At 70.6% G+C, this 57,671-nt stretch carries 47 protein-coding genes, 1 tRNA gene and 1 other RNA gene (2 of these 49 only partly in view); 38 read left to right on the top strand and 11 right to left on the bottom strand.

The window, feature by feature from the left end; all coding sequences use genetic code 11:
* The 4 genes from AB0D18_RS03625 to AB0D18_RS03610 all read left to right on the top strand — a co-directional run.
* Positions 1 to 1,123: the 3' portion of a serine/threonine-protein kinase gene (locus AB0D18_RS03625; protein ID WP_362411999.1), read on the top strand. The gene continues 602 nt to the left of window position 1, outside the view; the window shows 1,123 of its 1,725 coding nt (coding positions 603–1,725); the start codon falls outside the window, past its left edge; the stop codon is at positions 1,121 to 1,123.
* Between the two features lie 207 nt (positions 1,124 to 1,330).
* A complete protein-coding gene (locus tag AB0D18_RS03620; protein WP_362411996.1) occupies positions 1,331 to 2,590 on the top strand; it encodes a serine/threonine-protein kinase in 1,260 nt (419 codons plus the stop codon).
* 274 nt (positions 2,591 to 2,864) lie between these two features.
* Positions 2,865 to 3,971, top strand: coding sequence for a peptide chain release factor 2 (gene prfB / locus AB0D18_RS03615; protein ID WP_362411993.1), 1,107 nt, complete (start codon positions 2,865 to 2,867; stop codon positions 3,969 to 3,971).
* Positions 3,972 to 4,336: 365 nt separating this feature from the next.
* On the top strand, positions 4,337 to 5,317 hold the full coding sequence (locus AB0D18_RS03610) for a hypothetical protein (RefSeq protein ID WP_362411990.1): 981 nt from the start codon (positions 4,337 to 4,339) through the stop codon (positions 5,315 to 5,317).
* A 138-nt stretch (positions 5,318 to 5,455) separates the two neighbouring features.
* Here AB0D18_RS03610 and AB0D18_RS03605 read toward each other — a convergent pair whose 3' ends face one another.
* On the bottom strand, positions 5,456 to 5,650 hold the full coding sequence (locus tag AB0D18_RS03605; RefSeq protein WP_362411987.1) for a hypothetical protein: 195 nt from the start codon (positions 5,648 to 5,650) through the stop codon (positions 5,456 to 5,458).
* Positions 5,651 to 5,916: 266 nt separating this feature from the next.
* Between AB0D18_RS03605 and ftsE the strand changes: the two genes are divergently transcribed.
* From ftsE to AB0D18_RS03530, 15 genes are all read left to right on the top strand, one after another.
* A complete protein-coding gene (gene ftsE / locus AB0D18_RS03600; RefSeq protein WP_362411984.1) occupies positions 5,917 to 6,606 on the top strand; it encodes a cell division ATP-binding protein FtsE in 690 nt (229 codons plus the stop codon).
* 10 nt (positions 6,607 to 6,616) lie between these two features.
* Positions 6,617 to 7,537 (top strand): permease-like cell division protein FtsX, encoded by a 921-nt coding sequence (ftsX, locus tag AB0D18_RS03595; protein ID WP_362411981.1) that lies wholly within the window; start codon positions 6,617 to 6,619, stop codon positions 7,535 to 7,537.
* Between the two features lie 111 nt (positions 7,538 to 7,648).
* Positions 7,649 to 8,821 carry a S41 family peptidase gene (locus AB0D18_RS03590; RefSeq protein WP_362411977.1) on the top strand — a complete coding sequence of 391 codons (1,173 nt, stop codon included), beginning with the start codon at positions 7,649 to 7,651 and terminating at the stop codon, positions 8,819 to 8,821.
* Positions 8,822 to 8,839: 18 nt separating this feature from the next.
* Positions 8,840 to 9,331 (top strand): SsrA-binding protein SmpB, encoded by a 492-nt coding sequence (gene smpB / locus AB0D18_RS03585; RefSeq protein ID WP_362411974.1) that lies wholly within the window; start codon positions 8,840 to 8,842, stop codon positions 9,329 to 9,331.
* Between the two features lie 221 nt (positions 9,332 to 9,552).
* Positions 9,553 to 9,922, top strand: a transfer-messenger RNA (tmRNA) gene (gene ssrA, locus AB0D18_RS03580).
* Between the two features lie 375 nt (positions 9,923 to 10,297).
* On the top strand, positions 10,298 to 11,119 hold the full coding sequence (locus AB0D18_RS03575) for a hypothetical protein (RefSeq protein WP_362411971.1): 822 nt from the start codon (positions 10,298 to 10,300) through the stop codon (positions 11,117 to 11,119).
* A 100-nt stretch (positions 11,120 to 11,219) separates the two neighbouring features.
* On the top strand, positions 11,220 to 13,346 hold the full coding sequence (locus AB0D18_RS03570) for a glycosyltransferase (protein ID WP_362412185.1): 2,127 nt from the start codon (positions 11,220 to 11,222) through the stop codon (positions 13,344 to 13,346).
* Positions 13,343 to 15,187, top strand: coding sequence for an acyltransferase family protein (locus AB0D18_RS03565; RefSeq protein ID WP_362411968.1), 1,845 nt, complete (start codon positions 13,343 to 13,345; stop codon positions 15,185 to 15,187). Before AB0D18_RS03570 ends, AB0D18_RS03565 begins: the two co-directional genes overlap by 4 nt.
* Before the next feature lie 108 nt (positions 15,188 to 15,295).
* Positions 15,296 to 15,838, top strand: coding sequence for a GNAT family N-acetyltransferase (locus AB0D18_RS03560; RefSeq protein WP_362411965.1), 543 nt, complete (start codon positions 15,296 to 15,298; stop codon positions 15,836 to 15,838).
* A 233-nt stretch (positions 15,839 to 16,071) separates the two neighbouring features.
* The gene (locus tag AB0D18_RS03555; RefSeq protein ID WP_362411962.1) at positions 16,072 to 16,704 is read left to right on the top strand and encodes an ABATE domain-containing protein; all 633 of its coding nucleotides are present in this window, start codon (positions 16,072 to 16,074) and stop codon (positions 16,702 to 16,704) included.
* A gap of 93 nt (positions 16,705 to 16,797) precedes the next feature.
* A complete protein-coding gene (locus tag AB0D18_RS03550) occupies positions 16,798 to 17,388 on the top strand; it encodes a sigma-70 family RNA polymerase sigma factor (RefSeq protein ID WP_362411959.1) in 591 nt (196 codons plus the stop codon).
* Positions 17,385 to 18,170: a zf-HC2 domain-containing protein gene (locus AB0D18_RS03545; RefSeq protein ID WP_362411956.1), complete on the top strand. Its 786-nt coding sequence runs from the start codon at positions 17,385 to 17,387 to the stop codon at positions 18,168 to 18,170. Before AB0D18_RS03550 ends, AB0D18_RS03545 begins: the two co-directional genes overlap by 4 nt.
* Positions 18,171 to 18,335: 165 nt before the next feature.
* Entirely contained in the window at positions 18,336 to 20,696 is a 2,361-nt protein-coding gene (locus AB0D18_RS03540; protein ID WP_362411953.1) for a UvrD-helicase domain-containing protein, read from the top strand.
* A 396-nt stretch (positions 20,697 to 21,092) separates the two neighbouring features.
* Positions 21,093 to 22,532, top strand: a complete 1,440-nt coding sequence (locus tag AB0D18_RS03535) for an NAD-dependent malic enzyme (protein WP_362411950.1) — start codon at positions 21,093 to 21,095, stop codon at positions 22,530 to 22,532.
* Positions 22,533 to 22,994: 462 nt separating this feature from the next.
* On the top strand, positions 22,995 to 23,276 hold the full coding sequence (locus AB0D18_RS03530; protein ID WP_003954777.1) for an HU family DNA-binding protein: 282 nt from the start codon (positions 22,995 to 22,997) through the stop codon (positions 23,274 to 23,276).
* Positions 23,277 to 23,438: 162 nt separating this feature from the next.
* Here AB0D18_RS03530 and AB0D18_RS03525 read toward each other — a convergent pair whose 3' ends face one another.
* The gene (locus tag AB0D18_RS03525) at positions 23,439 to 24,071 is read right to left on the bottom strand and encodes an HAD family phosphatase (protein ID WP_362411947.1); all 633 of its coding nucleotides are present in this window, start codon (positions 24,069 to 24,071) and stop codon (positions 23,439 to 23,441) included.
* Between the two features lie 33 nt (positions 24,072 to 24,104).
* Positions 24,105 to 24,869 carry a GntR family transcriptional regulator gene (locus AB0D18_RS03520; protein WP_362411944.1) on the bottom strand — a complete coding sequence of 255 codons (765 nt, stop codon included), beginning with the start codon at positions 24,867 to 24,869 and terminating at the stop codon, positions 24,105 to 24,107.
* Positions 24,870 to 25,193: 324 nt separating this feature from the next.
* Between AB0D18_RS03520 and AB0D18_RS03515 the strand changes: the two genes are divergently transcribed.
* The 5 genes from AB0D18_RS03515 to AB0D18_RS03495 all read left to right on the top strand — a co-directional run bounded on the left by AB0D18_RS03515 (position 25,194) and on the right by AB0D18_RS03495 (position 31,248).
* Positions 25,194 to 26,279 (top strand): extracellular solute-binding protein, encoded by a 1,086-nt coding sequence (locus AB0D18_RS03515; RefSeq protein WP_362412182.1) that lies wholly within the window; start codon positions 25,194 to 25,196, stop codon positions 26,277 to 26,279.
* A gap of 2 nt (positions 26,280 to 26,281) precedes the next feature.
* Positions 26,282 to 27,199 (top strand): ABC transporter permease, encoded by a 918-nt coding sequence (locus AB0D18_RS03510; protein WP_362411941.1) that lies wholly within the window; start codon positions 26,282 to 26,284, stop codon positions 27,197 to 27,199.
* Positions 27,187 to 28,047, top strand: a complete 861-nt coding sequence (locus AB0D18_RS03505; protein WP_362411938.1) for an ABC transporter permease subunit — start codon at positions 27,187 to 27,189, stop codon at positions 28,045 to 28,047. The genes AB0D18_RS03510 and AB0D18_RS03505 overlap by 13 nt, the downstream gene beginning before the upstream one ends.
* The gene (locus AB0D18_RS03500; protein WP_362411935.1) at positions 28,044 to 29,159 is read left to right on the top strand and encodes an ABC transporter ATP-binding protein; all 1,116 of its coding nucleotides are present in this window, start codon (positions 28,044 to 28,046) and stop codon (positions 29,157 to 29,159) included. The genes AB0D18_RS03505 and AB0D18_RS03500 overlap by 4 nt, the downstream gene beginning before the upstream one ends.
* A gap of 628 nt (positions 29,160 to 29,787) precedes the next feature.
* Positions 29,788 to 31,248, top strand: a complete 1,461-nt coding sequence (locus AB0D18_RS03495) for a hypothetical protein (protein ID WP_362411932.1) — start codon at positions 29,788 to 29,790, stop codon at positions 31,246 to 31,248.
* Positions 31,249 to 31,334: 86 nt separating this feature from the next.
* On the opposite strand, the gene murA is transcribed toward AB0D18_RS03495, so the two are convergent.
* A complete protein-coding gene (gene murA, locus AB0D18_RS03490) occupies positions 31,335 to 32,675 on the bottom strand; it encodes a UDP-N-acetylglucosamine 1-carboxyvinyltransferase (RefSeq protein ID WP_362411929.1) in 1,341 nt (446 codons plus the stop codon).
* Positions 32,676 to 32,940: 265 nt separating this feature from the next.
* Between murA and AB0D18_RS03485 the strand changes: the two genes are divergently transcribed.
* The 10 genes from AB0D18_RS03485 (at position 32,941) to AB0D18_RS03440 (ending at position 46,339) form a co-directional block, all read left to right on the top strand.
* Positions 32,941 to 33,498 carry a YqgE/AlgH family protein gene (locus tag AB0D18_RS03485; protein WP_362411926.1) on the top strand — a complete coding sequence of 186 codons (558 nt, stop codon included), beginning with the start codon at positions 32,941 to 32,943 and terminating at the stop codon, positions 33,496 to 33,498.
* A gap of 73 nt (positions 33,499 to 33,571) precedes the next feature.
* Entirely contained in the window at positions 33,572 to 33,871 is a 300-nt protein-coding gene (locus tag AB0D18_RS03480) for a DUF3039 domain-containing protein (protein WP_185031735.1), read from the top strand.
* A gap of 274 nt (positions 33,872 to 34,145) precedes the next feature.
* A complete protein-coding gene (locus AB0D18_RS03475) occupies positions 34,146 to 35,456 on the top strand; it encodes an extracellular solute-binding protein (protein WP_362411923.1) in 1,311 nt (436 codons plus the stop codon).
* A 202-nt stretch (positions 35,457 to 35,658) separates the two neighbouring features.
* Positions 35,659 to 36,573, top strand: coding sequence for a sugar ABC transporter permease (locus AB0D18_RS03470; protein WP_362412179.1), 915 nt, complete (start codon positions 35,659 to 35,661; stop codon positions 36,571 to 36,573).
* Positions 36,570 to 37,439: a carbohydrate ABC transporter permease gene (locus AB0D18_RS03465; RefSeq protein WP_362411921.1), complete on the top strand. Its 870-nt coding sequence runs from the start codon at positions 36,570 to 36,572 to the stop codon at positions 37,437 to 37,439. Before AB0D18_RS03470 ends, AB0D18_RS03465 begins: the two co-directional genes overlap by 4 nt.
* A gap of 26 nt (positions 37,440 to 37,465) precedes the next feature.
* Positions 37,466 to 39,097, top strand: a complete 1,632-nt coding sequence (locus AB0D18_RS03460; RefSeq protein WP_362412176.1) for a beta-N-acetylhexosaminidase — start codon at positions 37,466 to 37,468, stop codon at positions 39,095 to 39,097.
* 291 nt (positions 39,098 to 39,388) lie between these two features.
* A complete protein-coding gene (locus AB0D18_RS03455) occupies positions 39,389 to 40,282 on the top strand; it encodes an FAD binding domain-containing protein (protein ID WP_362411918.1) in 894 nt (297 codons plus the stop codon).
* Positions 40,279 to 42,408, top strand: a complete 2,130-nt coding sequence (locus AB0D18_RS03450) for a 2Fe-2S iron-sulfur cluster-binding protein (RefSeq protein WP_362411915.1) — start codon at positions 40,279 to 40,281, stop codon at positions 42,406 to 42,408. Before AB0D18_RS03455 ends, AB0D18_RS03450 begins: the two co-directional genes overlap by 4 nt.
* Complete coding sequence (locus AB0D18_RS03445; RefSeq protein WP_362411912.1) at positions 42,405 to 44,708, top strand: xanthine dehydrogenase family protein molybdopterin-binding subunit; 2,304 nt, start codon at positions 42,405 to 42,407, stop codon at positions 44,706 to 44,708. The genes AB0D18_RS03450 and AB0D18_RS03445 overlap by 4 nt, the downstream gene beginning before the upstream one ends.
* 536 nt (positions 44,709 to 45,244) lie before the next feature.
* A complete protein-coding gene (locus AB0D18_RS03440) occupies positions 45,245 to 46,339 on the top strand; it encodes a lactonase family protein (protein ID WP_362411909.1) in 1,095 nt (364 codons plus the stop codon).
* A 125-nt stretch (positions 46,340 to 46,464) separates the two neighbouring features.
* Here the strand turns inward: AB0D18_RS03440 and AB0D18_RS03435 are convergent.
* Both AB0D18_RS03435 and AB0D18_RS03430 read right to left on the bottom strand, forming a co-directional pair.
* Positions 46,465 to 46,539, bottom strand: a tRNA-Cys gene (locus tag AB0D18_RS03435).
* A 124-nt stretch (positions 46,540 to 46,663) separates the two neighbouring features.
* On the bottom strand, positions 46,664 to 47,530 hold the full coding sequence (locus tag AB0D18_RS03430; RefSeq protein ID WP_362411907.1) for an alpha/beta hydrolase: 867 nt from the start codon (positions 47,528 to 47,530) through the stop codon (positions 46,664 to 46,666).
* A gap of 229 nt (positions 47,531 to 47,759) precedes the next feature.
* On the opposite strand from AB0D18_RS03430, the gene AB0D18_RS03425 reads away from it, so the two are divergent.
* From AB0D18_RS03425 to AB0D18_RS03410, 4 genes are all read left to right on the top strand, one after another.
* Complete coding sequence (locus tag AB0D18_RS03425) at positions 47,760 to 49,178, top strand: MFS transporter (RefSeq protein WP_362412174.1); 1,419 nt, start codon at positions 47,760 to 47,762, stop codon at positions 49,176 to 49,178.
* Between the two features lie 341 nt (positions 49,179 to 49,519).
* On the top strand, positions 49,520 to 51,301 hold the full coding sequence (locus tag AB0D18_RS03420; RefSeq protein ID WP_362411904.1) for a DEAD/DEAH box helicase: 1,782 nt from the start codon (positions 49,520 to 49,522) through the stop codon (positions 51,299 to 51,301).
* Positions 51,302 to 51,969: 668 nt separating this feature from the next.
* A complete protein-coding gene (locus AB0D18_RS03415) occupies positions 51,970 to 52,611 on the top strand; it encodes a helix-turn-helix domain-containing protein (RefSeq protein ID WP_362411902.1) in 642 nt (213 codons plus the stop codon).
* 138 nt (positions 52,612 to 52,749) lie between these two features.
* Positions 52,750 to 53,574, top strand: coding sequence for a hypothetical protein (locus AB0D18_RS03410; protein WP_362411899.1), 825 nt, complete (start codon positions 52,750 to 52,752; stop codon positions 53,572 to 53,574).
* Between the two features lie 161 nt (positions 53,575 to 53,735).
* Here AB0D18_RS03410 and AB0D18_RS03405 read toward each other — a convergent pair whose 3' ends face one another.
* The 5 genes from AB0D18_RS03405 to AB0D18_RS03385 all read right to left on the bottom strand — a co-directional run.
* Positions 53,736 to 53,987 carry a hypothetical protein gene (locus AB0D18_RS03405; protein ID WP_362411897.1) on the bottom strand — a complete coding sequence of 84 codons (252 nt, stop codon included), beginning with the start codon at positions 53,985 to 53,987 and terminating at the stop codon, positions 53,736 to 53,738.
* Positions 53,988 to 54,100: 113 nt separating this feature from the next.
* On the bottom strand, positions 54,101 to 54,703 hold the full coding sequence (locus tag AB0D18_RS03400; protein WP_362411895.1) for a winged helix-turn-helix domain-containing protein: 603 nt from the start codon (positions 54,701 to 54,703) through the stop codon (positions 54,101 to 54,103).
* A 150-nt stretch (positions 54,704 to 54,853) separates the two neighbouring features.
* Positions 54,854 to 55,831: a glycine betaine ABC transporter substrate-binding protein gene (locus tag AB0D18_RS03395; RefSeq protein WP_362411892.1), complete on the bottom strand. Its 978-nt coding sequence runs from the start codon at positions 55,829 to 55,831 to the stop codon at positions 54,854 to 54,856.
* The gene (locus tag AB0D18_RS03390; RefSeq protein WP_362411889.1) at positions 55,828 to 56,700 is read right to left on the bottom strand and encodes an ABC transporter permease; all 873 of its coding nucleotides are present in this window, start codon (positions 56,698 to 56,700) and stop codon (positions 55,828 to 55,830) included. Before AB0D18_RS03390 ends, AB0D18_RS03395 begins: the two co-directional genes overlap by 4 nt.
* On the bottom strand, positions 56,697 to 57,671 hold the 3' portion of the coding sequence (locus AB0D18_RS03385) for a betaine/proline/choline family ABC transporter ATP-binding protein (protein WP_362412171.1). 333 nt of this gene lie beyond the right edge of the window; only the last 975 of its 1,308 coding nucleotides appear in the window; its start codon lies off the right edge, out of view; its stop codon occupies positions 56,697 to 56,699. The genes AB0D18_RS03390 and AB0D18_RS03385 overlap by 4 nt, the downstream gene beginning before the upstream one ends.

Raw genomic sequence — 57,671 nt, 5'->3', positions numbered from 1 at the left:
CGTCGACATCTACGGCGCGGGCATCCTGATGTACGAACTGGTCACCGGCAGGCCCCCGTTCGCCGGCGGCACCGCGCTCGAGGTGCTGCACCGGCACCTCAGCGAGGAGCCGCGCCGCCCCACGACCGTCCCCGAACCTCTGTGGACGGTCATCGAGCGCTGCCTGCGCAAGGAGCCCGACGAGCGGCCCAGCGCCGAGAACCTGGCCCGCGCGCTGCGCACCGTGGCCGCCGGAATCGGCGTGCACTCCACGGCCGCGCAGGTCGAGGCGGCCATGGGCGTCGGCGCACTGCTCGCGCCCGACCCGGCACCGGCGCCCGTGCCGGACACCGGCTCGACGAACGAGGCCGACCCGACACAGGTGCTGCCGAGCAACGCGGGATCGTACGACCCCAACGGGGCGACGAGCGTGCTGCCCTCCACGGGCGCGGGGAACGGGCCGCGCGGTGCCGCCGACCCGACCGCCGTCATGCCGCCGGTGCCGCCGCACCCGGCAGGCGCGCCCGCCGGTTCGCCCTCCGGGGCCGGGCCCGAGGACCCGCACCCCTGGCAGAACCAGCTGCGCGCGGCCCGCGACCGCAACGAGCAGACCTCCGTGCAGTATCTGGACCCGAGCCAGGACCCGCTGCGCCGCCGCCCACAGCGCCAGCAGCAGCGCGGGCAGCAGCCCCAGACGCCGCCGCAGCACCAACAGAACCAGCAGTACCAGCAGAATCAGCAGCAGTACCAGCCGCAGCAGCAGCGTCCGCCCCAGCGGCAGCAGCGCCAGCAGCCGCCGCAGCAGAACTACGCCCCTCAGCACCATCAGCCCCAGGCGCCGCCCCCGCAGCAGCAGTACGCGCCCCAGCCCCAGCAGCCCCAGGCGCCCGCCCCGCGCGAGCCCCGGCCGCCGAGGGAGCCGCGCCGTCGCAGCGCCAACCCGATGCGGATTCCCGGCCTCGGCTGTCTCAAGGGCTGTCTGTTCACGCTCGTCCTGCTGTTCGTCGCGTCCTGGCTGGTCTGGGAGCTGACCGGGCTCAAGGAGGCGGTCGGCGCCACGAAGGGCTTCTTCGACCAGATCGGCGCCATGTTCACCAGCGTCAAGGACTTCTTCGAGAACCTGGGCAGCGGCTCCAAGCCGTAGCCGGGGCACGGGGCTCTGGACACGGGGCGCCGGGAACAGGGCGCCGGGAACAGGGCTCCGGGCACTCAGTGAAGAGACATGTCGACTTCCGGGGGTGGATTTCGCCCCCGGAGTGCGGAATGACGCCGTTCAGGGGCCATCCTGGGCACTCAACGCCTCGTCGGCGGCGTACTTTGAGGGCCGACGCCAGCCGCTGAGGGAGCAGTCTTGGCACGGAAAATCGGCAGCCGGTACACCGCCCACCAGATCCTCGGGCGCGGCAGCGCGGGCACGGTATGGCTCGGCGAGGGCCCCGAGGGGCCCGTCGCCATCAAGATGCTGCGCGAGGACCTGGCCTCCGACCAGGAACTCGTCGGCCGCTTCGTCCAGGAGCGCACCGCGCTCCTCAAGCTCGACCACCCGCACGTCGTCGCGGTGCGCGACCTCGTCGTCGACGGCAACGATCTCGCGCTCGTCATGGACCTCGTACGCGGCACCGACCTGCGCACCCGCCTCGACCGTGAACGCAGACTCGCCCCCGAGGCGGCGGTCGCCATCGCCATCGACATCGCCGACGGTCTCGCCGCCGCGCACGCGGCCCAGATCGTGCACCGCGACGTCAAGCCGGAGAACGTCCTGCTCGACATGCAGGGCCCGCTCGGCCCCGGCGGCTCGCACCCCGCGCTGCTCACCGACTTCGGCGTCGCCAAACTGATCGACACCCCGCGCCGCACCAAGGCCACGAAGATCATCGGTACGCCGGACTACCTGGCCCCCGAGATCGTCGAGGGCCTGCCGCCGCGCGCGGCCGTGGACATCTACGCGCTGGCGACCGTCCTGTACGAACTGCTCGCGGGCTTCACGCCGTTCGGCGGGGGACACCCGGGCGCGGTACTGCGCCGGCACGTGACCGAGACGGTCGTTCCGCTTCCGGGGATTCCGGAGGAGCTGTGGCAGCTCATAGTGCAGTGCCTCGCGAAGGCGCCGGCCTCGCGGCTGCGGGCGTCGGAGCTGGCGGCGGGACTGCGCGAGCAGCTGCCGCTACTGGTGGGAATGCCACCGCTGGACGTGGACGAGCCGGACTCGGAGCCGCAGGATCCCACGGAATCGGTGGCGTACGAGGGTGCGGCCGGGGGCCGGGAAGAGGACCCGCAGCCGCGCCGGGGAGCGGTTCCGCTTGTGCCCGGCACCACGCTCGACTCGTCCAACAGGGACACCCACACATCGATGCGGGTACCGGCGCCGGACGAGCTGGCGGGCGGCCCGCTGGGCACGGCACGGGTGCCGCGGACGGCAGGGGACCGGCGGCCGGGGTCGGCGCGGCACCGGTCGGAGGTGCGGAAGCGGCGGCTGATCATGACGACGGTGGGAGTGGCGCTGCTGGCGGCGGTGGGCGTGGGCGGCTGGCTCGCCGTCTCCTCGGCGGACGAGGAACAGGGGCCTGGGCCGGTGCCGGGGACAAGTCAGCCGGGGCCTGCACAGCCGTAGCGGGCTGCTTTGCGCGGGGCGGGCCGCTGTGCGCGGTGCGGGTTGGTGGGTGGCTGGGGTTGCCTGCGGCGCGGCCCCTCCCCGCCCCTTCCCGAAACTGCTGGCCGCAGGGCTGGGGCAGTACGGCCGGCGCCGGTGGGGGTTGGCGTTCCGGGCTGCGCCCGGTGCACGGCTGCGCCGCGCGTCCTCAAGCGCCGGACGGGCTGGAGGTGTCCGGGGCGGAAGGAAAGGGCGCCCGGACCGGCTCCCACCCCGTACCGGTTACGCTGGTGCGGTGGCAGTCGTCGATGTATCCGAAGAGCTGAAGTCCCTCTCCTCGACCATGGGGTCGATCGAGGCCGTCCTGGACCTCGAGAAGATGAGGGCCGACATCGTTGTGCTCGAGGAGCAGGCAGCGGCGCCGTCCCTGTGGGACGACCCCGATGCCGCCCAGAAGATCACCAGCAAGCTCTCGCACCTCCAGGCCGAGCTGCGCAAGACCGAGGCGCTGCGCGGCCGGATCGACGACGTCGCGGTGATGTTCGAGCTGGCCGCCGACGAGGACGACGCCGACGCCCTCGCCGAGGCCGAGTCCGAGCTCGTCTCCGTACGCAAGGCGCTGGACGAGATGGAGGTCCGTACCCTCCTCTCCGGCGAGTACGACGAGCGCGAGGCCCTCGTCAACATCCGCGCGGAAGCGGGCGGCGTCGACGCCTCCGACTTCGCCGAGCGCCTCCAGCGCATGTACCTGCGCTGGGCCGAGCGGCACAACTACTCCACCGAGGTCTACGAGACGTCGTACGCCGAAGAGGCCGGCATCAAGTCGACCACCTTCGTCGTCAAGGCTCCGTACGCCTACGGCACGCTGTCGGTCGAGCAGGGCACGCACCGGCTGGTGCGCATCTCGCCGTTCGACAACCAGGGGCGCCGGCAGACCTCCTTCGCGGGCGTCGAGGTCCTCCCGGTCGTCGAGAAGACCGACCACGTCGAGATCGACGAGTCGGAGCTGCGCGTGGACGTCTACCGCGCGTCGGGGCCGGGCGGCCAGGGCGTCAACACGACCGACTCGGCGGTGCGCCTGACGCATATCCCGACCGGCATCGTCGTCTCCTGCCAGAACGAGCGCTCCCAGATCCAGAACAAGGCGAGCGCCATGAACGTCCTCCAGGCGAAGCTGCTGGAGCGCCGCCGCCAGGAGGAGCAGGCGCTCATGGACTCCCTCAAGGGCGACGGCGGCAACTCCTGGGGCAACCAGATGCGTTCGTACGTCCTGCACCCGTACCAGATGGTCAAGGACCTCCGTACGGAGTTCGAGGTCGGCAACCCGCAGGGCGTCCTCGACGGCGAGATCGACGGCTTCCTGGAGGCCGGCATCCGCTGGCGCAAGCAGCAGGAGAAGTAGCAGCAGGAGAAGTAGAAAGCGCCGGGACCCCCACGGGTTCCGGCGCTTTCGCGTACCCGGCGCAGGGCCGGGCTTGTTAGAAAGCTGTGGACATTGGGCGGGCAAGTGATCACAAACCCGTCATCCCGCCCGGAACGTCCTTGACGTAATTCTTAGGGCTGGGGGAGTGTAGCGGGCAGCATGCGTATGTCTGGGGCGGGTGTGAACGGGGGCAAGCGGGCGGCCTCTTGAGAGGCAGTCCCGTGAACTGACATCCCCGCCGCGGCCGTTGCCCCTGCATAGCTGCTCCATCGACGCGTATTTCCGAAGCGTATTTCGAAGAGCCAGCAAGCCACTGAGTGGCAGCTACTGGGGGTAGCAATCAGATGACCAACAAGATGCGGGTTCGCGTCGCGCGGATAGCCGCCGGCGCGGTGATCGCCGCAGGCGCGTCGCTGACCGCAGCAGGCGTCGCCCAGGCCGTCGGTACCGACGCGGGCGCGAAGATCGACCTTGGTGCCGTACAGGTCGACGCCGGAATCGACGTGGCGGACGGCGGTGACGACGAGACCACGGGCGGCCAGAACGGCGGTGCGACCGGAGGCAACGGCGGCGCCACCGACGGAGGCACCGCCTCGGGCGGCGAGATCGGCGGCGCGGACACCGGCGGCGACATCGGCGGCGCGGACACGGGCGGTGCGACCACGGGCGGTGCGACGACCGGCGGCGCGACCACTGGCGGTGCGACGACTGGCGGTGCGACGACGGGTGGTGCGACCACGGGTGGTGCGACCACGGGTGGCGCGACGACCGGTGGCGCGACCACGGGTGGCGCGACGACTGGCGGTGCGACGACCGGTGGCGCGACCACGGGCGGTGCGACCACGGGCGGTGCGACGACCGGTGGTGCGACCACGGGCGGTGCGACGACCGGTGGCGCGACCACGGGCGGTGCGACGACCGGCGGTGCGACCACTGGCGGTGCGACGACCGGTGGTGCCACCACGGGAGGCGCGACGACCGGCGGTGCGACGACCGGCGGTGCCACCACGGGCGGTGCCACGACTGGCGGTGCCACTACGGGCGGCCAGACCGACCCGACGAAGCCGCCCACCAGCGACCCGACGGCTCCCGGCAACACCGGCGGCAACGACAACACCGGCCAGACCGGTGGCGCCGGTGACAACACCGACGTCGACAGCGTCGCCAACCGTCCCGTCGAGCAGGCCAAGCCGAAGGACGAGCTGGCCGCGACCGGTGCGGGCGACACCACGCTCCTGCTGGCCGGCGCCGCGACGATGATCGCGGGCGGCGTCGCCTTCCGCTTCCTGCCGCGGCTGAGCGGCCGCGGCGGCAACGCAGCCTGATCCGCAGCCACAGCGGCAGGCAGTCACCGCGACAGAGCGCAGGCAGTCACTGCGACAGTGCTTAGGCAGCCACAGCGGCAGAGAGGGGCCCGGGGCGCACACCAGCGCCCCGGGCCCCTCTTCGTACGTATCGAACCGCTACGCGGCCTGGTGGGCCACCAGTGCCATCGCCGTCACCAGTATCAGCAGCAGCGCGATCAGCGCCGCCGGGCTGAGCTGGGAGAACGGGTTCTCCTGCTGCTCCAGGCGCTGCCTTATCGCCCGGCACGTCGGGCAGCGGCCCTCGGCCACCGGCCCCGCGCAGTTCGCGCACACCAACCGGTCATAGGTCATGCGCTCTCCTTCTCCGGTCACCGGCTGCACACTCCGAGCAACGCCCTCGACACTTCGCGTTCTCTCCCTACAACGCCCGGGGAAACGCATCCGTTCCCCTCCACTGTGCCAGCTGGCCGTCCGATCGGCGCGGCCCGAGTGCGCCGGCCACCCGCAGGCGCACGGCAAACCGGAGCAAACCCCTCATCGCAGGGAAGCAGCCTGCGGGCGTACGGCCGGGTCGCGTATGGTCACGCACACCTACTCCCGGCGACCGTGGTGCACCTGTGATCCGATTCGACAACGTGTCCAAGTCCTACCCGAAGCAGAACCGGCCCGCCCTGCGGGACGTCTCCCTGGAGGTCGAGAAGGGCGAGTTCGTCTTCCTCGTCGGTTCCTCCGGCTCCGGCAAGTCCACCTTCCTGCGGCTGCTGCTGCGCGAGGAGCGCGCCAGCCAGGGTCAGGTGCACGTCCTGGGCAAGGACCTCGCGCGCCTGTCCAACTTCAAGGTGCCGCAGATGCGCCGCCAGCTCGGCTGCGTCTTCCAGGACTTCCGTCTCCTCCCCAACAAGACCGTCGCCGAGAACGTCGCGTTCGCGCAGGAGGTCATCGGCAAGCCCAAGGGCGAGATCCGCAAGGCCGTCCCGCAGGTGCTCGACCTCGTCGGCCTCGGCGGCAAGGAGGACCGGATGCCCGGCGAGCTCTCCGGTGGTGAGCAGCAGCGCGTGGCCATCGCGCGGGCCTTCGTCAACCGCCCCATGCTGCTGATCGCGGACGAGCCCACCGGCAACCTCGACCCGCAGACCTCCGTCGGCATCATGAAGCTGCTGGACCGCATCAACCGCACCGGCACCACTGTGGTGATGGCGACCCACGACCAGCAGATCGTCGACCAGATGCGCAAGCGCGTCATCGAACTTGAGAAGGGCCGTCTCGTACGCGACCAGTCTCGCGGCGTCTACGGCTACCAGCACTGAAAGGACGCCGATGCGCGCCCAGTTCGTCCTGTCGGAGATCGGTGTCGGTCTCCGCCGGAATCTCACGATGACCTTTGCCGTCATCGTCTCCGTTGCTCTCTCGCTGGCCCTGTTCGGTGCCACGCTGCTGATGCGCGACCAGGTCAGCGAGATGAAGAGTTTCTGGTACGACAAGGTCAACATCTCCATCTACTTCTGCAACAAGAACGACGCCGAGACGGGCGTGCCGCAGTGCGCCAAGGGCGCCGTCACCGCCGAGCAGAAGAAGCAGGTCGAGACCGACCTGAAGAAGATGGACGTCGTGGAGAGCGTCTACTACGAGAACGCGGATCAGGCGTTCAAGCACTACAAGGAGCAGTTCGGCAACACCCCGATGGCGAACGTCATCACGCCGGACCAGATGCAGGAGTCCTTCCGCGTCAAGCTCAAGGACCCGCAGAAGTACAAGGTGGTGGCCACCGCCTTCGCGGGCCGGGCGGGGGTGCAGTCCGTCGAGGACCAACGGTCCATCCTGGACCAGCTCTTCGCCCTGATGAACAGCATGAACGTGGCGGCCCTGGGACTGATGTTCCTGATGCTGGTGATCGCGCTGATGCTGATCGTCAATACGGTGCGGGTTTCCGCGTTCAGCAGACGGCGCGAAACCGGCATCATGCGGCTGGTCGGCGCGTCCAGTTTCTACATCCAGGCGCCCTTCATCATGGAGGCCGCGGTCGCCGGTCTCATCGGCGGCGCCCTCGCCTGCACGCTGCTGGCGGTCGGCCGGTACTTCCTGATCGACCACGGTCTCGCGCTCGCGGACAAGATGGAACTGATCCAGTTCATCGGCTGGGACGCGGTCCTCACCAAGCTGCCGCTGGTCCTCGCGATCAGCCTGCTGATGCCCGCACTTGCCGCCTTCTTCGCACTGCGCAAGTACTTGAAGGTGTAGGCGCGGCCCCCACCGACAGCCCCTGCTGTGTGACAACCGCCCCACTCGAACCCCGTGTTCCCTACGGCATCCCGCCGTACGGGGCGCGGGGTTTGTCCTAGACTCGTCGCCATGCCAGACCCGGAGTTCGGTATCCGGCCCCGCGGGCTCTGCCGCGGGGCGGCCCTGACATTGGTCTTCGCGGGTGCGCTGGCCACCGTCTCGGCGACCGGTTCGTGGAGTGAAGGGGACGACGGGCTGCAGCCTCCCTCGGCCATCCGGCCCGCGGCGGCGAGCGCCGACCGCGACGCGGTGTCCCGGGCGGCGGCCGAGGCGGTCGCCGACGGCAAGTCAGGCAAGAAGGCCGCCCAGGAAGAGGTCAGCCGCAGCGGCGACCGGTGGGGCGCGGTCTACGACCCGGCGGAGTACCGGGAGTTCGCGCAGTCCCTCGACGGCGAGTACACCGGCGTCGGCCTGTGGGCCGAGCGGCGCGGCGACGGCGGGGTCCAGGTCGCCCGGGTGCAGCCAGGCAGCCCCGCCGCGAAGGCGGGCGTACGGAAGGGCGACACGCTCCGTACGGTCGACGGCCACCGGGTCGAGCGGCGGCCCGTCACGGAGGTCGTCTCCCTGCTGCGCGGCGACCGCAAAAGCGCGGAAGCGGGTACGTCCGTGACGCTCGGCCTCCAGCGCGGCACCCGCACCTGGACCGAGGAGCTGCGCAGGGCCACCCTCGCCACCGAGGCCGTCACCGTCGAGAAGCTGCCCGGCGGGGCCCTGCTGATCAAGGTCGCCGCCTTCACCAAGGGCTCGGGCGAGCGGGTACGGGACGCGGTGCGCGGGGCTCCGGCAGGCAAGGGCGTCCTGCTCGACCTGCGGGGCAACGCGGGCGGGCTGGTCGGCGAGGCCGTCACCGCCGCGTCGGCCTTCCTCGACGGCGGGCTGGTCGCCACGTACGACGACCGGGGAAGACAGCGGGCGCTGCACGCCCAGCCGGGTGGGGACACCGAGAGACCGGTGGTCGCGCTCATCGACGGCGGCACGATGAGCGCCGCCGAGCTGGCGGTGGGCGCGCTCCAGGACCGGGGCCGGGCGCTGACCGTCGGTTCGCGGACCTTCGGCAAGGGCTCGGTGCAGAAGCCGAGCCGGCTGGCGGACGGCTCGGTCGCCGAGCTGACGGTCGGCCACTACCGCACTCCCGCCGGGCACAACCTGGACGGGCGGGGCATCACCCCGGACCTCGCGGTCACCGAGAAGGCCCGGGAGCGGGCCCAGACAGTATTGAGTGGCCTTCAGGGGGGCTCGTAGTGCGAAAATGACCGCACTATGGCTAAGGAAAAGGACCCCAAGCGCAAGATCATCGCGCAGAACAAGAAGGCGCGGCACGACTACACCATCATCGACACCATCGAGTGCGGTGTGGTGCTCATGGGCACCGAGGTGAAGTCGCTCAGGCTCGGCCGGGCGTCGCTGGTGGACGGCTTCGTGCAGATCGACGGCCACGAGGCGTGGCTGCACAACATCCACGTACCGCTGTACTCGCAGGGCACCTGGACCAATCACGCGGCCAGGCGCAAGCGGAAGCTGCTGATGCACCGGGCCGAGATCGACAAGCTGGAGTCCAAGTCGGGGGAGTCGGGCCACACGATCGTGCCGCTCGCCCTCTACTTCAAGGACGGCCGGGTCAAGTGCGAGATCGCGCTCGCCAAGGGCAAGAAGGAGTACGACAAGCGGCAGACGCTCCGCGAGAAGCAGGACACCAGGGAGACGAACCGGGAGATCTCGGCGGTCAAGCGCAAGGAGCGCGGGCACCTGTAGGCCCCGCGCACCGGATGGTGAGGCCCCGCGCACCGGTCGGTCAGGCCCCGCGCATCGGTCGGTCAGGCCCCGCGCACCGGCCGGTCGGCAGGCCCGCGCGGAAATAGGTTGGCACCGTCGGACGTTGGTCACGTACGATGGGCATCGCACCCCACGTGGTGATGGGGCCAGCGACGGTGAGGGTGGCGAGAGCCGCCGGAGCCACATTGAAAAATCAACATGGGGATGATCGGTTTCGACAGCGGATGTCGAAGCAGGGGAAGCGTGTCGAGGAAGCGGCAATGATCTCGTAAACCATATGTCGCAACCAATAATCGCCAACACCAAGCGCGATTCCTTCGCCCTCGCTGCCTAAGTAGCGACTTGCGAAGTGTCAGCCCGGGGGTGATCCCGACCCGGATCCTGGCATCATCAAGGGATCTAAACTCCTAGACCCGGTCACGGGGCCTGGGAGGAAATCAAACAGTGACTGAGCCCGTCGGAGACTTGTCTGCGTGATCTCCGGGGCCGAGAAAATCGCAGCAGACTGCACACGGAGAAGCCCTGTTTTTGCACCGTTGGACGCGGGTTCGATTCCCGCCATCTCCACAATTCCCATGTGAGACGAAGGCCCGGCTGCTACTGCAGCCGGGCCTTCGTCGTATCTGCGCGCACCCGCTGTCCGTGCCCCGTTCCGGGTGCCCGACCCGTTGTCGTATGCGTCACGTGATGTCTTATCCGTCCTAGAGATAGGGGGTAAATGGTACGAAACGGACATGGAATGCCTCATTCCGGCAGTCGGTATGTCATTGGTCTGTGACAAGGGGCCACTCAGGAGAAGCGGTGTCACCCGCGTGCGTTACATTCATCCTCCGGGTGCAGTGTGATAGGGACGCTTGATCGGGTGGGGGCCCGGATCAATGGCGGTGTTCTGCTGGTCGCGCGCGCCCACCGATGAATCAGTCAGTGGGGGATGTGCGGACAGCTATGGACAACATGAAAAAGGGTGCCCAGACCGGGCAGACCCGGCAGATACGCCAGATACGCGATGTCGACGACAGGACGATGCAGCTCGACTCCGTCGGGTCGCAGTTCGCGCGTCGCGAGCAGGCCGGCCCCGCGCTGCCCGAGCTCCCCGCGGACGGCGGCAACGGCCCGGTGTTCGTCGACGAGAGCGGCCGGCGGGGCAGGAAGTTCCGCAGACTCGGCTGGGTGCTCGGCGCGGTCTGCGCCTGCTACGCGGCGATGCTCGTCGCCTCCCTCATCGGCGGCAATTCCCTGGCCCCTGACCTCTTCCTCCCAGGCGTCAAGGCCGAGGAGAAGTCCGACAAGGTCAAGTCGGACCCCAGCCCCTCCCCGACCGTGCCCAAGCCGGACGATGTCCCGCCGGTCTCCGGCAATCGCGTCCCCGCCGGTCAGGGGCAGCAGCCCACCGGCACGGGCAAGGTCCCCGCGGGCGGCGCCAAGAAGGACGACGCCAAGAAGGACCCGAAGGCGTCGGGCAAGAAGGACCCCGTCGACCCCGGCAAGACGGCGGGCAACGCGGCAGCGGGCAACACGACCGCGGGCCAGAAGCCCCCGCCGGTCGACCCCGGCACGAATACCGGGAACGTCAACGCGGGCGACGCCGGCGGCAAGCCCCCGGTCGACCCGACCGGCGCCACCGACCCCGGCACCACGGACCCCAGCCCCACCGACCCCGGCGGCACGCCCGGTGGCACTCCCGGCGGTACCCCCGGCGGCACTCCCGGTGGCACTCCCGGCGGCGGCGGCGACCCCGCTCCGGACCCCGCGACCTCGACCCAGTAGAAGGCACGGCACGTAGATGTCCAACCCCCGCAGGCGTTCCTCGTCGGGCGCCCGCCGCTCCGCCGCGCGCAAGCGCAGCCCCAGGCGGCGCCGGCTGCCCATGCGTTACCTGTTGCCTTCGCTGGTACTCGTCGCCCTGATGGCGATGCTGATGCTGCGCGGCTACGTACACAACGAGATCCTGGCCGACCACAAGGGCGCCCGCGAACCCGTCGACCAGTCCACGGTGCCGCAGGAGATCCTCAAGGGCGGCCCGGTCATCGACGCCCGGGACCCGGAGAAGCCCAAGGCCCAGCACGTACGGGACAAGCACGTCGTCATCACCTTCGACGACGGCCCCGACCCCGAGTGGACCCCGAAGGTGCTGGACAAGCTGAAGGAGTACGGCGCACACGGCGTCTTCTTCGTCGTCGGCTCCAACGCCACCCGCTACCCGGAACTCGTCAAGCGCATCGTGGACGAGGGGCACGAGCTGGGGCTGCACACCTGGAACCACCCCGACCTCTCGTTCAAGACGAAGGACGGCATCGACCGGCAGTTCTCGCAGAACCAGCTCGCGATAGCCGGCGCGGCCGGGGTGCACACCTCGCTGTTCCGGCCGCCGTACTCCTCCTTCTCGTACGCCTTCGACGACGCCAGCTGGCCGGTCGCCAAGCACGTCGGGGAGCTCGGCTACCTCACGGTCGTCAACGACACCGACTCCGAGGACTGGAAGGAGGGGCACAGCGTCCAGGAGATCATCAAGCGCGCGACGCCCAAGACCACCAAGGGCACCGTCGTCCTGATGCACGACTCGGGCGGTGACCGCTCGCGGACCCTGAAGGCGCTGGACCAGTTCCTGCCGGACATGCAGAAGCGCGGCTTCAAGTTCACCACCCTCACCGAGGGGCTCGGGGCCCCCTCCGCGCACACCCCGGTGACGGGCCCCGAGCTGTGGAAGTCGAAGACCTTCCTGGCCGCGATCACCGTCTCCGACGCCATCACCGACGCCCTGACCTGGGGTCTCGCGATCGTCGGCTCCCTGGTCATCGCCCGCTTCGGGCTGATGCTGATCCTTTCCTTCGCGCACGCCCGCAAGGTCCGCAGACGCGGTTTCCGCTGGGGGCCTGAGGTCACCCGGCCGGTCACCGTGCTGGTCCCCGCGTACAACGAGCGCGAGTGCATCGCCAACACCGTGCGCTCACTGATGTCCAGCGACCATCCGATCGAGGTCATCGTCATCGACGACGGCTCGAACGACGGCACCGCCGACATCGTCGAGCAGATGCGGCTGCCCAATGTCCGTGTCGTACGCCAGCAGAACTCGGGCAAGCCCGCCGCGCTGAACAACGGCATCCGGCACGCCCGTTACGACATCATCGTGATGATGGACGGCGACACCGTCTTCGAGCCGTCCACCGTGCGTGAGCTGGTCCAGCCGTTCGGCGACCCGCGCGTCGGCGCGGTCGCGGGCAACGCCAAGGTCGGCAACCGCGACTCCCTGATCGGCGCCTGGCAGCACATCGAGTACGTGATGGGCTTCAACCTGGACCGCCGGCTGTACGACATGCTCGGCATCATGCCGACCATCCCCGGCGCGATCGGCGCGTTCCGCGCGGACGCGCTGCACCGGGTCGGCGGCATGAGCGAGGACACCCTCGCCGAGGACACCGACATCACCATGGCGTTCCACCGCGACGGCTGGAAGGTCGTCTACGCGGAGGACGCACGCGCCTGGACCGAGGCGCCGGAGTCCGTGCAGCAGCTGTGGTCGCAGCGCTACCGCTGGTCGTACGGCACCATGCAGGCGATCTGGAAGCACCGCCGCGCGTTCATCGAGCGCGGTCCCTCGGGCCGCTTCGGCCGCATCGGCCTGCCGATCGTCTCGCTCTTCATGATCGTCTTCCCGCTGCTCGCCCCGCTGATCGACATCTTCCTGATCTACGGCCTGGTCTTCGGCCCGACGGGCAAGACCGTCATCGCGTGGATCGGTGTGCTGATGCTCCAAGTGGTCTGCGCGGCCTACGCGTTCAGGCTGGACAAGGAGAAGATGACGCATCTGATCTCCTTCCCGCTCCAGCAGATCCTGTACCGCCAGATCATGTACGTCGTCCTGCTCCAGTCCTGGATCACCGCCCTCACCGGCGGCCGGCTGCGCTGGCAGAAGCTGCGCCGGACCGGTGTGGTCGAGGCGCCGGGGGCCCTGCCGGGCCAGCGGCGCGAAGAGGAGAGGTGGCCGGTCGGATGAGCCACGGTTATCCGGGCGCGAACGGCAACGGTCTTCCCGACGACGCGGAGTACGACGCGGACGGCTTCCCGCGACAGTTGGGCGGCCGTCAGGCGCCGCCGCCCCCGCCCGAGCAGGGCGGCGGCGGGTGGCCGACGGTGCGCAACAACCCTGGACCGTCCATGTACGGCCAGGGGCAGGGTCAGGGGCAGCAGGGCGGCTACCCCCAGGCCCAGGCGTACCCCCAGGGCGGGAACCAGCCGCAGCAGCCGCAGGTTGGTGGCTGGCCGCAGCAGGTGAACAACCGTCGCCCGCAGGGCGGTTACCCGCAGCAGGGCGGCTACGCCCCGCAGGCGGCTTCCGCACGCCCGGACGCCGGTTACGCGCAACCGTCGTACGCGGAATCGGGCTACGCGGAACCGGGCTACGCGGAGAGCGCCACCACGGCGTTCCCGCCCCACCCCGGTCAGGGTGGCCAGGGCGGCCAGGCCGGCCAGCAGGAGGAGACTCCCGCGTTCGCACGGGCCGCGGTCGGTGCGCAGACCCGGCAGCAGCCGGCCTGGGGCCGTGGCCCCGAGGCAGGCGGCGCGGTGGACGACCCGTACGGGCCGAGTACTTCGGCCTGGCCGGAGGCGGCAGAACCGGCTCTGGCAGCGGAAGCGGATTCCGGTGCTCCGGGAGTCGGCGCTCCGGAGAAGGACGCCCCCGAGGCGGCCCCGAAGAAGCCAGGCCGCGACCGCTACCTCGACCTGCTGCGCTCCGTCGCGCTCGTCCGCGTGGTGCTCTTCCACGTCTACAACCAGGCGTGGATGACCATCGTCTTCCCGTCCATGGGCGTGATGTTCGCGCTGGCCGGTTCGCTGATGGCGCGCTCGCTCGGCGGCAGGCCCGGCCTCACCGTCATCAAGAGCCGGGTACGGCGACTGATGGTGCCGGTGTGGCTGTTCGCGATCGTCACGCTCGCGCTGGTCTTCAACGGCGGCTGGAAGCCCTCCGTCGGCGAGGACGGCGATTCCATCATCTGGTGGTGGATCAAGCTCGCCTGGTGGTTCGTGCCGGTGGGCGCGCCGACGGGACCGGCCGAGGTCGGCTCCGACGGCGGTCTGCTGGGCCTCGGCTGGGCGGAGCAGACCTCGGGTCCGCTCTGGTACATCCGTGCGTACCTGTGGTTCGTGGTGCTGTCGCCGCTGATGCTCAAGGCGTTCAAGAAGCTGCCGTGGGTGACGATGCTGGCGCCGCTCGGCCTCTCCCTCGTCATCGGTCTGGAACTGGTCGACATCCCCGGCGAGACCGGCAATGCGATCAAGGACTTCTCGACCTTCGCCTCCTGCTGGATCCTCGGCTTCGCCCACAACGAGGGCACGCTGAAGAAGCTCAAGGCCTACATGATCCCGTCGTTCGCGGCGGTCCTGATGGTCCTGGGATTGTGGTGGGCGGGGACGCACCCCGGTGAAGTGCCCTGGAACTTCGACGAGATCGCGGTGGCCAACGCCCTGTGGTCGCTCGGCTTCTGCGCGATCCTGCTGCACTACTCGCCGTCCTGGCAGGAACTCCCGGACAAGCTCAAGGGGTTCGACACCCCCATCACCCTGGCCAACAACCGGGCCGTGACGATCTACCTCTGGCACGAGATGGCGATCATGCTCGCCATCCCGGTCATCGACCGGATGTGGGAGCTTCCGTTCGGGATCAGCGAGTTGATCAGCCCGTATCTCGGGAATCTCTACCAGGTGCTGATGTTCGTCCTCGCGTGGCCGCTGATCGCGGTGGCGATCGCCTCGTTCGGCTGGGCGGAGGACGTCGCGGCGAAACGGAAGCCGAGGCTCTGGCCGAACGGTGCGAAGAAGAAACAGAAGCAGTAGCTGCCCGTGCCTCCTGGGGCCTCCTGCGGCCGCCTGCGCCCGTCCGTCCCCTTCCGGGGGCGGGCGGGCGTTCGCGTGTCCGGGCGCCTGTGCTCGTACGGTACGGAGATGATCTCCGACGGCATTGAACTGCGCCCCGCGGCCCTGACCGACGCCGATGCGCTGGCGGCGGCGTACCGGCGCAACCGAGAGCATCTGCGGCCCTGGGAGCCGCGCAGGCCCGAGTCGTTCTTCACGGCGGAGGGCCAGGCGGAACGGCTCGGGGCCCTGTGCGCGGACCGGGACGCGGGGCGGGCGGTGGCGTGGGTGCTGGCGGACGGCGAGCAGGTGATCGGCACGTTCAACCTGACGAACGTCGTGCTCGGCCCGTTCCGCAGCGCGAGCCTGGGCTACTGGGTCGACGTGTCGTACGTGGGCCGGGGACTCGCCACCGCTGCCGTACGGCGGGTCTGCGAGGCGGCGCGGGACGAGACGGGGCTGCACCGGGTGGAGGCGGCGACGATGCTCGCGAACACGGGATCGCAGCGGGTGCTGGCGAAGTGCGGATTCGAGGAGATCGGGGTGGCGGGGCGCTATCTCCACATCGACGGGGCTTGGCGGGACCACCGGGTCTTTCAGCGCGTGCTTTACGAGGGGGAGGGGGTGGGGTAGCTGGTGGCAGGCTTTTAGGGGCGCGAGGCTGTGTTGATATGCGGCTCCGCCGTGTGGGCGCGACCAGCCACGACGCACCCGTACGACGCCCATCACCAGCGCAACGCACCCGCATTGGTCCAAGGCAAGGACCCGGTACCGGGGGTTCCGGTGCGGGGCGGTGGCAGGCACTCTGAAGGCAGCGGTAGCTGGAAAAGAGGCGGCGACCACCGGCGGTCCCGGAGGACATCGGCATGGGCTCGGGCGACGTGGGCAGCACAGGCACAGGTGCGAGTACAGGTATAGGTACGGGTACGGGCTCTCCGTCCTGGTGGTTCGACTCCGGGCGGGTCTGCCTCGACCTCCTCGCGACCCGTGTGAAAGGTGAGGAACTGCTGTGCGGGCCCAGTGAGTTGGCCGCCTGGCTGCTCGGTGCCCGGCTGGTCCCCGCCGGTACCCCCCTCGATGGGATGGGCGCCGACTGGGTGCAGGCCTTCCGGCAACTCCGCGCACTCATCGGAGAGGTGGTCGAGGGTGGCTGCTCCGACGCCGCCCTCGAACCCGTCAACTCCCTTGCCGCCGGGCCTCCTCCCGCGCCGCGCGCCGTCCGCGTCCCGGACGGTTCGCTTGCGTACGTCCTCGCCTCCGAGCCCCGCTGCGAACAGCTTCTCGCCGCCGTCGCCCGGGACGCCGTCGGCCTGCTCACCGATCCCGTCGCCCGCGCCGCCCTGCGCCGCTGCGAGGGTGACAACTGCCGCCGCCTGTACCTCGATACGTCCCGCGGGCGCCGCCGCCGCTGGTGCTCCAGCGAGGTCTGCGGCAACCGGGAGCGCGTGGCCCGCCACCGCCGCCGTGCCGCCGTCGCCGCCCAGGCGTATCCGGACTGACGAAAGATCTTGCGCCCCCTTTGAGTCGGACGCACCCACCCGCCCGTACTCCAGGTCGAGGTAATCCGAGAGGGTCTCGACCGGGAGGTTCAGGTGCGCGAGGATGCCGCCGTGGCCGATGACCGTCCGCAGCGCCGGGCACGGCATCGCAGCACGGAGCGGGACATCGACTCACCTCTTCCCGAAGAGGAGTTGATGCGCTCGCTCTACCGCGAACATGCCGGTCCGCTGCTCGCCTTCGTGCTGCGTCTCGTCGCCGGTGACCGCCAGCGTGCCGAGGACGTCGTACAGGAGACGCTCATCCGTGCCTGGAAGAACGCCGGCCGGCTCAACCGGGCGACCGGCTCTGTCCGCCCCTGGCTGGTGACGGTCGCACGCAGGATCGTCATCGACAACCACCGCAGCCGGCAGGCCCGGCCGGTGGAGGTCGATCCGTCACCGCTGGAGGTCATGCCCGCGGAGGACGAGATCGACAAGGCGTTGTGGCTGATGACGCTCAGCGATGCACTCGACGACCTGACGCCCGCCCACCGGGAAGCGCTCGTCGAGACCTACTTCAAGGGACGTACGGTCGGTGAGGCGGCGGAGGTGCTCGGCGTACCCAGCGGGACCGTCAGGTCCCGGGTCTTCTACGCGCTCCGCTCGATGAAGCTGGCCCTTGAGGAACGAGGAGTGACGGCATGAGCGCACAGGAGAGGGGCAGTGCACAGGGGAACGAGTCCGTCCACGACGCCGTCGCCGCCTACTCCCTCGGCATTCTGGACGAGGCCGAGACCACCGCCTTCGAGGCGCACCTGGCCGGCTGCGACTTCTGCGCAGCCCAGCTCGACGACCTCGCCGGCCTGGAACCGATGCTGGCCGCACTCGCCGAACCACCGGGCCCGCCAAGGCAGTTGACGCCCCCCAGCCCCGTTCTCCTCGCAGGGCTTCTCGACGAGGTCGGCGCCCAGCGGGACCTGCGCGCCCGCCGCAAACGCCGCGGCCTGTACCTGGCGGCGGCCGCCGCCGCGGTGGTGATCGGCGGCTCGGGCGCGGCCGTCGTGGCGGCGGTCAACGACCGCCCGGAGCCCGTGCGGGCCCTCCCCGACCCGCATCCCACCAGCCCCGCCGAGGACGCCTTCTTCCACCACATGGAGGAGAAGCGGGAGGCCACCGACCCGGTCACCCGGGTCAGCGCGGTCGTCGGCACCGAGAAGAAGGCCTGGGGCACCCACACCGTCCTGGAGCTCAAGAACGTCAAGGGCCCCCTCAAGTGCAGCCTGATCGCCGTCTCGAAGAAGGGCGAGGAGGAGGTCGTGTCCAGCTGGACCGTCCCCAAGTGGGGGTACGGAATTGCGGACAGCCCGCAGAAGAGCGCCAAGAGCCCGCTGTACGTCCACGGGGGCGCGGCCATGGCCCGCAACGACATCGACCACTTCGAGGTCCGCACCTTCGACGGCAAACGGCTCGTGAAGGTCGACGCCTAGCGCCCCGCCCAGCGACCCACCCGGCTACGTGCCGAGCGGGTCGCCGGGCAAGTCGCCGAGCGGCCCGCCCAGCGACCCCCGGCTTATGAAAAGTCGACGCCTGACATAACGGTCCCCTTCGCGTACGGTTGACGGCTGCCCAGTGCACGTCAGAAGGGGGCCTCGGTGGCCGCGCAGGATGCCGCTGTCGATTCGGTCCGCGACCGAGAAATCGGCGTGGAACAGGATCATCTGGATCAGGTGTACCGCCGTCTTGAGGAGAAGATCCACGAGGCTGAGTTCCTGATGAACGACGCCGCTCAGCGGGGTCAGGTCGGCACGCCCGGCGCACTCGCCGAGCGCGACGCGCAGGTCTTCCGGGCGGGGGTGCACCTCAACCGTCTCAACAACGAGTTCGAGGACTTCCTCTTCGGCCGGATCGACCTGCTGCACGGCAAGGACGGCAAGAAGGGCCCGGACGGCGCGTTCACGTCGATCGAGCCCGCCGACGACGCCGTGCGCGACGATCTCACCGCCGAGATCGGCGAAACGCTCCACATCGGGCGTATCGGAGTCCTCGACTCCGACTACGCGCCGCTGGTGATCGACTGGAGGGCGCCCGCCGCCGCGCCGTTCTACCGCTCCACACCCAAGGACCCGGGCCGGGTCGTACGCCGCCGGGTCGTCCGGTCCAAGGGCCGCCAGGTCCTCGGCGTCGAGGACGACCTGATGCGGCCTGAGCTGACCGCCCACCTCGGCGGCGAGAAGCTGGCCGTGATCGGGGACGGTGCGCTGATGGCCGCCCTCGGGCAGGCCCGCAGCCACACCATGCGCGACATCGTCTCCTCCATCCAGGCGGAGCAGGACCTGGTCATCCGGGCCCCGGCCGCCTCCGTCACGGAGGTCGCGGGCGGTCCCGGCACGGGCAAGACCGCCGTCGCCCTGCACCGCGCCGCGTACCTCCTCTACCAGGACCGCCGCCGGTACGCGGGCGGCATCCTGATCGTCTCGCCGACCCCGCTGCTCGTCTCGTACACCGAAGGCGTCCTGCCCTCGCTCGGCGAGGAGGGCCAGGTGGCGATCCGTGCGCTCGGCTCGCTCGTCGACGGCGCCGAGGCGACCACGTACGACGAACCGGGCATCGCCCGCATCAAGGGCTCCTCGCGGATGCTGAAGCTGTTGCAGAAGGTGGCACGCGGGGCCCTGGAGGCCCCTGTGACCGCGGAAGTCCCGGAAGCGGAGGGGCAGCTCTCCTTCGGCGACTTCGACGACCAGGAGGACGAAGAGGCGGCGCCCGCCGTACGGACCGACCTCCTGCGCGTCGTCGTCTTCGGCTCCCGCCTGGAGCTGGAGGCCGGCGACCTCCAGCGGATCCGCAACAACGTCCTCGGCGGCACCGCCCCCGTCAACCTGCTGCGTCCGCGCGCCCGCAAGCTCCTCCTGGACGCCCTCTGGTCCAAGTCGGGCGGCCGGGGCCGGCACACCGACCCGGAGCTCGCCGCCGAGCTGCGCTCCTCCTTCGACGACGACGTGTCGTCCGAGGACTCCTTTCTGGCCTTCCTGGACGCCTGGTGGCCGGAACTCACCCCCCGCGGGGTGCTCGCCGCCATGTCCGACGAGAAGCGCCTGGCCCGGTGGGCCCGCCGCATCCTCAACCCGCGCGAGGTCCGCCAGTTGGCCCGCTCGCTGCGCCGCGACGAGCTGTCCGTGCACGACGTGGCCCTCCTCGACGAGCTCCAGCTCCTCCTGGGCACGCCCGCGAAGCCCAAGAAGAAGCGCGAGTACGACCCGCTGGACGCGCTGACCGGACTCGAAGAGCTGATGCCGCACCGCGAGGAGACCCAGTGGGAGCGCGCCGAGCGGCTGGCGGCGGAGCGCACCGAGTACGCGCACGTCATCGTCGACGAGGCACAGGACCTCACGCCGATGCAGTGGCGGATGGTCGGCAGGCGCGGCCGCACCGCGACCTGGACGATCGTCGGCGACGCCGCCCAGTCCTCCTGGACCGACCCGGAGGAGGCCGCCCAGGCGCGCGACGAGGCGCTGGGCTCGCGTCCGCGCCGTAAGTTCGAGCTGACGGTGAACTACCGCAACCCGGCGGAGATCGCCGAACTGGCCGCGAAGGTGCTGGCCCTCGCCGCGCCCGGCATGCGCTCCCCGCGCGCGGTGCGCTCGACGGGCGTAGTGCCGAGGTTCGTGCCGGGACAGGACGATCTGGAGGCTTCCGTACGGGACGAGGCGCGCCGCCTGCTGGAGCAGGTGGACGGCACCGTCGGCGTCGTCGTCGCCATGAACCGGCGTGCGCAGGCCCGGCGTTGGCTCGCCGAGCTCGGCGACCGGGTGGTCGCGCTGGGCAGCCTGGAGGCCAAGGGGCTGGAGTACGACGCGACGGTGGTGGTGTCCCCCGCGGAGATCGCGGAGGAGTCCCCGGCCGGGCTGCGGGTGCTGTACGTGGCGCTGACGCGTGCGACGCAGCAGCTCACCGTGGTGTCGGGGAAGCGGGACGCCCCTGACGCGGACGGGGTTCCGGCACTGCTGCGGGATTGATTTGGAGTCAACCCGCCACAAGGGAATCACTTCCCGGGAGCGTTTGTTAGTCTCGAATGTGACACCGGCTCGATCCAAGCCCCCGGGCCCAACCTTAGTCGCTTCGAGCGACCACTTGCCGCGAGGCGAGCATGGCGGGTCGGTGTCACTCAGTCGTTGAAGAAGAGGTCCGGAGCGCTCCCAGAGCGCTCCGGACCTCTTCGTTTTGGTGTTTCCACCGATTCGGCCTGGGGCTTCCGCCGAGACGGGTGTTTCTCGTATGGTGGAAAACTGTTTCCGAAACCGGAGCACTCATTACCCGCTACTCGCTGGTAGGTGCGACGATCGGACTGCGTCCTACGGCTTCCGGCCGGATCGGCGCAGCAATGAAGCTAGGGAAAGCAGAGGAAGTCGGCCATGGCAACGGCGCCCAGCGTCTCGTACTCGATGACGGTCCGACTGGAGGTCCCCGCGAGCGGGACATCGGTCAGCCAGCTCACTTCGGCCGTCGAAGCCTCCGGCGGCTCCGTGACCGGCCTCGACGTCACCGCATCCGGCCACGAGAGGCTGCGGATCGACGTCACGATCGCCGCTTCTTCGACGTCGCACGCCGACGAGATCGTCGAGAAGCTGCGCGGAGTCGACGGCGTCGTGCTCGGGAAGGTCTCCGACCGTACGTTCCTGATGCACCTCGGCGGCAAGATCGAGATGCGGTCGAAGCACCCCATCCGCAACCGTGACGACCTCTCGATGATCTACACGCCGGGTGTCGCCCGCGTCTGCATGGCCATCGCCGAGAACCCCGAGGACGCACGCCGCCTCACCATCAAGCGCAACACCGTCGCGGTCGTCACCGACGGCTCCGCCGTGCTGGGCCTGGGCAACATCGGCCCGATGGCGGCCATGCCGGTCATGGAGGGCAAGGCGGCACTGTTCAAGCGGTTCGCCGACATCGACGCCTGGCCGATCTGCCTCGACACGCAGGACACCGACGCCATCGTCGAGATCGTCAAGGCCATCGCCCCCGGCTTCGCGGGCATCAACCTCGAAGACATCTCCGCGCCGCGCTGCTTCGAGATCGAGGCCCGGCTGCGCGAGGCACTGGACATCCCGGTCTTCCACGACGACCAGCACGGCACCGCCATTGTGGTGCTCGCCTCACTCACGAACGCGCTGCGGGTGGTCGGCAAGTCCATCGGTGACGTACGCGTCGTCATGTCGGGTGCGGGCGCGGCCGGTACGGCGATCCTGAAGCTGCTCATCGCGGCGGGCGTCAAGCACGCCGTCGTCGCCGACATCCACGGTGTGGTGCACGCCGGCCGCGAGGACCTGGTCTCCGCCGACGCTCCCGGTGCCGGCGGCACCGCGCTGCGCTGGATCGCCGACAACACCAACCCCGAAGGGGTGACGGGCACCCTCAAGGAGGCCGTCGTCGGCGCCGACGTCTTCATCGGCGTGTCGGCCCCCAACGTCCTCAACGGGGACGACGTGGCCGCCATGGCGGAGGGCTCGATCGTCTTCGCGCTCGCGAACCCCGACCCCGAGGTCGAGCCCGCAATCGCCCGTCAGACGGCGGCAGTTGTGGCCACCGGCCGCTCGGACTTCCCGAACCAGATCAACAACGTGCTGGTCTTCCCCGGCGTCTTCCGCGGCCTCCTGGACGCGCAGTCCAGGACCGTCAACACGGAGATGATGCTGGCGGCGGCGAGCGCGCTGGCGGACGTCGTCACCGAGGACGAACTGAACCCGAACTACATCATTCCGTCGGTCTTCAACGACAAGGTCGCGGGCGCCGTCGCAGGCGCTGTCCGCACTGCTGCCAAGGCCTTGACGGCGGATCAGGCCGCGCAGGAGTGACCTTGTCTGCTCGGTTCGGCTGGGCGTGCCAGGGCACGCAACCGCGGCAGGATCCGCCGTCAAGGCTCTGGGGCGGCCGGCGCGACTGTGACGGGTCCCACGTCCGCCTGACACGCGGCGCGTCGTGGGTCGCGGCGTATCCGGGGCACCTCTAGGGTGGCGGGCAATGCACGCAGCGTTCCCTGGCTGAACGCTGCGGCCCGTAAGCAGTCCGCTCCAGTGAGTCGACGGAGCGTCACCACAGCGAGGCAGTGGCGCTCTTCGTGTGACTCCGACGGGTGCCGGATTGGCTTTCCCGCCGCTGGTGGGGGCAGGATGCGTAATCGGGCGCGAGGGTCTGGACAACAGACCCGGGTCCGGGGACTGTCCGAAGGCCCTGGCAGCATCGGTTAGAGCTGTACCCATCATGCGGCTCCGCCGCGTGGCACGCCTCACAGGCAAGAAGAACACGGGAGTAACAACATGAACCGCAGTGAGCTGGTGGCCGCCCTGGCCGACCGTGCCGAGGTCACTCGCAAGGACGCCGACGCCGTGCTGGCCGCGCTCGCCGAGACCGTCGGCGAGATCGTCGCCAAGGGCGACGAGAAGGTCACCATCCCCGGCTTCCTGACCTTCGAGCGCACCCACCGTGCCGCTCGTACCGCGCGCAACCCGCAGACCGGCGACCCGATCCAGATCCCGGCCGGCTACAGCGTGAAGGTCTCCGCGGGCTCCAAGCTCAAGGAAGCCGCCAAGGGTAAGTAACACCCCCTGGCGTCAAGCAGAACCGAAGGGGGCGGCCGTCCGGAATACGCCGGACGGGCGCCCCCTTCGGCATGCCCGGGGGGTTTTCGTACGTACGGGGGCACGGGATTTCCGTACGTACGCGGGCCGTTCCGCGGGACGTACGGGGGCCTTTCCGCGGGCTCAGTGCCCGTCCAGCTCCACGTCCTCCAGGGACGCCACCAGGACCGTCCTGGGGCCCGCGTCGATGCCGGGCACCGAAGGGACGGCCAGGAGGCGGCAGCCCGCCGCCAGCGCCGCCGCCGCGCCCGTCGGGGTGTCCTCCACGGCCAGGCAGTCCGCCGGGTCCACGCCGATCGCCCTCGCGGCGGCCAGATACGGGTCCGGGTGGGGCTTGCCGCGCTCCGTGTCGCCCTGCGCGACCGAGGTGGCGAAACGGTCGACGCCCAGGCCCTTCAGGACCAGGTCGGCGACCTTGCGCTCGGACGCCGTGACGAGCGCCACGGGCACGCCGAGCTCGCGGGCCCGGTCCAGGAGGCGCAGTGCGCCGGGCTGGACGGTGACCCCGGCTGCGACCAGTGCGGTGAATTCGCGGTCCAGACGGTCCGCCGTACCGGTGATTGCGTGCGTGTCCGCGAAGAGGGCCGCCGCGGTGGCTATCGCGGCCCCGGCGAAGGGGGCCAGGTGTTCGGGCGTCGGGGCGACGCCGTGTTCCGCCAGCAGGGCGGCGACGACCTCCAGCCACTGGTGCTCGGTGTCGACGAGGGTGCCGTCCATGTCGCAGAGGAGGGCGGCGGGCGGGGCGATGACGGGCATGCGGGGACCTCTCGCGGGTGGTTTCTTGCCGGCCTAGCGGTCGGGCTGGGTGCGGGCCAGCGGGTTGGCGCCGACGGAATTGCGGACGGTGAAGACCACCGAGCCGGGTACGTAGCGGTCGTCCGAGGTCTCCACGGGGCGGCCGTCGCCGGTGGTCGTGGTGCGGCGCACGCGCAGCAGCGGGCTGCCGCGGCGGACCGAGAGGTCTGCGGCGTCGGCGGTGCCCGCGGCGACCGCGTCCAGGTGGTGCTCGCCGTGCGCCAGGACCAGGCCCGTGGCGTCCCTGAGCGAGCGGGTGACGGACTCGCAGTCGGCGGGCAGTGATTCGACCGCGTCGGCCGCCCAGCCCGCGTACACGGTGCGTTCCAGGAGTACGGGGGAGCCGTCCAGGGTGCGCAGCCGGCGTACGCGCAGGACGGGGGTGCCGGGGGCCAGTCGCAGCAGGGCCGCCTCCTGCGGGCCGGCCTCCGCGCGGGCCGAGGAGAGGACCAGGCCGCCCGGGGTGTGACCGGAGGCCCACGCCCACTCGGCGAAGCTGCGCAGCTCGCCGAAGCTCTGGCTGGGGGCCGTGGACAGCACGACGCTGCGGGCGCCCTGCCGGGAGCCGACCATGCCCTCGGAGAGCAGGGAGCTGACGGCGTGGCGGACGGTGCCGCGCGACACGCCGTGCAGGGCGGCCAGTTCGGACTCCGAGGGGAGGGTGGAGCCGACCGGGTACCGGCCGTCGGCGATGGCCTCGCGCAGCGCGGCGGTGATCTGCTGGTGCCGTCGGTTCGGGGGGTGCTGCGGCTGGTTCACATCGCTCCTCTTCGGTGAGTGACGATGATGACACCTGTGCACAGCAGCGCGCACCAAGGTGGCTGCCGAGCTCTACTTCTCACCACTTCCCCAACCCCTAAACCACCTTCCTGATAACGCTTTTGACCTGCGGTTTTATTGTTCCGGAAGGTTGGATTCGGGGTGCTCGTGCTGTTAGATTCCGCTGGCTTACTGACTGATGGCTTGTCCAGACAGGTGGGCCGGCCGACGACACAGGAGTACACCGTGCATCCAGCTCGTCCGAGTTCCCTCCGACCGAGCCGTTCCCTTCTCTTCGCGACCGCGGCCGTCGCGACCGCCGCGCTGGCCACCGGCTGCGGGTCGGCGCCCGAGTCGGTCGCCGCCGCGAGCAAGGCCGCGCAGGCGACGTCGGCGGCGGACCTCGGCGGGATGGACAAGCTCGTCGCGGCCGCGAAGAAGGAGGGCGAGCTGAACGTGTACGCGCTCGCCCCGGACTGGGCCAACTACGGCCAGATGATCGCGGCCTTCCAGAAGCGCTACCCCGGCATCAAGGTCAACAACGAGAACCCCGGCGGCAGCAGTCAGCAGGCCCTCAACGCGGCCGCCAAGCGCAAGGGCCAGGACCGCGCCGTCGACGCGCTGGACCTGGGCACCGCGTACATGCAGAGCGCGAAGGCGCAGAAGCTGCTCGCCCCGTACAAGGTCACCGGCTGGGACGCGATACCCGCCACGCAGAAGCAGAGCGACGGCTCGTACCTGAACAACTACGGCGGGTACGTCTCGATCGGCTGCGATGCGAAGGCCGTCGCCAAGTGCCCGAAGACCTTCAAGGACCTCCTGGATCCGGCGTACAAGAACAAGGTCGCCCTGAACGGCAACCCGGCCGAGTCCAGCTCCGCACTCGCCACCGTCTTCGCCGCCTCCCTGTCCAACGGCGGCTCCCTCGACGACATCCAGCCGGGACTCGACTTCTTCAAGCAGCTGAAGCAGAAGGGCAACTACGTGCCCGCCGAGTCCACGCTGGCCACCATCGAGAAGGGCGAGACGCCGATCTCGATCGACTGGGACTACCTCAACCTGGGCTACGGGGAGAAGCTCAAGGCGAAGGGCGTCGACTGGAAGGTCACCGTCCCCTCCGACGGCCAGTACTCGAACTACTACAACCAGGGCGTCAACAAGAACGCCCCGCACCCGGCCGCCGCCCGCCTGTGGCTGGAGTTCGTCTACAGCCAGGAGGGCCAGAACATCTGGCTCAAGGGCTTCTCCCGGCCCGCGATGCTGGAGGTCATGGTCAAGGACGGCACCGCCGACAAGGCGGCCGCCGCCAAGATCCCGAAGGTCTCCGGCACCCCGAAGACCGTGACGCCGCAGCAGGAGGCGAAGGCCAAGGAGGCCGTCGTCCAGGGCTGGGGCAAGGCGGTCAGCTGAGCATGGCCGAACAAGTCCTCACGCCCGTCGGCCCCGTCGCTCCCGCCGCGGTACGCCCCCGGGGCGGCGGGCGGCGCGGTACCCGGCGCCACCGGTGGCCCGCGGTCGTCCCGTACTTCCTCTTCCTGGCCGTGTGCTTCGGCCTGCCGGCCGGGACCATGGCGTACAACGCGTTCGTCGTGACCGACCCGGTCAGCGGCGAGAGCATCTACAGCCTCACCAATGTGAGCGGCTCGCTGTCCGGGGCGTACGCGACCGGGCTGGTCGGCAGCGTCAAGCTGTCGCTGTTCAGCGCGCTGCTCGCGACCGTCTTCGGGGCGCTGCTCGCGCAGGCCGTCGTCACCTCGAAGCGGCCCGCGCTGCGCAAGCTGGTCGTCTCCGCGTCCGGTGTGCTCGCCAACTTCAGCGGGGCGCCGCTCGCCTTCGCGTTCATCGCCACGCTCGGTACGACGGGCACGCTGACCAAGCTGCTCTCGCTCCAGTCGACGGGCTTCAGCCTGTACAGCTTCACCGGGCTCGTCCTCGCCTACCTGTACTTCATGGTGCCGCTGATGGTGGTCACCGTGCTGCCCGCGCTCGACGGGCTGCGGGTGCAGTGGCAGGAGGCGGCCGCTTCCTGCGGGGCGACGCGGGGCCAGTTCTGGCGCCACATCGGGATTCCGGTTCTCACTCCGGCGCTGCTCGGGGGAGCAGTGCTGATGTTCGGCACCGCCTTCGCCTCGCATGCCACCGCAGCGGTGATGACCGGCAGTTCGGTGCTGCTGATCACCCTCCAGATCTCGAACGCGCTCAACGGCAATGTGCTCGTCGGGCAGGAGAACCTGGCGCTCGCGATGAGCCTCAACATGGTCGTGATCGCCCTTGTGGTGATGGCCGTCCAGATTCCGCTTCAGCGCAGGAGTGCACGATGGCTCGGATGACCGCCACCCGTACGGGTCTGACGTCGCGCGGTCCCGTGCTGTCGGTGGCCGCGCTCTACTTCCTCGTACCGATCGGGGCCGCGCTCTGGTACACGCTCGACAGCGGCGGCGGGATCAGCTTCGACGCGTACACGCGGGGGCTCACCTCGGAGGGCATGGGCAGCAGCCTGCTGCTGTCCGTGACGATCGGTCTTGCCACGGTCGTCCTCGGGCTGCTGCTGATGGTGCCGACCTCGGTGGCCGTCGCGCTGTACTTCCCGAAGCTGCGTGGCGTCGTGTCGGTACTGTCGATGATGCCGCTCGTCGTGCCGCCGATCGCGCTCGTCGCGGGCGTCAGCACGGTGCTGTCCTGGCAGCAGGACCTGGCGGCGACCCCGCTGTACGGGACCTTCCAGGCGCTGCTGAACAAGGACTTCCCGCTGGTCCTGGTGCTGGTCTACACGGTGATGTCGCTGCCGTTCCTGCACCGGTCGCTGGATGCGGGCCTGCGCGCCGTGGACCTTCGTACGCTCGTCGAGGCGTCCCGCAGTCTGGGCGCCTCGCGCACCCAGACGCTGCTGCGGGTCGTCGTGCCCAACCTGCGTTCCGCGGTGGTCGGCGGGGCGGTGCTCAGCCTGGCGATGGTCCTCGGCGAGTACACCGTGGCGTCGGTGCTCGGCTTCGCTCCGTTCGCGGTGTGGATGGTCGAGGTCGGCGACGCCGAACCCCAACTGTCCGCCGCCGCCTCGATGTTGAGCCTGCTGATCACCTGGGGGCTGCTGCTCCTGCTCACCACCCTGGCCGGGGGGCGCACCCGGACCTCTGCTGCCGCCCGTGACCATGAATCTTCGAAGAAGGCCGAACGATGAGTGTTGCCGTACAACTGCGGGGTCTGCGAAGGGAGTTCGGGTCGACCGTCGCTCTCGACGGGCTCGACCTGGGCATAGCGGCCGGAGAGATGGTGGCACTGCTCGGCCCCTCCGGGTGCGGGAAGACCACCGCGCTGCGGATCATCGCGGGCTTCGAAACCGCCGACGGAGGCGAGCTGTTGATGGGCGGCGAGGACGTCACCTCGGTGCCCGCGAACCGCCGCGACATCGGCATGGTCTTTCAGTCCTACAGCCTCTTCCCGAACATGACCGCCGCGCAGAACGTGGCGTACGGACTGCGGGTGCGGGGCGTCTCCTCGTCCGAACGGGAGGAGCGGGCACGGGAGTTGATGGAACTGGTCGGACTGCCCGGCCGCGAGGGCCACTATCCGCACCAGCTGTCCGGCGGCCAGCAGCAGCGCGTCGCACTGGCGCGGGCGCTCGCCATCAAGCCCAAGGTGCTGCTCCTCGACGAGCCCCTCTCCGCCCTCGACGCCAAGGTGCGGCTCACGCTGCGCGAGGAGATCCGGCGGATCCAGCTGGAGCTGGGCATCACGACGGTCTTCGTCACGCACGACCAGGAGGAGGCCCTCTCGATGGCCGACCGGGTCGCCGTGATGAAGGACGGCCGGCTCGAACAGTGCGCCGCGCCCGCGGAGTTGTACGAGCGGCCCGCGACGCCCTTCGTCGCCGAGTTCGTCGGCACGATGAACAGGGTGCCGGGCGTCGTGTGCGAGGGCGGGGTCGTCGAGCTCTTCGGGCGCCGGCTGCCGGTGCACGGGGAGTCCCCCGGGGCGGGTGCCGAGATCGACGTACTGCTGCGGCCGGAAGGCTTCTCCGTACGGGCCGAGGGCACGGACGGCGCTCCCGGAGTGGCGGCGACCGTCAAGGTGGCGACCTTCCTGGGAGCCACGACCCGACTGCTGCTGCACACCGAATCCGGCCTCAACTTCAAGGTGGACCTGCCGAGTTGGGAGGCGTCGGGGCTGGGCGTGGGTGCCCGGTGCGTGGTGACGCCGCACGAGAACCCGGTACTGGTGGCGGAGCGTTCGCCGGGCACGGATGGTGCGTCGGGGGCAGGAGTGAAGGTCGAGGTCACGGCCGGGAAGTAACGCTCTGGTGTCCAGGCGTCACACCCGTTGACGCCCCCGGTACGGTGCCGGATCGTGGGCGGAGCCGGGTGGGGCGGGCCGGTACTGCCGGTGAGTCTCGCCCACGCACCCGAGCGACGCGCTAGTACGGGGGGCGGCAATGGGGGCAGACGGCGGGCAGGATCCACGGGAGCCGCAGGACCGGCTCGGACGGCGCGATCCGCGTGAACCGCAGGACCGGCCGGGGACGCGGGATCCGCGGGAGCCGCAGGACCGGCTGCGGGATCAGCCCGAACGGACCGTCGTGCATGGTCAGTTGGGCGAATCGGGCCCGTCGGCCCAGCAGAGTCAGCCCGGCCCGTCCGGGCCCTCGGCCGAGCAGGGCCGGCCTGGTCCGTCCGGGCCCTCGGCTCAGCAGGGCCGGCCCGGCCCATCCGGACCCCCGGCTCAACAGGGCCGGCCGGAGGGGGCTTTCGGGATGCCGTCGTCTTCGTCCCCGCCTCCCGGGTACGGGCCGGGTGGCGGAGCTTTCGGGGGGCCGCCGCCAATGCCGCCTCCGCCTCCGCTGCCTCCTCCACCGCCGGCGCGGCCGCCGACCGTCGGGCCGCCGCCGGAGGCCGATGGTGCGCGGGCCGCCGGGGCCGGGCTGTTGAACCTTTCCGGGCTCGGGCTGGGATATGTGCTGCTGCGGCAGTGGGTGCCGGCCGGCATGTGCCTGGCGGCCACCGCCGCGCTGCTGGTGCTTGTGCTGCCGGCCGATGTGGACGGGACGTCGGGGTGGCTCGTCGTCGGGTATGCCGTACTGCTGGTGCTGGCCGCTCTCGACGGGGCGCGGCGGGGGCTCCGGGCGCGGCGGCCGCTGCCGGTGCGGCCGTATCTGGCCGTGATGCTCGGAGTGGTGCTGCTGGCCGTGCCCGCGGGTGGGGTGGTGGTGTACCGCGGCGCGCAGCACGAGGCTGTCGAGAAGATGCTGCTCGGGCGGCTTGCCGAGGCAGACCGGGTCGTGGCGCGGGCGAAGGAACGTAGCTTCGCGGCAGGGGAGGCGGACTACCGGGCGGCTCTTGGCGGATACCGGGAACTTGTCGATGAGCACGGGGAGTCGAGGGCGGCGAAGCTCGTGCCCGACCGGCTCGACGCGTACTACAAAGCGGTCTCCGCCCCGTACGGACAGGGTGAACACTGCGCAGCAGTGCGGCCGTTGAAGTATCTGCGGACCGTTCCCGGACGGATCGACAAGGCGGTGCTCGGTAAGCTGGCGGGGTGGCCGGACCGGCCGCTCGCCGTTTCGCTGTACGAGTGCGGGATGCGGGGGCTGGGAGTGGCCTCCGCCTCGGGTGGCGAACTCGGCGAGCTGATGCGGACGTTCCCCGACTCCGAGCAGGCCGGGAAGGTCGAGCCAGGCATACGGGCCCGGATCGTTGACCGTACGAAGGCGCTGAGCGGCAGCGATCCCTGCCCGGTCACCGAGGAACTGCGGAAGATCGGCACCACCGCCGACGGGCTCCCGGGAGCCGCGGCCACCACCCTGCGCAACGACGCGAACGGGGCGGTCGAGTCGGGCGTCTGGTCCTGCGGCCTCGACCAGTTCCGGGACCGGCGGTTCTCGGCGGCCCGTACGACGATGGCGGACTTCGCCGCCACGTACAAGGAGAGCGGCAACGCGGCCCGCGCCCGCACCATCGCCATCGCCGCGGAGATCGCCGCCGAACGGCCGGCCGCGGGCGACCGGCTGCCGCCGACGGGGACGCCCGGCGGGGACCGGATGCCCGTCGTCGTCAGCAACGACGCGCCGACGGCGACCGTCATCCTCTACACCGGGCCGATCACCGGGAGCGTCACGATCCCGGGCTGCGCGGGCTGCACCGCGTACCCGAGCAAGCAGGCCGCGAGCGGGAAGGCCTGCAAGGATGGCCGAAAATCGTACCCGAAGGGCAGGCTGCTGCTCCCGGCCGGCACGTACCACCTGCTCTACAAGGCGGCGGACAACGGGCGGAAGAACAACTCGGCGTACGGGCAGCGAATCCAGGCGGGCTACACGTACACCGGGTGCAGCTACGAGACGCGCGGCAGGCTGCAACTGCCGGGCACGGACGTGAGTGACGTGCGCTGATTCGGAGCAGCGAGGCGCTCCACGCGCCGGGGGCGGCCACCGTATGTACGGTGGCCGCCCCCGGGGACGTACAGGAAACGCAAGTGCTAGACGAGCGCGCCGCCCGGCAGTTCGACCTTCGCGCCGAGCTTTTCGAGCTTCTCCATGAAGTTCTCGTAGCCGCGGTTGATCAGGTCGATGCCGTGCACGCGGCTCGTGCCCTGGGCGGCGAGGGCCGCGATCAGGTACGAGAAGCCGCCGCGCAGGTCGGGGATGACCAGGTCGGCGCCCTGCAGCTTGGTCGGGCCCGAGACGACCGCCGAGTGCAGGAAGTTGCGCTGGCCGAAGCGGCAGTTGGAGCCGCCCAGGCACTCGCGGTAGAGCTGGATCTGCGCGCCCATCTGGTTGAGCGCGGAGGTGAAGCCCAGGCGCGACTCGTAGACCGTCTCGTGGACGATCGACAGGCCGGTGGCCTGCGTCAACGCCACGACCAGCGGCTGCTGCCAGTCGGTCTGGAAGCCCGGGTGGACGTCCGTCTCCAGGGCGATCGACTTGAGCGCGCCGCCCGGGTGCCAGAAGCGGATGCCCTCGTCGTCGATCTCGAAGGCGCCGCCGACCTTGCGGTAGGTGTTGAGGAAGGTCATCATCGAGCGCTGCTGGGCGCCGCGCACGTAGATGTCGCCCTCGGTGGCCAGCGCCGCGGACGCCCAGGAAGCCGCTTCGAGGCGGTCCGGGATCGCACGATGCGTGTAGCCGTCCAGCCGGTCGACGCCGGTGACGCGGATGGTGCGGTCGGTGTCCATCGAGATGATCGCGCCCATTTTCTGCAGGACGCAGATCAGGTCTTCGATCTCGGGCTCGACGGCCGCGTTCGACAGCTCGGTGACGCCCTCGGCGAGTACGGCGGTGAGCAGCACCTGCTCGGTGGAGCCGACCGACGGGTACGGGAGGGTGATCTTGCAGCCGCGCAGCCGCTGCGGGGCCTCCAGATACTGGCCGTCCTCCCGCTTCTCGATGGTCGCGCCGAACTTGCGCAGCACCTCGAAGTGGAAGTCGATCGGCCGGCCGCCGATGTCGCAGCCGCCGAGACCCGGGATGAACGCGTGGCCCAGACGGTGCAGCAGCGGGCCGCAGAACAGGATCGGGATGCGCGAAGAGCCCGCGTGCGCGTCGATGTCGGCGACGTTCGCGGACTCGACGTGCGACGGGTCCATGATCAGCTCGCCCGGCTCGTCGCCGGGGCGGACCGTCACCCCGTGCAGCTGGAGCAGCCCGCGTACGACACGCACGTCGCGGATGTCGGGCACATTGCGCAGTCTGCTCGGACCGCTGCCGAGGAGCGCCGCGACCATCGCCTTGGGTACGAGGTTCTTGGCGCCGCGGACGCGGATCTCGCCCTCCAGCGGGGTGCCGCCGTGGACAAGCAGTACATCGTCTGTGCCGGTCATGTATCTCGCGTTCCGTCATCGTCGGACAGGGGGCCAAGAGGAAAGGGTAATGGGCCGATGCCCCGGTTCAGCGTGTGCGAACGGGGTGGACGTACGTCATGAATTCGCCACAACACACTCTGTTCGGGGGTCATCACCGGAGGGTTACGGTCCGCTTGTGCTGCGCGCCGCGCGCTCCCGCTGCTGCTGTGCGCCCTGAGCTGCGGACCTTTTCCGGCTGTCACGGACTCCCCGCGGAGAGCGAATCTGCGGGATCATGTGGCACATGACGGAGGTGTCCTCGCTCACAGGGCGGCTGCTGGTGGCGACCCCGGCACTCGCAGACCCGAACTTCGACCGTGCGGTCGTACTGCTGATCGACCATGACGACGCGGGTTCGCTCGGCGTGGTGCTGAACCGGCCGACGGCGGTGGGCGTCGACCAGATCCTCGCCCCGTGGGCGGAACTGGCCGGTGCGCCCGGCGTGGTTTTCCGGGGCGGACCCGTGTCGATGGACTCGGCGCTCGGCGTGGCGGTGGTGCCCGGAGCCGATCCCATGGGGTGGCGGCGGGTGCACGGCGCGATCGGGCTGGTGGACCTGGACGCGCCGCCGGAGCTGCTGGCCGCCGCCCTCGGCTCGCTGCGGATCTTCGCCGGATACGCGGGGTGGGGCCCGGGTCAGCTGGAGGACGAGCTGACCGACGGGGCCTGGTACGTGGTGGAGTCCGAGCCTGGGGACGTGTCCTCGCCGGAGCCGGAGGGGCTGTGGCGGGCGGTGCTGCGCAGGCAGCGGAGCGGGCTGGCGATGATCGCGACGTATCCGGACGATCCTTCGCTGAACTAGTGCGAAGTATCCGGACGATCCTCGCCGAACTGGGAAGGTCTGGGGCGTGAGGGGCCTTGTACCCTTGGCTCGTATGAGCACTCTTGAGCCCGAGCCCGAGCGCGGGGCAGGTACGGGGACCCTTGTAGAGCCGGTTCCGCAGACGTCGCGTGGCGACGGGGACCACGAGCGGTACGCCCACTACGTCCAGAAGGACAAGATCATGGCGAGTGCCCTGGAGGGCACTCCCGTCGTGGCGCTCTGCGGCAAGGTGTGGGTGCCGGGGCGCGACCCGAAGAAGTACCCCGTCTGCCCGATGTGCAAGGAGATCTTCGAGTCTCTCGGCGACAAGGGTGGCAAGGGCGGTAAGGACGGCAAGGGCGACAAGAAGTAGGAAGTAGCCTTTCTGGTTCAGATCCTTCTGGTTCGGGTCCTTCCGGTTCGGGTCCTTCCTGTTCGGCTGATTTCGGGGACGGCCCCCGCGGTGCGCTTCGGCGTGCGGCGGGGGCCGTTTTCGTGTGCCCGTCCGGGCACTCCTGGTGCGGCTTCGCGTGCGGGTCTTGTCCGCAGTGAGGGCGCGCTCTAGTCTCCTGCCTGTTGTGTTGTGCAGTACGAAACGCTCGTTGCACATGGTGCAACGTGCGCTCACTCGACAGGGGTTCACGTACATGAAGCGCATCGCCCGAACTTCCCTGCCCGCAGCGGCACTTGTCCTCTCGTCCGTCCTGGCCGCCTCCGCCTGCGCCCCGCAGACCTCAGGCGGCGGCGCCAAGGGGGACGAGAAGAGCGGCACGCTCCGCGTCTGGCTGTTCCAGGAGGTCGCCAACAAGCCCAAGGAGCAGGTCGTCGGGCGCGCCGTCGAAGCCTTCGAGAAGGCCCATGCGGGCGCGAAGGTCGAGGTCGAGTACATACCCGTCGACACCCGCGCCCAGCGCATCAAGGCCGCCTTCAACGACCCGAAGAGCGCCCCGGACCTCGTCGAGTACGGCAACACCGACACCGCCGGATACGTCAAGGACGGCGGACTCGCCGACGTCAGCACCGAGTTCGCGGCGTGGAACGAGGCGAAGGACACCGACCCGACGGCCAGGCAGTCCGTCACCGTCGACGGCAAGGTGTACGGGGCGCCGCTCTTCGTGGGGGTGCGCGCGCTGTACTACCGTACGGACGTACTGAAGGACGCCGGGGTCCAAGTACCCACCACCCAGGCTGAGTTGATCACCGCAGCGAAGGCGCTGCACAAGGCGGAGCCGGAGATGTACGGACTCGCGGTCGGCGGTGCGTACACCTACGGGGCGATGCCGTTCGTCTGGGCCAACGGCGGCGAACTCGCCACCGGCAGCGGCTCCTCGTACAAGTCGGCCATCAACAGCGAGGCCTCCCGCAAGGGCATCACCGCGTACACCTCGCTCTTCGGCGACGACAACTGCCCCGCCGCCAAGTGCGCCGAGATGGGCGGCAACGACACCATCACGGCGTTCGCCGCGGGCAAGGCGGCGATGGCGATCGGCGGCGACTTCAGCCATGCGGCCGTCGAGGCGGGCAAGGTGAAGGGCAAGTACGCGGTGGTGCCGCTGCCAGGCATCGAGAAGGGCTCGGTGGCGCCCGCCTTCGCCGGCGGCAACAACATCGGCGTCCTGAAGAGCAGCTCGCACCGCACGCTCGCCGTCGACCTGATGAAGTCCCTGACGGCGAAGAAGACACAGGGCGAGCTCTTCGACGCGATGGGCTTCCTGCCGACGTACGGGGACGTGCGCGCGGCGGCGGCGAAGAGGCAGCCGTACGTGGCGCCGTTCGTGAAGACGCTCGCCGCAGGGACCAAGTTCGTTCCCGCGTCACCCGGTTGGGGCAAGATCGACGCTTCGCTCGTACTGCCGACGATGTTCCAGCAGATCGTCAGCGGCAAGAAGGACGTGGCGGCGGCCTCCGACGAGGCGGCGAAGAAGATGGACGCGGCGTTCGGGGCGTCGGCGAAGTGAGTCACGTACACGTACACGTAGCCGTAGCCGGAGCCGTACAGGCACGGGGGTGCGTCGGGGTGCGCTCCGTACCTCTGAAGATCCGTGAGATCCGTGAGACCCGTGAGATCTGTGAGATCTGTGCGGCTCGCGAGGTGGCGGCGTGAGCTCCGTACCGCTGAAGACCCGTGAACCCGCACCCCGGGCGGAGGGCGCGGCTCCGGTGAAGCCCCCGCGGCGCGGCAAGGGCGTCTCGCCGAGCGCCAGGGGCGGCTGGACGCCCTGGTTCTACCTCGCCCCCGCACTCGTCGTCCTCGCAGCCCTCCTCCTCTACCCGATCTACCAACTCGGCCTGATCTCGTTCCTGGAATACACCCAGGCCCAGGTCAGCGGCGGTGAGCCGACCTCCTTCCGGGGGCTGGGCAACTACACCGACCTCTTCGCCGACGAGCAGTTCTGGCAGGTGCTCGCCGCAACCGTCGGCTTCGCCGCGGCCTGTGTGGTCACCACGCTCGCGGTCGGCTGCGCGCTGGCCGTGCTGCTGACGCGGGTACGGGCGCTGCCCCGGCTCGCGCTGATGATGGCGGCGCTCGGGGCGTGGGCGACGCCCGCGGTCACCGGCTCCACCGTCTGGGTGTTCCTCTTCGACCCCGACTTCGGGCCGGTCAACCGGCTGCTCGGGCTCGGCGACTACTCCTGGACGTACGGCCGCTTCAGCGCCTTCGCGCTCGTACTGCTCGAAGTGGTGTGGTGCTCCTTCCCGTTCGTGATGGTCACGGTGTACGCCGGGATCCGGGCGATCCCGGGGGAGGTGCTGGAGGCGGCGGCGCTGGACGGGGCCTCGCAGTGGCGGATCTGGCGGTCCGTGATGGCGCCGATGCTGCGGCCGATCCTGGTGGTCGTCACCATTCAGTCGATCATTTGGGACTTCAAGGTCTTCACCCAGATCTACGTCATGACCAACGGCGGCGGAATCGCCGGTCAGAACCTGGTGCTGAACGTGTACGCCTACCAACAGGCCTTCGCCTCCTCGCAGTACAGCCTCGGCTCGGCGATCGGGGTGGTGATGCTGCTGATCCTGCTGGCGGTGACGCTCGTGTACCTGCGGCTCATGCGACGTCAGGGGGAAGAGCTGTGAGTGCTCTTGGTACGGCCGGGCGCTCCCGGTCCCGATTTCGGATACGCCGGCCGTGGCGGCTCGCGGCGGAGGCGGCCGCGCTGCTGATCGCCGTCGTGGTCGCCTTCCCGCTCTACTGGATGGTGCTCTCCGCCTTCAAGCCGGCCGGGGAGATCCAGTCCACGGAGGCCAGGCCCTGGACGCTGGCGCCGTCCCTGGACTCCTTCCGGCGGGTCTTCGAACAGCAGGACTTCGGCCGCTACTTCCTCAACAGCCTGCTGGTTGCGGGGTCCGTGGTGGTGCTCTCGGCGCTGATCGCGTTCCTGGCGGCGACGGCGGTGACCCGCTTCCGGTTCAAGTTCCGCACCACGCTGCTGATCATGTTCCTGGTGGCGCAGATGGTGCCGGTGGAGGCCTTGAGCATCCCGCTGTTCTTCCTGATGCGGGACTTCGGGCAGCTCAACACGCTGGGCGCGCTGATCCTGCCGCACCTCGCCTTCTCGCTGCCGTTCGCGGTGTGGATGCTGCGGGGGTTCGTGAAGGCGGTGCCGGAGGCGCTGGAGGAGGCGGCGTACATCGACGGGGCTTCGCGGTCGCGCTTCCTGTGGCAGATCCTCTTCCCGCTGGTCTTCCCGGGGCTGGTGGCGACGAGCGTCTTCTCGTTCATCTCGACCTGGAACGACTTCCTGTTCGCGAAGACCTTCATCATCAGCGACACCTCGCAGTCGACGCTGCCGATGGCGCTGCTGGTCTTCTTCAAACCCGACGAGAACGACTGGGGAGGGATCATGGCCGCGTCGACGGTGATGACCGTCCCGGTGCTCGTCTTCTTCGTACTCGTACAGCGGCGCCTGGTCTCGGGACTGGGCGGAGCGGTCAAGGACTGATGGGATTGATGGGACTGATGGGACTGATGGACGTGACGAACCTGATTCCGGCCCCGGCGGCCGTGGACGGCCCCCACCCGGGCACGGAGTGGCTGGACGAGACGTCCGCCCTGCACGCGGGAACCGGTACGGAGTCCACCGCGCGGTGGCTGCGCGGCACGCTCGGCCCCGCGCTGGGCCTCCCGCTGGCGCCTGCCGCGGACTCCGGCGGCGCGGCGGTACGGCTGCTGCTCGACCCCACCCTGGCGGCGGAGGCGTACCGGATCAGCGTGGTCGACGGCAGGGGCGTAGAACTGCGGGGCGGCACCGAAGCAGGTCTCTTCTGGGCGGCCCAGACCCTGCGTCAACTCCTCGGCCCCGAGGCCTTCCGCAGCGCGCCCGTATCGGCGGACACGAAGCGGTGGGGCGTACCGCACCAGGTCATCGACGACGAGCCCCGCTTCGGCTGGCGCGGCCTGATGCTCGACGTGGCCCGGCACTTCCTGCCGAAGAACGACGTCCTGCGCTACCTCGACCTGCTCGCCGCGCACAAGCTGAACGTCTTCCACCTCCACCTCACCGACGACCAGGGCTGGCGCATCGAGATCAAGCGCCACCCCCGCCTCACCGAGGTCGGGTCCTGGCGGCCCCGCACCAAGTGGGGCCACCGGGCGTCCGAGTTGTGGAACGACACCCCGCACGGCGGCTTCTACACCCAGGACGACATCCGCGAGATCGTCGCGTACGCCGCCGCCCGGCACATCACCGTCGTCCCCGAGATCGACATCCCGGGCCACTCCCAGGCAGCCATCGCCGCCTACCCGGAACTCGGCAACACCGACGTCGTCGACACGACTTCGCTCGGCGTCTGGGACACCTGGGGCGTCAACCCCAACATCCTCGCCCCGGCGAAACATGTACTGCGTTTCTACGAAGAGGTCTTCGAGGAGGTCCTCGACCTCTTCCCGTCCCGCTTCGTGCACATCGGCGGCGACGAGGCCCCCAAGGACCAGTGGCAGAAGTCCCCGGCCGCGCAGGCCCGCATCGAGGAACTCGGCCTGGCGGGCGAGGACGAGCTCCAGTCGTGGTTCGTCCGGCACTTCGACAGCTGGCTCACCGCCCGCGGCCGCCGCCTGATCGGCTGGGACGAGATTCTGGAGGGCGGCCTCGCCCCCGGCGCCGCGGTCTCCTCCTGGCGGGGATACGCGGGCGGCATCGCCGCCGCCAAGGCGGGACACGACGTCGTCATGTGCCCCGAGCAGCAGGTGTATCTGGACCACCGTCAGCACGGCGGCCCCGACGAGCCGGTGCCCATCGGGTACGTCAGCACGCTGGAGGACGTCTACCGGTTCGAGCCCGTACCGCCGGAGCTCACCGAGGACGAGGCCCGGCACGTCCTGGGCACCCAGGCCAACGTCTGGACCGAGGTCATCGAGAACCGCAGCCGCCTCGACTACCAGGTCTTTCCCCGCCTCGCCGCCTTCGCCGAGGTCGCCTGGTCGGCCCTGCCCGCCCCCGCCGCACGGGACTTCGCTGCTTTCGAGTCGCGAATGACCGCCCACTACGGCCGGCTCGACGCCCTCGGCGTCGACTACCGCCCGCCGGGCGGGCCGCTGCCGCACCAGCAGCGACCCGGGGTGATCGGACGCCCGATCGAGGGGGCGCCCCCAAACGTGTGAGCCGGTGGGTGAGATCTGCACGCGCCGCCCCGGCCCCGGGACCGCTTCCCGGGGCCGGGGCGCCCGCATGTCGTTGATTTCCACGATTTCCACGATTTCGCGGATTTCCGGGATTTCGCAGATTTCGGGAACAGGGGACGAAAGCGGATTCATGCCCCGACTCGTGCCAGAAGTCCCATGGTGGACCCTCGCGTCGGACGGATCCGAAGATGTGCCAGAGTTGCCACGTCCGGGCCGGGAGCACGTACCGTACGGCGCAACAAGGCGGGACACCGGGAAGGGGCAGCTGGGTTGACCACGCACGCACCGCAGGCGGCGCAGTCCGTGACGCTGCCTGCCTCGATCGACGAGGCCGTGGCGGCGCTCACCGCCATGCCCGCCGCCGTGCCCGTCGCGGGCGGCACCGACTTGATGGCCGCCGTGAACTCCGGGCACCTCAGGCCCTCCGGACTCGTCGGCCTCGGCCGGATCAGCGAGATCCGCGGCTGGCAGTACCAGGACGGGCACGCCCTCCTCGGCGCCGGCCTCACCCACGCCCGCATGGGCCGCCCCGACTTCGCGGCGCTCATCCCAGCACTCGCCGCCGCCGCCCGCGCGGCGGGCCCGCCGCAGATCCGCAACGCCGGGACGCTCGGCGGCAACATCGTTACCGCCGCCCCGACCGGCGACTCCCTGCCGGTGCTGGCCGCACTCGAAGCGACCCTGGTGGTCGCGGGCCCCGGCGGACAGCGCGACATCCCCGTGTCCCACCTCCTCGCGGGCCGCGCGATGCTGGAGCCGGGCGAGCTCATCGCCTTCGTACGCATCCCGCTGCTGCACGCCCCGCAGGTCTTCTTCAAGGCCACCGGACGCACCGGCCCCGGCCGCGCGACGGCATCCGTCGCCCTGGTCCTCGACCCGGCGCGACGCGGAGTGCGCTGTGCGGTGGGCGCCATCGCACAGATGCCGCTGCGCCCGCTGGAGGCCGAGGCCTGGATCGCGTCGCTGATCGACTGGGACGGCGAGCGCCGGCTCGCACCGGAAGCCTGCGAGGCCTTCGGCGAGTACGTCGCCGCCGCGTGCATCCCGGACCCGCCCGAGCCGGCCGAGGGGGAAGAGCCGCAGTCGCTGCCCCCCGCCGTACTGCACCTGCGGCGCACGGTCGCCGCGCTGGCCCGACGAGCACTGGGGAGGGCACTCTCGTGACCGACAACACCGAGCACCCCGACCACCTGGGGAACGCTGACCACCCCGACCACCTGGGGAACGCTGACCACGCGGGGAACCGACACGAGGCCGAACCGGCCGTCGGCCCGGCGTCGGCCGGCTGGCTGCCGACGCCGCAGAGCGGTGAGTACGACGCCGACGCCACGGCGTTCGTCCAACTCCCCGAGGGGCTGGACTTCTCCGGAACCGGCGACCCGCTCGCCGCGCCCGGCCACGACTACGTACCGCCGCACATCACGGCTCCCCTGGAGACCGGAACCTGGAACGTCCACCTGCACCAGGACCCGCAGGCCTTCCAGCCGCAGTTCCACGAGCCGCAGCAGCAGCCGTTCCCGTCTCATGGGGGGCAGGGGCAGGGGCACGGGCACGGGCAGGCGCAGGGGCACGGGCAGGCGCAGTCGCCATTGCAGTCGCACGAGGCGTCGTCGTACCAGGCACATCAGCCCCACCAGCCGCATCCGTCGCACCAGCCGCAGTCCCACGGGCCGTCGGCGGGCTGGCCGGTCGCGGGCCACGACGCGGGCGCCACCAGCCAGTGGAACTTCACCGAGGCCCTCGACACCGCCCCGGCTGTTGACCCCGCGGGCCCCCTCGGTCCGGACTCCGGCCTGCCCACCGGGCAGTGGGCGATGCCGTCCGCCGACGAGGAAGCCCCGGACGATTCCGGCGAGTTCCCTGCCGCATCGGCGGCGCCCTGGCACGCCCCGGGGGCTCCGGCGACCCTGCCGGGCGGTGCCCCCGCCCCCTGGGCAATCCCCGGAATGCGGCACGCCGGTGCTCCGACCGTCGGTGCTCCGACCGCCGGAGTGCCGCAGGAGCCGACGGTCGACGGGCCCGCCGAGCCCGCGCCCACCTTCGACGCCGAGGAAGCATCTGAGGCCGAGGCCGAGGCCGAGGCCGTTGCAGAGGCCGATGCCTCAGCGGTCGTAGGAGCCGACCCGGCCGACGAGAGCCCGGAGGTCACGGAGCCGGACCCCGCCGCCGAGGCCTCTGTTGCACCTGTGGCAACTGGGGCACCCGAGGCAGTCGAAACCACCGAGGTCCCGCAGGCCACGGACGCCCCGGCAGGGGACACCCCGCCCGGCGACGACTTCCCGGCCGAAGGGGACGCCGACGCAGCTTCCGAGGCCGAGCCCGACGGGTCCGACGCGGCCGCCGAGCTGAGCACAGCAGCGGAGGCCGGAGCAGCGGAAGCCGGAGCAGCAGAGGCCGGCGCACCGGAAGCCGGAGCCACGGCCGTACCCGGCACGGGCCTCGTCCCCGGCACGGACATTGCCTCCGGCACGGACATTGCCTCCGGCACGGACATTGCCTCCGGCACGGACATTGCCTCCGGCACGGACCTTGCCTCCGGCACGGACCTTGCCTCCGGCACGGACCTTGCCTCCGGCACGGACCCCGTCCCCGGCACGGACCCCGTCCCCGGGCACGCCCCGGAAGCCGGTATCGAACCGTCCTACGCCGCCCCGCACGAGCCCGCCCACTTCTTCCACAACGAGCCCAGCGAACACCCGCACGCCTCCTACGTGCTGCGGGTCAACGGTGCCGACCGGCCCGTCACCGAAGCCTGGATCGGCGAGTCGCTCCTCTACGTGCTGCGCGAACGCCTCGGCCTCGCCGGAGCCAAGGACGGCTGCTCCCAGGGAGAGTGCGGCGCCTGCGCCGTCCAGGTCGACGGCCGGCTCGTCGCCTCCTGCCTGGTGCCCGCCGCCACGACCGCCGGCTCCGAGGTCCGTACGGTCGAAGGACTGGCCACCGACGGCGAGGCCTCCGACGTCCAGCGAGCCCTGGCCAACTGCGGTGCCGTGCAGTGCGGCTTCTGCATCCCCGGCATGGCGATGACCGTCCACGACCTGCTCGAAGGCAACCACGCGCCGACCGAGCTGGAGACCCGGCAGGCCCTCTGCGGCAACCTCTGCCGCTGCTCCGGCTACCGGGGCGTACTCGAAGCCGTCCGCGAGGTCGTCACCGAGCGCGAGGCGAGCGCCGAGGCCGCAACCACCGGCCACACCACTGACGAGGCCCGCATCCCGCACCAGGCGCCCCCCGGCGCGGGCAGCGCCCAGCACACCTTTCAGCACCCGCACGACGGAGGCATGGCGTGAGCAACGACGCGGCCACCGCGACCGCAGCGGTCGGCGGCACGCAGCAGGAACCGCCCGCCCACGGCATCGGCGCCTCGCTCCCGGCGTCCGACGCGCGCGCCAAGACCGAGGGCACCTTCCCCTACGCGGCCGACCTGTGGGCCGAGGGCCTGCTGTGGGCCGCGATCCTGCGCTCCCCGCACGCGCACGCCCGCATCCTCTCCGTCGACACCAGCGCCGCGGCCGCGATGCCGGGCGTCCGCGCCGTGGTCACCCATGCCGACATCCCCGGTGACCCGCACTACGGGCGCAAGATCGTCGACCGCCCGGTGTTCGCCTCCGACCTGGCCCGCCACCACGGCGAACCGATCGCCGCCGTCGCCGCCGACCACCCCGACACCGCCCGGCTGGCGGCTGCCGCGATCGCCGTCGAGTACGAGGTCCTCGAACCGGTCACCGACCCGGAGAAGGCCTTTGCCGCCGAGCCGCTGCACCCCGACGGCAACCTGATCCGGCACATCCCGCTCAGCTTCGGCGACCCCGAGATCACCGGCGAGGTCGTCGTCGAGGGCCTCTACCGGATCGGCCGCCAGGACCCGGCCCCCATCGGTGCCGAGGCCGGCCTTGCCGTACCCCGCCCGGACGGCGGCGTCGAGATCTACACCGCCTCCACCGATCCGCACACCGACCGCGACCTGGCCGCCGCCAGCTTCGGCCTGGAGCGCGAGCGCGTGAAGATCGTCGTCACCGGCGTGCCCGGCGCCACCGGCGACCGCGAGGACGCGGGCTTCCAACTCCCGCTCGGCCTCCTGGCGTTGCGTACGGGCTGCCCGGTCAAGCTCGCCGCGACCCGCGAGGAGTCCTTCCTCGGCCACGCCCACCGCCACCCGACCCTGCTGCGCTACCGCCACCACGCGGACGCCGAGGGCCGCCTGGTCAAGGTTGAGGCGCAGATCCTGCTCGACGCCGGTGCGTACGCCGACGCCTCCTCCGAGTCCCTCGCCGCCGCCGTCTCCTTCGCGTGCGGCCCCTACGTCGTCCCGCACGCCTTCATCGAGGGCTGGGCCGTCCGTACCAACAACCCCCCGTCCGGCCACGTCCGGGGCGAGGGCGCACTCCAGGTCTGCGCCGCGTACGAGGGCCAGATGGACAAGCTCGCCGCCAAACTCGGCCTGGAACCCGCCGAGTTGCGCATGCGCAACGTGCTGGCCACCGGTGACCTCCTGCCCACCGGCCAGACCGTCACATGCCCGGCCCCGGTGGCCGAACTCCTGCGCGCCGTACGGGACTTCCCGCTGCCCACCCTCCCCAAGGACTCCCCGGAGGAGGGCTGGCTGCTGCCCGGCGGCCCCGAGGGTGCGGGCGAACCCAGCGCCGTGCGCCGCGGCGTCGGCTACGCCCTGGGCATGGTGCACATGCTCGGCGCCGAAGGCACCGACGAGGTATCCACCGCCACCGTGAAGGTCCACGACGGCGTCGCCACCGTGATCTGCGCGGCCGTCGAGACCGGCCAGGGCTTCACGACGCTGGCCCGGCAGATCGTCCAGGAGACCCTGGGCATCGACGAGGTGCACGTCGCCTCCGTCGACACCGACCAGCCCCCGGCAGGACCGGCCACCCACGGCCGCCACACCTGGGTCTCGGGCGGCGCGGTCGAGCGGGCCGCGAAGATGGTCCGCACCCAGCTTCTCCAGCCGCTGGCGCACAAGTTCGGCATGTCCACCGAACTGCTCTCCATCGCCGACGGCAAGATCACCTCGTACGACGGCGTCCTGAGCACCACCGTCACCGAGGCCATGGACGGCAAGGAACTGTGGGCCACCGCCCAGTGCCGCCCGCACCCCACCGAGCCCCTGGACGAGAGCGGGCAGGGCGACGCTTTCGTCGGACTCGCCTTCTGCGCCGTCCGCGCGGTCGTGGACGTCGACATCGAACTGGGCTCGATCCGGGTCGTGGAGATGGCGGTCGCGCAGGACGTCGGCCGCATCCTCAATCCGGCACAGCTCGCCGCCCGTATCGAGGCCGGTGTCACCCAGGGCGTCGGCGCCGCCCTGACGGAGAACCTCCGCACCTCGCGCGGCCTGGTCCGCCACCCCGACCTGACGCACTACGCCCTGCCGACGGCCCTGGACGCCCCGGACATCCGCATCGTCAAGCTCGTCGAGGAGCGCGACGTGGTCGCCCCCTTCGGCGCCAAGCCGGCGAGCGCGGTACCGGTCGTCACCTCGCCCGCGGCGGTCGCCTCGGCGGTACGGGCGGCCACCGGGCGCCCGATCAACAGGCTGCCGATCAGGCCGCAGGCGGCGGTCAGCAACCCCTGACACCGGGAATCCCGATGCCCGGGAGTCCCGCCGCTGCGGAATCCTGCCACCCGGGAATCCTGGCACCCAGGAATCCTGACACCCGGACCGCATCCCGGGAGCCTGGGGCGCCCGAAGCAGTCAGGCATCTCTATGCAGTTCACAAGGAACTGGTCGTCTCGGCGACTCACCCGCATCACTCGCGCACGCGAATTCTGCGAGTGGAAAAGAGTGTGGCATCCGGGTCTGACAATCGAGGATCTCCGCCTGTCGGCCGGGCCCCGGGGCGCGCCCTCTTGCCCCCGTACGACGGCCCAGGCCACCATTCGGGGCGCAACACGACTGGCGGGTGGGACTCAAGAGGCGGGTGGGATTCCATGGGCGCAACGCGCGGGGCACGTGAGGCAGGCGGGATGCAAGAGGCGACTGCGGGTGACCGGGGTGGATGGGGTGGTCGGGGTGAATGGGGTGGCCGGCGTGAATGGGGTGGCCGGGGTGATCAAGCAGGCCTGAGCCGCCGCGCATTCGGCGTTCTCGCAGGTGCGGGGATCGCCGCGGTGGCGCTGCCCGGGAGCTCGGCCGCGGCAACGGCTCCGGCAGGGACACGAGCCGCCTACCTCGGCACGTACACCACGAATCCGGGCGGCGGCACCGGCATCGGCCTCGCTTCGTACCGTCAGAGCAGTGGCGAGATCGCCACGACCGGAGTGCTCGACGGGGTCGTGAACCCCTCGTACCTCACGCTCTCGCCGGACCGGCGGACGCTGTACGCCGTCAACGAGCAGGTGGAAGGGGCCGTCACCGCCGCCCGGTTGAGGACGGGCCGGCCTCCGGAGGTGCTGGGCAGCCGACCCACTGGCGGCGCCGATCCGTGCCACGCGTCGGTGCACCCCGGCGGAAAGTTCCTGCTCAGCGCCAACTACACGGGCGGCAGCATCGCCGTCCATCCCATCGGACGCGACGGCACGCTGGGCGACGCCACCGACCTCGTCCGGCACACCGGCTCCGGGCCCGACCCGGAGCGGCAGAAGGGGCCGCACGCGCACATGGTGGTCACGGATCCGGCCGGCCGCCACGTCCTCGCCGTCGACCTCGGCACCGACGCCGTGCACACGTACCGCCTGGACGAGCGGAAGGGGCAACTCCGGGAGGTGGGGCGGGCGGCGACGCGCCCCGGTGCCGGGCCGCGGCACCTGGCCTTCCACCCCTCGGGGAGGTACGCGTACCTCGTCAACGAGCTCGACAACACGCTGGTGGTCTGCGGATACGACCCGCGCACCGGCGCGCTGAAGCCGGGAGAACCGCAGGCCACACTTCCGCCGGGGACAGAACCTGCCGAGCGCAACTACCCGGCCGGAGTGGTCGTTTCGCCCGACGGACGCCATGTGTACGTCTCCAACCGCGGCCACAACAGCATCGCCGTCTTCTCCGTCGGCCGTGGCGGCGCACGGTTGCGGCTCCGGTCGGTGACACCGTCCGGCGGCTCGTACCCGCGGTACATCACGCTCGACCCGTCGGGCACGCTGCTGTTCGCCGCGAACCAGAAGTCGGGGTCGGTGACGACCTTCCGCGTGGACCGGGGAACGGGGCGGCTCACCTCGGCGGGACCGGCGCTCGCCGCGCCGCTTCCGGTGTGCGTACTGCCGCTCTGAGCAGGGGATTTGATGCGCGGACAGCCGATTGTCAGTGGCAGCGCCTAATCTTTTCCGTACGCAGAATTCGCGGAACGGAGAAGGAGTGGAGGCGGTGCCGCAGGCGGCGCGAAAGAGACTGCTCATGGAGGCCGTGATCGGAATCGAACCGACGTAACTCGCTTTGCAGGCGAGCCCCTGAGCCATTCGGGCACACGGCCGTGTGCTTGTTCGTTCTTTGACAACTCCAGAACGGTAGAACGGAATTGGGCCCCGTTCAAGGCCCTGGGGGTGCCGCAATGGGACTGCCACACCCCGTTCACAGAGGGCTCTTCGAGTCGTCCTTCAGAGCGCTCCGAGGAACGAGGTCACCGCTGCCCGGAAAAGGTCGGGATCGTCCACCCACGGATAGTGGCCCACTCCAGGAAGCCTCCGCCATTCGCCCCGGGGAAAGGAAGCCGCGACCGTTTCCCCCACGAGTACGCCTGTGATCGTGTCCAGTTCGCCGGTCACCACCAGCACCGGACAGGGCACCTCTCGCAGGTTCGCCAGGACGGCCCGCCGGGCCGGGTCGTCCACGCCCTGATGGAAGCCCGTCCGGGGGACCTGGCTGAGCTGGGCGGGCTCCGCCGCCGCATGGGTGCGCTGCGGGGCGTCCCACCTGGCGTAGGCCATCGGGGCCGCCCGCGCCAGCAGCGTGCGGACCTCCTCCGGTTCGGAGACCGTGGCGAGGTGCCGCACGGCGTCCGAGGCGTCCGGCCACCACTGCTCGGCTCGGCGCGACTCGAAGATCTCCCGTGTGTCGTCGGGGAGTTCGTCCCGTACGCCCTGGATGCGGCCCTCGGGGCAGACGAGGACCAGATGGCTCAGCCGCTCGGGATGGGCGGCGGCGTACGACTGCGCGGTGGCGGCAGCCGCGTCGTGCGCCAGCAGGGCGAAGCGCTCCAGGCCGAGGTGCGCGCGCAACGATTCGAGGTCCTGGGCGAGTGCGGGGAAGGCGTAGCGGTCCGGGTCGGCGGCCGGCGGCGAGCCGCCCGTGCCGCGGGAGTCGGGGATCAGGAGGCGGTAGGTGCGGTCGAGGCCGCCCAGGTTCCCCAAGTGGGCGGCGTCCCGGCCGGGGCCGCCCGACAGGCAGACGAGGGGGACGCTGGCGGAGGGGCCGAGCACTCGGTAGGAGAGTGCGGCATCGTCGTACGAGCGGTAGCGCGGCATGGCGGTACACCTGCCCCGTCCTGGCCGCGGCACCGGTTTCATCGCGTATCGGTCGTGCCCTGCTTGTACGCCGAACCGTCAGCGGTCGTGCACCGGATCGCGCACCGGTCGTACGACCAAGGGCGGAGACCGGTACCGCCCGGAGACAGGGTTCAACCCCGGGTACGGACCTTACTCTGAGCCTATGACCGCCCTGGGGCCCCGCGACGCCGATGTCGCACCGACCGAGATGTCCGCCGAACCCCCGCCCTCCCCCGAGGGGGTGCTGGGCAAGAGGCACCGGGCGCTGAGCATCGGCATCGTCTCGGTCGTCCTGCTGATCGCCTTCGAAGCGACGGCGGTCGGTACGGCGATGCCGGTCGCCGCACGCGAACTGCACGGCATCCCCCTGTACGCCTTCGCGTTCTCGGCGTACTTCACCACCAGCCTCTTCGCGATGGTGCTGTCCGGTCAGTGGGCCGACCGGCGGGGCCCTCTCGCGCCGCTGACCACGGGGATCGTCGCCTTCGCCGCCGGCCTGCTGCTGTCGGGGACGGCGAGCACGATGATGCTGTTCATCCTCGGCCGGGCCGTCCAGGGGCTCGGCGGCGGGCTGGTGATCGTCGCGCTGTACGTGGTGATCAGCCGCGCCTATCCGGAGCAGCTGCGCCCGGCGATCCTGGCGGCGTTCGCGGCGAGCTGGGTGGTCCCGTCGGTGGTCGGACCGCTCGCGTCCGGGGCGATCACGGAGAGCCTCGGCTGGCGCTGGGTGTTCGTCGGCATCCCGGCCCTGGTGGTCTTCCCGCTGGTGCTCGCCCTGCCGGCGATACGGCGGATGGCCGCCGGTCCCGCCGACCCGGAGGCACCGGTTTTGCCCTTCGAGCGCAAGCAGCTCCGGCTGGCGCTGGGGATCTCGCTGGGCGCCGGGCTCCTCCAGTACGCGGGCCAGGACCTGCGGTGGCTGTCGCTGCTGCCCGCTGCGGTGGGCGTGGCCCTGCTGGTGCCTGCGGTGCTCGGGCTGCTGCCCAGGGGCACGTACCGGGCGGCGCGCGGACTGCCGTCGGTGGTGCTGCTGCGAGGGATCGCGGCAGGTTCGTTCATCGCGGCGGAGTCGTTCGTACCGCTGATGCTGGTCACCGAGCGGGGACTTTCGCCGACCATGGCGGGACTGTCGCTCGCGGTCGGCGGAGCGACCTGGGCGTTCGGCTCGTTCGTCCAGTCGCGCCCGCGCATGGAGCCGTACCGGGAGCGGCTGGTCTCCCTCGGCATGGTCCTGGTGGCGGCGGCCATCGCGGTGGTGCCGACCGTGCTGATCCCGTCCGTGCCGGTGTGGGTGGTCGGCGTCGCGTGGGGCTTCGGCTGCTTCGGAATGGGCATGGTCATCGCCGCGACCAGCGTCCTGCTGCTGAAGCTCTCCGCCCCCGAGGAGGCGGGCACCAACTCGGCCGCCCTCCAGATCTCCGACGGCCTGTCCAACGTGATGCTGCTGGCGATCGGCGGCGCGGTCTTCGCGGCCCTGGGCGGCGGCACGGTCGCGGCGCACTCGACGGTCGCGGGTACGGGCGGTGGCTCCCACCCGACGGCGTTCGCGGCGGTGTTCCTGCCGATGGCGTGCGTGGCGCTGGTGGGGGCCTGGGTGGCTACGCGGCTGCGGGAGCGGGAGGCGTAGTGCCGTCGCGGCGGTCTCCTCGGGGGATCCCGAGGAGACCCTGCGGCAGCTTCGGGACAGGCCCCGGAGGTTCCGTGTGAGGTCCGTGTGAGGCCCGTCATGAGACCTGTGCAAGGCCCGTCATGAGACCCGTGCCAGCCCGTGCAAGGACCGTCATGAGACCCGTGCGAGGTCCGTGTGAGGACTGTGAGTTGAGTCCCAACCATGGCCCGGCCGGACGTGCTCACCACGCGTTCCGGTCGGGGCGCCGGTAAGGTGGCCCGGTTGTCGTACGGGACCGGGCCGTGCCCCGGTCACACTCCGCGACAGCCGCCACGTACCCGACGCTGCGACCGGAGACCGTGACTACTACCGCCTCCCACCACCTCTCACCCGCCTTCCCCGGCCGTGCCCCCTGGGGCACCGCCAACAAGCTGCGAGCCTGGCAGCAGGGGGCGCTGGAGAAGTACATCCAGGACCAGCCGCGCGACTTCCTCGCGGTGGCGACGCCCGGTGCCGGCAAGACGACCTTCGCGCTGACGCTCGCCTCGTGGCTGCTGCACCACCATGTGGTCCAGCAGATCACGGTGGTCGCCCCCACAGAGCATCTGAAGAAGCAGTGGGCGGAAGCCGCCGCCCGGATAGGGATCAAGCTCGACCCGGAGTACAGCGCGGGGCCGCTCAGCAAGGAGTACCACGGTGTCGCGGTGACGTACGCGGGTGTCGGCGTGCGGCCGATGCTGCACCGCAACCGGTGCGAGCAGCGCAAGACGCTGGTGATCCTCGACGAGATCCACCACGCCGGTGACTCGAAGTCGTGGGGCGAGGCCTGCCAGGAGGCGTTCGACCCGGCGACCCGCCGGCTGGCCCTGACCGGTACGCCCTTCCGGTCCGACACCAACCCGATTCCCTTCGTGGCGTACGAGGAGGGGAACGACGGGATCCGGCGGTCCTCGGCCGACTACACCTACGGCTACGGGAATGCATTGGCCGACGGCGTCGTCCGGCCCGTGATCTTCCTCAGCTACAGCGGCAACATGCGGTGGCGCACCAAGGCCGGTGACGAGATCGCGGCACGGCTGGGCGAGCCGATGACCAAGGACGCGATCGGGCAGGCCTGGCGGACGGCGCTCGCACCCACCGGCGAGTGGATCCCGAACGTGCTGGCCGCCGCCGACAAGCGGCTCACCGAGGTCAGGAAGGGCATCCCGGACGCCGGCGGCCTCGTCATCGCCACCGACCAGGACTCGGCCCGTGAGTACGCCAAGATCCTGAAGAGGGTCACCGGGCAGAAGGCCACCGTCGTCCTCTCCGACGAGAAGGCGGCGTCGAAGAAGATCGACCAGTTCGCGGCGGACGAATCCCGCTGGATGGTCGCGGTGCGCATGGTGTCGGAGGGCGTCGACGTGCCGCGCCTCGCGGTCGGCGTGTACGCGACGACGATCTCGACCCCGCTGTTCTTCGCGCAGGCCGTCGGGCGTTTCGTGCGTTCCCGGCGCAGGGGCGAGACGGCTTCGGTGTTCGTGCCGACGATCCCGATGCTGCTCGACTTCGCGAACGAGATGGAGGTCGAGCGGGACCACGTCCTCGACAAGCCCAAGAAGGGCAGCGAGGAGGAGAACCCGTTCTCCGAGGAGGACAAGCTCCTCGCCGACGCGGAGCGGCTGGAGGACGAGGAGACCGAGGACCAGTTGCCGTTCGAGGCGCTGGAGTCCGACGCGGTCTTCGACCGGGTGCTGTACGACGGCGCCGAGTTCGGGATGCAGGCGCACCCGGGCAGCGAGGAGGAGCAGGACTACCTGGGGATCCCCGGGCTGCTTGAGCCGGACCAGGTCCAGCTGCTGCTGCAGAAGCGGCAGACCCGGCAGATCGCGCACAGTCGCCAGAAGCCGGCTTCTGAGGCCGACCTGCTGGAGAAGGCCGCCGAGGCCCGGCCGGTCGTCACCCACAAGCAGCTGCTCGAACTGCGCAAGTCGCTGAACACGATGGTCGGGGCGTACGTCCACCAGAGCGGCAAGCCGCACGGTGTCATCCACACCGAACTGCGGCGGGTCTGCGGCGGGCCGCCGAGCGCCGAGGCGACGGCCGGGCAGCTCAAGGAGCGGATCAAGAAGGTGCAGGAGTGGGCCACCCGGATGCGGTGAGCATCCGAGGGACGGAGCGGGGCGGGGCGGGGCGGGCACCCCAGCACGCTGAGGCAGCTCCGCACAGGCTGCGGTCCCGGGGCCCGGAGCCCGGCGGAGTGAGCCCGGCGGAGTGAGCCCGGCGGGTGGGTCCGACAGGTAGGCCCGGCGGGTCCAGTGAGTCCCGTGGGCCCGGGTACGGCTGAGGGCGGGATCCGGATCTGTGCGTGTTCCGGATCTGTGCGTGTTCCGGGTCCCGCCCCGTCTGTTCCGCGAGGATGGGATCGGTCCGAGGGGGCCTGTCCGTGCCGCGCGGAAGGGATCGGTCCGAGGGGCGACCCCACGAGCGGCCCCCGGTCGGCCCCCGGCATCCCTGTCACACGAGGGTGCCGGTCGGCGCGGGGAAATGCCCAAAAGTCCCGCCCCGTCGTGACTTTGGTCCCGAGGGCCGGGGGAGGTCCTCAAAAGGATCAACTCCCTTCCGGCGCCCGGATTCTGGACGAGGTCTTCCGCTGAGCGGACTGGATCGCTACCTTTCCCGCAACGCATAACGCCCCGTGGCAGTGCCGCCCCGGAGCGCAGCCGGTGCCATGGCCTGCCGGCGGCCTCTGCGCGCGTCGCCGACGGGACCGGTGATGTGCACGATGCGCAAGAGGACCGCCCGCACTCACCACAGAGGAGTGGGCGTCGTGACCGCGGAGACTTCCCAGACGCTCGACCGAGGACTGCGGGTCCTCAAGCTGCTCGCCGATACCGACCACGGACTGACGGTCACCGAGTTGTCCAACAAACTCGGCGTCAACCGCACCGTCGTCTACCGGCTGCTCGCCACGCTCGAACAGCACGCGCTCGTACGCCGGGACCTGGGCGGTCGCGCCCGGGTCGGGCTCGGGGTGCTGCGGCTGGGACGGCAGGTCCACCCCTTGGTACGGGAGGCCGCGCTGCCCGCGCTCAGGTCCCTCGCCGAGGACATCGGGGCGACGGCCCACCTCACCCTCGTCGACGGCGCGGAGGCCCTCGCCGTCGCGGTGGTCGAGCCGACCTGGACGGACTACCACGTGGCCTACCGGGCGGGCTTCCGACATCCGCTCGACCGGGGCGCCGCAGGCCGGGCGATCCTGAGCGCGCGGCAGAACGTACTGACCGAGCCCGGGTACACGCTCACCCACGGCGAGCTGGAGGCCGGTGCGAGCGGGGCCGCCGCCCCGCTGATAGGGGTCACCGGGGTGGAGGGCAGCGTGGGCGTCGTGATGCTGTCGGACTCGGTGCCGGAGCGGGTCGGGCCCCGGGTGGTCGACGCGGCCAAGGAGGTCGCGGACGCGCTGCGCTGAGGGCGGGCGCGGCAGCAGGGGCAGGCCAGTGGAAGCAGAGGCGCGCCCCGGTGACGGCAGGGGGTACCCACCGGCGGCAGCAGGGGCGCGCCCCGGTGGGACGCCGGGACGTGCGGAGGTGGCCGTTAGATTGGGGGAGTGCTCCCTCTTCTCTCTCGGCTCTCCCGCAACAGCCGTCTCGCCGTCTGCGCCCTGCCCGTCGTCGCACTGCTCGGGGTGGCCGCCCTGGCGCCGCTGCCGTTCGCGGTGGCCCAGCCCGGGTCGGCCACCGACGTCCTGGGCAAGGACAGCGAGGGCCGGCCGGTTATCAGCGTGACCGGCGTGCCGACCCGGGAGACCACCGGGAAGCTGCGGATGACGACCATCGTGGCGACCGGCCCGTCCATCGACCACCGGGTCGGCGAGCTGGCCGACGCCTGGTTCCGCGACGACCGGGCCGTCATGCCGCACGACGTCGTCTACCCGACCGGCGGCGACGACGAGGAGATCGCCGAGTACAACAAGGGGGAGATGCTCAAGTCGCAGAACAGTGCCGTCTCCGCCGCGCTCGGCTACCTCGGCGAGAAGGGCAAGGACGTCCGGGGCAAGGATGCCAAGGTCGACCTTCACCTTGCCGACGTCGGCGGCCCCAGTGCAGGGCTCCTCTTCACGCTCGGCATCATCGACAAGATCGACGGCAACGGCGCGGGCGGCGACCTGACGGGCGGCCGCGACATCGCCGGTACGGGGACCATCGACGCGGACGGAACCGTCGGCCAGGTCGGTGGCGTACCCCTGAAGATCAAGGGGGCCAGGGAGGACGGCGCGACCGTCTTCCTCGTACCGAAGGACGAGTGCTCGCAGGCGAAGACCGGCCTGCCGGCCGGGATGCGCCTGGTTCCCGTGAGCACCCTCGACGGGGCGGTGACCGCGCTCAGGGAGCTGGGGAAGCCGGGCGGGACGGGGAAGGTCCCGAGCTGCTGACAGAGCCTGCCGCAATTGTTCCGGCGCCCGCGCCCGCTGCCGCACCGGCGTCCTTGCCTGCTAGTGAGTTGCCGATGGTGGAGATGGTGGGGCGGTGAGGAGTGCGCCGAGCGGGCGCCGGCCAGCCGGTCTCGCACCGCCGGCGAGCTGTCTCGTACCGCTCACGAGGCGCCTGCGGTACGGAACCGATGCTCGCCGGCGGAGGAGGCGGTGGAGGTGACGGCGGTGGCAGCGCCGGTCGTACGGACGAGGCGCAGGCCCAAGTCGACGAGTGTCCAGCCCAGTTGGATGCGGATGGCGTGGCGGGGCGTGCCCTTGCGTTCCACCGAGCGGGCCCGGCGTTGAACGGCGGCCTGCTGCTGCAGTTCCGCGGAGCGGGCGGCGTGCAGGTGGCGGAACATGTCGGAGTGCATGGCAGTGCTTCCTCTCGGTAGGTCTTCGTCGTACCTGGGGGAGGGGTGCTGCGTTGCGCGGGGTGTGCGTGAGGCGAGGTGTGTGAGGCGGGGGGTGCGTGAGGCGGGGTGCGTCAGCCCTTGGGCAGGGGGAAGCCGTGCAGGTGGAAGCGGTACTTCTCGCTGCCCGCCGCACCCTCGCCCTTGGGGCGGTAGCTTTCGATCAACTCTTCGATGCGGCTGCTGAGTTCATTGGCCAGTTCCGGCGTCAGCGGCATGGTGTAGTCGCTCAGGGTGGAGGTCTGCCGCCATTCGTCCGGCCAGTCGCGTGAGGTGCCGAGCCAGGTGCTCAGGTCCTGGGTGTGGTTGTTGGCGTGCTCATGCATGAGGAGGTCCGAGGCGCCGCGCAGCACCGGGTCGGGGCTGTCGGCCAGTGAGCCGTCGTAGCGGGTTCCGTGGTGGGTGGACTGCCACCAGCGCTCACGGCCCTTGCCGCGCTCCGGGGCGTCCTCCACGAAGCCGTATGCCGCCAGTTGGCGCAGGTGGTAGCTGGTCGCGCCGCTCGACTCGCCCAGGCGCTCCCCCAGTTGGGAGGCGGTGGCGGGCCCGAAGTCCCTCAGTGCGCGCAGGAGTTGGATACGTATCGGATGGGCGAGCCCGCGCAGTGTGCGTGCGTCGAGCTCGTGGACCTTCCGTACCGAATCCTGCGGGGCCAAAGGTGCGTCGTCTTCGGGCATGCCCCCACCGTAAAGTTGCAAAGACTCAGTTGCAAGGGTTCTTTTGCAACTACTTCTTTGCAAGTCTGGGCGAGTCCGGACGGTCCCAACTGCCCATTCCCCAGCCCTCCTTGCCCCTCCTTGCCCCTCCTTGCTCCTCCTTGCCCCTCCCTACCCGTCCTTGATGAACCCCTCCGTCACCAGCCACTCCTTCGCCACCGCGTGCGGGTCCTCCCCGTCCACGTCCACCTTGGCGTTCAGCTCCCGCGCCACCTCGTTGCTGAGCTTCGCCGTCACCGGCGCCAACAGCCCAGTAATCGCCGGGTACTTCCGCAGTGTCTCGGTGTTGACCTCGGGGGCCGCGTTGTAGTTGGGGAAGAAGCGCTTGTCGTCCTCCATCACCACCAGGCTCATCGCCTTGATCCGGCCGTCCGTCGTGAAGACCTCGCCGTACGTGCAGGACGAACCCCCGGACACCTGGGTGTAGATGATCCCGCTGTCCATCTTCGCGATGTTGGCCGGCCGGATCTTCATCCCGTACGCCTTCTCCATCCCCGGCGCCCCGTCGTCCCGCGAAGCGAACTCGGGGGCCACGCACAGCGTCACCGCCGACGGGTCCTTCTTCGACAGGGCCGCCACGTCGGACAGTGTCCTCGTGCCGTACTTCTTCTGGTTGGCCTTGTTCATGGCCAGTGCGTACGTGTTGTTGAGGGTGGCGGGCGGCAGCCAGCTGATGCCGTTCGCCGCGTCCGCGGTGCGTACCGCCTCCCACTGCTTCTTCGGGTCGGTGATCGGCTTGCTGTGCCCGAGGTAGGTGATCCACGCGGTACCCGTGTACTCGTACATCACGTCCGCGTCACCGCCCTTGACCGCCTCCCGTGCCCCGATCGAGCCCTGGATTCCGGTCCGGTCCAGCACGTTCGCACCTGCCGCCTCGAAGACGAGCCCGAGGATCTGCCCGAGGACGAGCTGCTCCGTGAACTCCTTGGAGGTGACGGTCAGTTGAGCCCCCTTGAGCGGCAGCCCCGCACCCACCGTTCCCGGCCGTACGTCGTCCACCATCGGGCTGCCACTGGTCAGCCCGCACCCGGAGACGCACACGAGCAGACCGAAGGCGGTCAGCCCCACCGCACCGCGACGCCGCCTCATGTCCCGACCTCCAGTCCGCGCGGTCGCAGCAGCAGTTCCACCAGCGACGCCAGCCAGTCCACGAACAGCGCCAGCGCCACCGTCAGCAGCGACCCCAGCACCAGCACCGGCATCCGCTGCGTCGTGATCCCTGTCGTGATCAGGTCGCCGAGCCCGCCGCCCCCGCCGAAGGCGGCCAGCGTCGCCGTGCCCACGTTCAGCACCAGCGCCGTCCGGACGCCCGCCAGGATCAGCGGCACGGCGAGCGGCAGCTCCACCTTCGCCAGCACCCCGGCCCTCGACATGCCGATGCCGCGCGCGGCTTCGAGCAGCGTCGGATCGTTGGCCCGCAGCCCCGCGATGGTGTTGGAGAGGACGGGCAGCACCGCGTAAATGATCATTCCGATCAGGGCGGCCCGCTTTCCGATCCCCAGCCAGATCACCAGCAGCGCCAACAGCCCGATCGCAGGCGTCGCCTGCCCGATGTTGGCGAGCGTCGTCACCGCCGGAGCGGCCTTCCGCAGGCCAGGACGGGTCAGCAGGATGCCCAGCGGAATGGCGATGATCAGTACGAAGAAGGTGGAGATCGCCGTCAGCTCGACGTGCTCCGTGAAACGGAGCCAGACGTTGCCGCCGGCGAGCGCGTTCTCGGCGATCGAGTCCAGGTCGGCGGAGCGGAACCACAGCCAGGTCCCCAGCAGCACCACCGCCAGCACCGCCGGCATCAGCACCACCTTCAGCCACGTCACCCGGCGCGGCAGCCGCTCCGCCGCCACCGCCGACCCGACCCCGGCGGTCTCCGGAGCCCCGTCGCCGTCGTCCCGGAACGCGACCCCCTTGACCTCGTGCTCACCCTCGGGCCGGTGCCGGCCCGCGTCCGCGGGGCTCACGCCGGGTCCGCCTGCTCCCGCGCCGGCGGACGACGGTGTTCCGCCGCCTCCAGCCGGTCTGCCTCCAGCCGGTCTGCCTCCAGCCGGTCTGCCTCCAGCCGGTCTGCCTCCAGCCGGTCCGCTTCCAGCCGGTCCGCCTCCCGCATCTCCTGCACGGTGTTCATCAGCGTCGCCATGTCGACGACCCCGGTGAACTCCCCGCGCCGCCCGGTCACCGCCACCCGCCCCGCGTTGTCGATCAGTACGGCCTCCAGGGCGTCCCGCAGCGTGGCGTCCCGGGTCACGGTGTCGTGCACGAGCGTCCCCGCCCGCGCCAGCGACCCCTTCGCCCGCATCAGGTCGCCCCGCCGCAGCCACTTGTACGGCCTTCGGTGCCGGTCGAGCAGCAGCAGCTCGTTGGTCTGCGCGTCCCGCAGCTTGTCGAAGATCTCCTGAAGCGGATCCTCCACCGTCACCGTCGGGAAGTCCGCGATCTCCACGTCCCGTACGCGCGTCAGGTTCAGCCTTTTCAGCGCGGCCCCCGCGCCCACGAATCCGGACACGAAGTCGTCCGCCGGATTCGTCAGAATGGCCTCCGGCGTATCGAACTGGGCGATGTGCGACCGGTCCCGCAGAACCGCGATCCGGTCCCCGAGCTTGATCGCCTCGTCGAAGTCATGGGTCACGAACACGATCGTCTTGTGCAGCTCGCGCTGGAGCCGGATCAGCTCGTCCTGCAGGTGGTCCCGGGTGATCGGATCGACGGCCCCGAACGGCTCGTCCATCAACAGCACCGGCGGGTCGGCCGCCAACGCCCTTGCCACGCCCACCCGTTGCTGCTGTCCGCCCGACAGCTGGCGCGGATACCGCCCACGGAACTGTCCGGCGTCCAGGCCCACCAGGTCGAGCATTTCCTCGACCCGCGCGTTCACCCGCGCCCTGCTCCAGCCCACCATCTTCGGTACGAGCGCGATGTTCTGAGCCACCGTCAT

This window comes from Streptomyces sp. NPDC048442 (assembly GCF_040651475.1).
Classification (GTDB): Bacteria; Actinomycetota; Actinomycetes; order Streptomycetales; family Streptomycetaceae; genus Streptomyces.
This window is presented reverse-complemented; position numbering and strand designations above follow the sequence as displayed.

Excerpts from the sequence above, each read along its gene's own strand:
- AB0D18_RS03610 (WP_362411990.1), top strand. The coding sequence starts at position 4,337 with ATGACCAACAAGATGCGGGTTCGCGTCGCGCGGATAGCCGCCGGCGCG.
- AB0D18_RS03605 (WP_362411987.1), bottom strand. The coding sequence starts at position 5,650 with ATGACCTATGACCGGTTGGTGTGCGCGAACTGCGCGGGGCCGGTGGCC.
- ftsX (WP_362411981.1), top strand. The coding sequence starts at position 6,617 with ATGCGCGCCCAGTTCGTCCTGTCGGAGATCGGTGTCGGTCTCCGCCGG.
- AB0D18_RS03590 (WP_362411977.1), top strand. The coding sequence starts at position 7,649 with ATGCCAGACCCGGAGTTCGGTATCCGGCCCCGCGGGCTCTGCCGCGGG.
- smpB (WP_362411974.1), top strand. The coding sequence starts at position 8,840 with ATGGCTAAGGAAAAGGACCCCAAGCGCAAGATCATCGCGCAGAACAAG.
- AB0D18_RS03575 (WP_362411971.1), top strand. The coding sequence starts at position 10,298 with ATGGACAACATGAAAAAGGGTGCCCAGACCGGGCAGACCCGGCAGATA.
- AB0D18_RS03570 (WP_362412185.1), top strand. The coding sequence starts at position 11,220 with ATGCGTTACCTGTTGCCTTCGCTGGTACTCGTCGCCCTGATGGCGATG.
- AB0D18_RS03565 (WP_362411968.1), top strand. The coding sequence starts at position 13,343 with ATGAGCCACGGTTATCCGGGCGCGAACGGCAACGGTCTTCCCGACGAC.
- AB0D18_RS03560 (WP_362411965.1), top strand. The coding sequence starts at position 15,296 with ATGATCTCCGACGGCATTGAACTGCGCCCCGCGGCCCTGACCGACGCC.
- AB0D18_RS03555 (WP_362411962.1), top strand. The coding sequence starts at position 16,072 with ATGGGCTCGGGCGACGTGGGCAGCACAGGCACAGGTGCGAGTACAGGT.
- AB0D18_RS03545 (WP_362411956.1), top strand. The coding sequence starts at position 17,385 with ATGAGCGCACAGGAGAGGGGCAGTGCACAGGGGAACGAGTCCGTCCAC.
- AB0D18_RS03535 (WP_362411950.1), top strand. The coding sequence starts at position 21,093 with ATGGCAACGGCGCCCAGCGTCTCGTACTCGATGACGGTCCGACTGGAG.
- AB0D18_RS03530 (WP_003954777.1), top strand. The coding sequence starts at position 22,995 with ATGAACCGCAGTGAGCTGGTGGCCGCCCTGGCCGACCGTGCCGAGGTC.
- AB0D18_RS03525 (WP_362411947.1), bottom strand. The coding sequence starts at position 24,071 with ATGCCCGTCATCGCCCCGCCCGCCGCCCTCCTCTGCGACATGGACGGC.
- AB0D18_RS03510 (WP_362411941.1), top strand. The coding sequence starts at position 26,282 with ATGGCCGAACAAGTCCTCACGCCCGTCGGCCCCGTCGCTCCCGCCGCG.
- AB0D18_RS03505 (WP_362411938.1), top strand. The coding sequence starts at position 27,187 with ATGGCTCGGATGACCGCCACCCGTACGGGTCTGACGTCGCGCGGTCCC.
- AB0D18_RS03500 (WP_362411935.1), top strand. The coding sequence starts at position 28,044 with ATGAGTGTTGCCGTACAACTGCGGGGTCTGCGAAGGGAGTTCGGGTCG.
- murA (WP_362411929.1), bottom strand. The coding sequence starts at position 32,675 with ATGACCGGCACAGACGATGTACTGCTTGTCCACGGCGGCACCCCGCTG.
- AB0D18_RS03485 (WP_362411926.1), top strand. The coding sequence starts at position 32,941 with ATGACGGAGGTGTCCTCGCTCACAGGGCGGCTGCTGGTGGCGACCCCG.
- AB0D18_RS03480 (WP_185031735.1), top strand. The coding sequence starts at position 33,572 with ATGAGCACTCTTGAGCCCGAGCCCGAGCGCGGGGCAGGTACGGGGACC.
- AB0D18_RS03475 (WP_362411923.1), top strand. The coding sequence starts at position 34,146 with ATGAAGCGCATCGCCCGAACTTCCCTGCCCGCAGCGGCACTTGTCCTC.
- AB0D18_RS03460 (WP_362412176.1), top strand. The coding sequence starts at position 37,466 with ATGGACGTGACGAACCTGATTCCGGCCCCGGCGGCCGTGGACGGCCCC.
- AB0D18_RS03430 (WP_362411907.1), bottom strand. The coding sequence starts at position 47,530 with ATGCCGCGCTACCGCTCGTACGACGATGCCGCACTCTCCTACCGAGTG.
- AB0D18_RS03425 (WP_362412174.1), top strand. The coding sequence starts at position 47,760 with ATGTCCGCCGAACCCCCGCCCTCCCCCGAGGGGGTGCTGGGCAAGAGG.
- AB0D18_RS03405 (WP_362411897.1), bottom strand. The coding sequence starts at position 53,987 with ATGCACTCCGACATGTTCCGCCACCTGCACGCCGCCCGCTCCGCGGAA.
- AB0D18_RS03400 (WP_362411895.1), bottom strand. The coding sequence starts at position 54,703 with ATGCCCGAAGACGACGCACCTTTGGCCCCGCAGGATTCGGTACGGAAG.
- AB0D18_RS03395 (WP_362411892.1), bottom strand. The coding sequence starts at position 55,831 with ATGAGGCGGCGTCGCGGTGCGGTGGGGCTGACCGCCTTCGGTCTGCTC.